Origin of the sequence: Pseudomonas sp. NPDC087626, from assembly GCF_044743405.1 — a bacterium.
GTDB lineage: Bacteria > Pseudomonadota > Gammaproteobacteria > Pseudomonadales > Pseudomonadaceae > Aquipseudomonas.
On sequence record NZ_JBIUWJ010000011.1, the window covers coordinates 115,344 to 173,014 of the forward strand.

At 59.7% G+C, this 57,671-nt stretch carries 50 protein-coding genes (1 of these 50 only partly in view); 22 read left to right on the forward strand and 28 right to left on the reverse strand.

Translation table 11 applies throughout. The features are described from left to right. Positions 1–185 precede the first annotated feature (185 nt). A complete protein-coding gene (locus ACIOVD_RS11815; RefSeq protein ID WP_095168655.1) occupies positions 186–752 on the forward strand; it encodes an AAA family ATPase in 567 nt (188 codons plus the stop codon). Here the strand turns inward: ACIOVD_RS11815 and ACIOVD_RS11820 are convergent. After that, positions 708–1,142, reverse strand: a complete 435-nt coding sequence (locus tag ACIOVD_RS11820; protein WP_401127832.1) for a GFA family protein — start codon at positions 1,140–1,142, stop codon at positions 708–710. The two genes, ACIOVD_RS11815 and ACIOVD_RS11820, sit on opposite strands and share 45 nt — an antisense overlap. A 101-nt stretch (positions 1,143–1,243) precedes the next feature. Then, the gene (locus tag ACIOVD_RS11825) at positions 1,244–2,701 is read right to left on the reverse strand and encodes an MFS transporter (RefSeq protein ID WP_401127834.1); all 1,458 of its coding nucleotides are present in this window, start codon (positions 2,699–2,701) and stop codon (positions 1,244–1,246) included. 108 nt (positions 2,702–2,809) lie between these two features. On the opposite strand from ACIOVD_RS11825, the gene soxR reads away from it, so the two are divergent. From soxR to ACIOVD_RS11855, 6 genes are all read left to right on the forward strand, one after another. Beyond that, entirely contained in the window at positions 2,810–3,274 is a 465-nt protein-coding gene (soxR, locus tag ACIOVD_RS11830; RefSeq protein ID WP_095168650.1) for a redox-sensitive transcriptional activator SoxR, read from the forward strand. Between the two features lie 142 nt (positions 3,275–3,416). Then, positions 3,417–5,591 carry a TonB-dependent siderophore receptor gene (locus ACIOVD_RS11835; protein ID WP_401127837.1) on the forward strand — a complete coding sequence of 725 codons (2,175 nt, stop codon included), beginning with the start codon at positions 3,417–3,419 and terminating at the stop codon, positions 5,589–5,591. 96 nt (positions 5,592–5,687) lie between these two features. Continuing rightward, on the forward strand, positions 5,688–6,122 hold the full coding sequence (locus tag ACIOVD_RS11840) for an HIT family protein (RefSeq protein ID WP_095168648.1): 435 nt from the start codon (positions 5,688–5,690) through the stop codon (positions 6,120–6,122). Between the two features lie 152 nt (positions 6,123–6,274). Continuing rightward, positions 6,275–7,552 (forward strand): flavohemoglobin expression-modulating QEGLA motif protein, encoded by a 1,278-nt coding sequence (locus ACIOVD_RS11845; protein ID WP_401127839.1) that lies wholly within the window; start codon positions 6,275–6,277, stop codon positions 7,550–7,552. 48 nt (positions 7,553–7,600) lie between these two features. Further along, a complete protein-coding gene (locus ACIOVD_RS11850; protein WP_401127841.1) occupies positions 7,601–7,891 on the forward strand; it encodes a hypothetical protein in 291 nt (96 codons plus the stop codon). A gap of 80 nt (positions 7,892–7,971) precedes the next feature. Beyond that, positions 7,972–8,448, forward strand: coding sequence for a hypothetical protein (locus ACIOVD_RS11855; RefSeq protein ID WP_401127842.1), 477 nt, complete (start codon positions 7,972–7,974; stop codon positions 8,446–8,448). Here ACIOVD_RS11855 and ACIOVD_RS11860 read toward each other — a convergent pair. From ACIOVD_RS11860 to ACIOVD_RS11880, 5 genes are all read right to left on the reverse strand, one after another. Then, positions 8,445–8,948 (reverse strand): signal peptidase II, encoded by a 504-nt coding sequence (locus ACIOVD_RS11860; protein ID WP_401127844.1) that lies wholly within the window; start codon positions 8,946–8,948, stop codon positions 8,445–8,447. The genes ACIOVD_RS11855 and ACIOVD_RS11860 overlap by 4 nt on opposite strands. 134 nt (positions 8,949–9,082) lie before the next feature. Beyond that, positions 9,083–10,030, reverse strand: a complete 948-nt coding sequence (gene dsdC / locus ACIOVD_RS11865) for a DNA-binding transcriptional regulator DsdC (RefSeq protein ID WP_401127846.1) — start codon at positions 10,028–10,030, stop codon at positions 9,083–9,085. A gap of 56 nt (positions 10,031–10,086) precedes the next feature. Beyond that, on the reverse strand, positions 10,087–11,439 hold the full coding sequence (locus ACIOVD_RS11870) for a D-serine ammonia-lyase (protein ID WP_320332359.1): 1,353 nt from the start codon (positions 11,437–11,439) through the stop codon (positions 10,087–10,089). 38 nt (positions 11,440–11,477) lie between these two features. Further along, the gene (locus tag ACIOVD_RS11875) at positions 11,478–12,821 is read right to left on the reverse strand and encodes a gluconate:H+ symporter (RefSeq protein WP_095168634.1); all 1,344 of its coding nucleotides are present in this window, start codon (positions 12,819–12,821) and stop codon (positions 11,478–11,480) included. Between the two features lie 304 nt (positions 12,822–13,125). Then, positions 13,126–14,100, reverse strand: a complete 975-nt coding sequence (locus tag ACIOVD_RS11880) for a LysR family transcriptional regulator (protein WP_095168630.1) — start codon at positions 14,098–14,100, stop codon at positions 13,126–13,128. A gap of 160 nt (positions 14,101–14,260) precedes the next feature. Here ACIOVD_RS11880 and ACIOVD_RS11885 point away from each other — a divergent pair, with 160 nt between their 5' ends. From ACIOVD_RS11885 to ACIOVD_RS11910, 6 genes are all read left to right on the forward strand, one after another. Further along, positions 14,261–15,571 carry an MFS transporter gene (locus ACIOVD_RS11885; protein ID WP_095168628.1) on the forward strand — a complete coding sequence of 437 codons (1,311 nt, stop codon included), beginning with the start codon at positions 14,261–14,263 and terminating at the stop codon, positions 15,569–15,571. After that, the gene (locus ACIOVD_RS11890) at positions 15,571–16,323 is read left to right on the forward strand and encodes a class II aldolase/adducin family protein (RefSeq protein ID WP_320332361.1); all 753 of its coding nucleotides are present in this window, start codon (positions 15,571–15,573) and stop codon (positions 16,321–16,323) included. Before ACIOVD_RS11885 ends, ACIOVD_RS11890 begins: the two co-directional genes overlap by 1 nt. A 2-nt stretch (positions 16,324–16,325) precedes the next feature. Continuing rightward, complete coding sequence (locus ACIOVD_RS11895) at positions 16,326–17,258, forward strand: 2-hydroxyacid dehydrogenase (protein ID WP_401127849.1); 933 nt, start codon at positions 16,326–16,328, stop codon at positions 17,256–17,258. An 88-nt stretch (positions 17,259–17,346) separates the two neighbouring features. Next, positions 17,347–18,369 carry a histone deacetylase family protein gene (locus tag ACIOVD_RS11900; protein ID WP_401127851.1) on the forward strand — a complete coding sequence of 341 codons (1,023 nt, stop codon included), beginning with the start codon at positions 17,347–17,349 and terminating at the stop codon, positions 18,367–18,369. A 201-nt stretch (positions 18,370–18,570) separates the two neighbouring features. Next, positions 18,571–19,917: an OprD family porin gene (locus ACIOVD_RS11905; RefSeq protein WP_401127852.1), complete on the forward strand. Its 1,347-nt coding sequence runs from the start codon at positions 18,571–18,573 to the stop codon at positions 19,915–19,917. A gap of 209 nt (positions 19,918–20,126) precedes the next feature. After that, positions 20,127–21,353, forward strand: a complete 1,227-nt coding sequence (locus ACIOVD_RS11910; protein WP_095168620.1) for an MFS transporter — start codon at positions 20,127–20,129, stop codon at positions 21,351–21,353. A gap of 34 nt (positions 21,354–21,387) precedes the next feature. Here the strand turns inward: ACIOVD_RS11910 and ACIOVD_RS11915 are convergent, their stop codons facing one another. Beyond that, entirely contained in the window at positions 21,388–23,001 is a 1,614-nt protein-coding gene (locus tag ACIOVD_RS11915; protein WP_401127855.1) for a mechanosensitive ion channel family protein, read from the reverse strand. A 300-nt stretch (positions 23,002–23,301) separates the two neighbouring features. After that, positions 23,302–24,549 carry an OmpP1/FadL family transporter gene (locus ACIOVD_RS11920; protein WP_401127857.1) on the reverse strand — a complete coding sequence of 416 codons (1,248 nt, stop codon included), beginning with the start codon at positions 24,547–24,549 and terminating at the stop codon, positions 23,302–23,304. Positions 24,550–24,954: 405 nt separating this feature from the next. Between ACIOVD_RS11920 and ACIOVD_RS11925 the strand changes: the two genes are divergently transcribed. Beyond that, entirely contained in the window at positions 24,955–26,610 is a 1,656-nt protein-coding gene (locus ACIOVD_RS11925) for an arylsulfatase (RefSeq protein WP_095168613.1), read from the forward strand. Between the two features lie 380 nt (positions 26,611–26,990). Here ACIOVD_RS11925 and ACIOVD_RS11930 read toward each other — a convergent pair whose 3' ends face one another. Then, positions 26,991–28,418: an efflux transporter outer membrane subunit gene (locus ACIOVD_RS11930; RefSeq protein ID WP_401127859.1), complete on the reverse strand. Its 1,428-nt coding sequence runs from the start codon at positions 28,416–28,418 to the stop codon at positions 26,991–26,993. Between the two features lie 89 nt (positions 28,419–28,507). Here ACIOVD_RS11930 and ACIOVD_RS11935 point away from each other — a divergent pair, with 89 nt between their 5' ends. The 3 genes from ACIOVD_RS11935 to ACIOVD_RS11945 all read left to right on the forward strand — a co-directional run bounded on the left by ACIOVD_RS11935 (position 28,508) and on the right by ACIOVD_RS11945 (position 33,370). Further along, entirely contained in the window at positions 28,508–29,122 is a 615-nt protein-coding gene (locus ACIOVD_RS11935; RefSeq protein WP_095168605.1) for a TetR/AcrR family transcriptional regulator, read from the forward strand. Between the two features lie 76 nt (positions 29,123–29,198). Continuing rightward, a complete protein-coding gene (locus ACIOVD_RS11940) occupies positions 29,199–30,305 on the forward strand; it encodes an efflux RND transporter periplasmic adaptor subunit (protein WP_401127861.1) in 1,107 nt (368 codons plus the stop codon). After that, on the forward strand, positions 30,302–33,370 hold the full coding sequence (locus tag ACIOVD_RS11945) for an efflux RND transporter permease subunit (RefSeq protein ID WP_401127863.1): 3,069 nt from the start codon (positions 30,302–30,304) through the stop codon (positions 33,368–33,370). The genes ACIOVD_RS11940 and ACIOVD_RS11945 overlap by 4 nt, the downstream gene beginning before the upstream one ends. A 306-nt stretch (positions 33,371–33,676) precedes the next feature. Here ACIOVD_RS11945 and ACIOVD_RS11950 read toward each other — a convergent pair whose 3' ends face one another. The 6 genes from ACIOVD_RS11950 to ACIOVD_RS11975 form a co-directional block, all read right to left on the reverse strand. Further along, positions 33,677–34,534 (reverse strand): hypothetical protein, encoded by an 858-nt coding sequence (locus ACIOVD_RS11950; protein ID WP_095168599.1) that lies wholly within the window; start codon positions 34,532–34,534, stop codon positions 33,677–33,679. A gap of 195 nt (positions 34,535–34,729) precedes the next feature. Continuing rightward, complete coding sequence (locus tag ACIOVD_RS11955; protein WP_159996353.1) at positions 34,730–35,113, reverse strand: nuclear transport factor 2 family protein; 384 nt, start codon at positions 35,111–35,113, stop codon at positions 34,730–34,732. A gap of 47 nt (positions 35,114–35,160) precedes the next feature. Further along, positions 35,161–36,396 (reverse strand): MFS transporter, encoded by a 1,236-nt coding sequence (locus ACIOVD_RS11960; protein ID WP_401127866.1) that lies wholly within the window; start codon positions 36,394–36,396, stop codon positions 35,161–35,163. 115 nt (positions 36,397–36,511) lie between these two features. Further along, positions 36,512–37,135 (reverse strand): malonic semialdehyde reductase, encoded by a 624-nt coding sequence (locus ACIOVD_RS11965; RefSeq protein WP_159996355.1) that lies wholly within the window; start codon positions 37,133–37,135, stop codon positions 36,512–36,514. 23 nt (positions 37,136–37,158) lie between these two features. After that, complete coding sequence (locus ACIOVD_RS11970; RefSeq protein ID WP_401127868.1) at positions 37,159–38,154, reverse strand: VOC family protein; 996 nt, start codon at positions 38,152–38,154, stop codon at positions 37,159–37,161. Positions 38,155–38,418: 264 nt separating this feature from the next. Further along, positions 38,419–39,285 carry a fumarylacetoacetate hydrolase family protein gene (locus ACIOVD_RS11975; protein WP_401127870.1) on the reverse strand — a complete coding sequence of 289 codons (867 nt, stop codon included), beginning with the start codon at positions 39,283–39,285 and terminating at the stop codon, positions 38,419–38,421. A gap of 234 nt (positions 39,286–39,519) precedes the next feature. On the opposite strand from ACIOVD_RS11975, the gene ACIOVD_RS11980 reads away from it, so the two are divergent. Continuing rightward, positions 39,520–40,134 (forward strand): TetR/AcrR family transcriptional regulator, encoded by a 615-nt coding sequence (locus ACIOVD_RS11980; protein ID WP_095168760.1) that lies wholly within the window; start codon positions 39,520–39,522, stop codon positions 40,132–40,134. An 18-nt stretch (positions 40,135–40,152) separates the two neighbouring features. Here ACIOVD_RS11980 and ACIOVD_RS11985 read toward each other — a convergent pair whose 3' ends face one another. From ACIOVD_RS11985 to ACIOVD_RS12020, 8 genes are all read right to left on the reverse strand, one after another. Further along, positions 40,153–41,079, reverse strand: a complete 927-nt coding sequence (locus ACIOVD_RS11985; protein WP_401127871.1) for a transporter — start codon at positions 41,077–41,079, stop codon at positions 40,153–40,155. A gap of 132 nt (positions 41,080–41,211) precedes the next feature. Continuing rightward, entirely contained in the window at positions 41,212–42,165 is a 954-nt protein-coding gene (locus ACIOVD_RS11990; RefSeq protein ID WP_401127873.1) for an HlyD family secretion protein, read from the reverse strand. After that, positions 42,162–42,365 (reverse strand): DUF1656 domain-containing protein, encoded by a 204-nt coding sequence (locus ACIOVD_RS11995; protein ID WP_095168586.1) that lies wholly within the window; start codon positions 42,363–42,365, stop codon positions 42,162–42,164. The genes ACIOVD_RS11990 and ACIOVD_RS11995 overlap by 4 nt, the downstream gene beginning before the upstream one ends. Then, entirely contained in the window at positions 42,355–44,502 is a 2,148-nt protein-coding gene (locus tag ACIOVD_RS12000; protein ID WP_159996367.1) for an FUSC family protein, read from the reverse strand. Before ACIOVD_RS12000 ends, ACIOVD_RS11995 begins: the two co-directional genes overlap by 11 nt. Positions 44,503–44,524: 22 nt before the next feature. Then, positions 44,525–45,472 (reverse strand): pirin family protein, encoded by a 948-nt coding sequence (locus ACIOVD_RS12005; RefSeq protein ID WP_159996369.1) that lies wholly within the window; start codon positions 45,470–45,472, stop codon positions 44,525–44,527. 121 nt (positions 45,473–45,593) lie between these two features. Beyond that, on the reverse strand, positions 45,594–46,220 hold the full coding sequence (ycaC, locus tag ACIOVD_RS12010; RefSeq protein WP_095168580.1) for an isochorismate family cysteine hydrolase YcaC: 627 nt from the start codon (positions 46,218–46,220) through the stop codon (positions 45,594–45,596). Positions 46,221–46,296: 76 nt separating this feature from the next. Beyond that, positions 46,297–46,977 (reverse strand): hydrolase, encoded by a 681-nt coding sequence (locus tag ACIOVD_RS12015; RefSeq protein ID WP_095168578.1) that lies wholly within the window; start codon positions 46,975–46,977, stop codon positions 46,297–46,299. After that, positions 46,952–47,371 (reverse strand): pirin-like C-terminal cupin domain-containing protein, encoded by a 420-nt coding sequence (locus ACIOVD_RS12020; protein ID WP_095168759.1) that lies wholly within the window; start codon positions 47,369–47,371, stop codon positions 46,952–46,954. The genes ACIOVD_RS12015 and ACIOVD_RS12020 overlap by 26 nt, the downstream gene beginning before the upstream one ends. Between ACIOVD_RS12020 and ACIOVD_RS12025 the strand changes: the two genes are divergently transcribed. Then, positions 47,268–48,191 carry a LysR substrate-binding domain-containing protein gene (locus ACIOVD_RS12025; RefSeq protein ID WP_256585464.1) on the forward strand — a complete coding sequence of 308 codons (924 nt, stop codon included), beginning with the start codon at positions 47,268–47,270 and terminating at the stop codon, positions 48,189–48,191. The two genes, ACIOVD_RS12020 and ACIOVD_RS12025, sit on opposite strands and share 104 nt — an antisense overlap. 81 nt (positions 48,192–48,272) lie before the next feature. Here ACIOVD_RS12025 and ACIOVD_RS12030 read toward each other — a convergent pair whose 3' ends face one another. The 4 genes from ACIOVD_RS12030 to ACIOVD_RS12045 form a co-directional block, all read right to left on the reverse strand. Beyond that, the gene (locus ACIOVD_RS12030) at positions 48,273–49,382 is read right to left on the reverse strand and encodes a fimbrial protein (RefSeq protein ID WP_401127877.1); all 1,110 of its coding nucleotides are present in this window, start codon (positions 49,380–49,382) and stop codon (positions 48,273–48,275) included. Continuing rightward, positions 49,382–51,976: a fimbria/pilus outer membrane usher protein gene (locus tag ACIOVD_RS12035; RefSeq protein ID WP_401127878.1), complete on the reverse strand. Its 2,595-nt coding sequence runs from the start codon at positions 51,974–51,976 to the stop codon at positions 49,382–49,384. Before ACIOVD_RS12035 ends, ACIOVD_RS12030 begins: the two co-directional genes overlap by 1 nt. Before the next feature lie 37 nt (positions 51,977–52,013). Further along, positions 52,014–52,754 (reverse strand): fimbria/pilus periplasmic chaperone, encoded by a 741-nt coding sequence (locus ACIOVD_RS12040; RefSeq protein WP_095168570.1) that lies wholly within the window; start codon positions 52,752–52,754, stop codon positions 52,014–52,016. Between the two features lie 61 nt (positions 52,755–52,815). Beyond that, positions 52,816–53,364, reverse strand: a complete 549-nt coding sequence (locus ACIOVD_RS12045; protein ID WP_095168568.1) for a fimbrial protein — start codon at positions 53,362–53,364, stop codon at positions 52,816–52,818. Between the two features lie 640 nt (positions 53,365–54,004). Here ACIOVD_RS12045 and ACIOVD_RS12050 point away from each other — a divergent pair. The 3 genes in view from ACIOVD_RS12050 to ACIOVD_RS12060 are tightly spaced (at most 2 nt apart) and all read left to right on the forward strand, a layout consistent with a single transcriptional unit that may run on beyond the window. Then, complete coding sequence (locus tag ACIOVD_RS12050; protein ID WP_401127881.1) at positions 54,005–56,062, forward strand: TonB-dependent siderophore receptor; 2,058 nt, start codon at positions 54,005–54,007, stop codon at positions 56,060–56,062. Positions 56,063–56,064: 2 nt separating this feature from the next. After that, complete coding sequence (locus ACIOVD_RS12055; protein ID WP_401127883.1) at positions 56,065–57,033, forward strand: ABC transporter ATP-binding protein; 969 nt, start codon at positions 56,065–56,067, stop codon at positions 57,031–57,033. Next, a protein-coding gene (locus tag ACIOVD_RS12060; protein WP_401127884.1) for an ABC transporter substrate-binding protein crosses the window boundary here: on the forward strand, positions 57,030–57,671 show its 5' portion. 591 nt of this gene lie beyond the right edge of the window; 642 of the gene's 1,233 nt are visible here — the first part of the coding sequence; its start codon is at positions 57,030–57,032; the stop codon falls past the right edge of the window. Before ACIOVD_RS12055 ends, ACIOVD_RS12060 begins: the two co-directional genes overlap by 4 nt.

A 57,671-nucleotide genomic window follows, 5' to 3' on the forward strand; every position in this document is an offset into this window, starting at 1 on the left:
TGCAAGCTCAAGCCCGTACCACTCAGGCTGCGTCAAGGTCCACAGGACGCTCGCTTGACTTGGTATTGCTGGGGTCGCTGCGCCACCCAACACAGCCTTCGGCAGCTGCTACAGGTTCCTGTTGTCGCTTAACTGATCGGCATTAGGCACAATCGCCGGCTTTTTTCGCGACAGGCAGTGCGACCATGCAACGGATTGTTATTCTCGGCAACGCCGGTAGCGGCAAATCTACCCTGGCCCGCGCCCTCGGCAGCCGCCTTGGCCTGCCCGTGGTGCATTTGGACAGGCTGTTCTGGGAGCCTGGCTGGGTCGAGCCAGACGCCGAGCAATTCCGCGCCCGGGTCAAGGCCGCGGTTGCGCCAAAGGCCTGGGTCTGTGAAGGCAACTATGCCCGGCGCACCTTCGACCTGCGCCTGCCCGGTGCCGACCTGATTATCTGGCTCGATACACCGCGGCTCACCTGCTTCACCCGAGTGATCCGGCGCAGCGTCATGAACCGCCCTCGCCCCGACCTTCCCGCAGGCTGCAGCGAGAAGATCGACCGGGCGTTCCTGACCTTCCTGAACTTCGTGTGGAACTTCGACCGTGGCTACCGTCCAGGCATCGAGATGGTGCGCCAGGCCATCGGGCCCCACATCCCTACCCTGCACTTGCGCGGTTCCCGGCAGATCCGCGCCTTTGTCGACAGCTTGCCGGCAACGCCGCAATCAATCAGCGTCGACCTGCAGGGCCTGCAGGATAAACCCGAGTGATTCCGGGGCCGCACGGTGATTGTTCGGCGAGCGGTGCTGGTCCCAGGGCATAGCGTCATCGGTGCAAAAATCGCCGATGCACGCCATGCTCAGCTCAGCCTCCAGTAGCCCCAGGGGAACCCAGAAGTACGGGGTCTGGCGCAGAGGATTCGGCACCGTGGAACCACATGACGAGCAAAAGTCGTTGCGGTAGCCGCTGGGTTTTTGCCAACTGCTGATCTGCTCCTGCCCTGCGACCCAGCGAAAATCAGCCGCCTTGACCAGCGTGGCGAGGTTATGGCCGACCCCGGTTTGCTTGCGGCACAGGGTGCAATGGCAGCGATAGAAATAGCGCGGTTCAACTTCCAGGGAAAAACGTACCGCCCCGCACAGGCATTGCCCGGATGTCATGGATTGCTCCTTTGTACAACGATAGTTCGGCATTTCTACAGGCTGGACTGGCCGAGGACCAGAAAAAACACCAGTGGGCAACGAGATGTCCTGCACCTGCGCTACGAGTTCGCGCCGATCCCCCGCACCACCCGCCGGGCCGTCAGGATGCCCAGCAGTGGTGCGAGGGCGAACACGCCAAACAACCAGCTTGCGGCATTCGCCGTACCAGCGACACCTCCGGGATCAGTCAGGCCGGCGAGGTTCGCCACCATTCCCGCCAGCGCCGCACCGAGCGCGGTCGCGAACAATTGCACGGTGGTGATAGACGCCGATGCCAGGTCTTGCTCTCCCGCCGGTGCCACCTGGAATATCCGGGTCAGCAGATGGGGCCAGGCCAGGCCGACGCCCAAGCCGATGATCACCAGCGCCAGGCAGATTGGCAGGAGTGCCTGCCAGTCGCCGCCACTTTCGCTGCGCAGCAGAACGGCCAGCGCCGCCATGCCGGTGAATCCGAGCAGTGGACCGGCGAGGATCACCCGGCCCACTGCTCTGCCGCTCGCGCCTGAACTGCCAATCGATCCCAGCGTCCAACCCGCCGCCATGAGCGCCGCGAGGTAACCGGCCATCAGCGGCGACTGCTGATGGAGGACCTGGAGGAACAGCGGCACAAAGATCTCGCCGCTGGTGACCGCGACCGCAAGCAACGACATCGTTGCGTAGAGCACACCGAGCGCCGAGGTCATGGAAAATGCACCGGCCGGAAGCAATCGCTGGCGGGCGCGACTTTCGCTCCAGATCAATAGGGCTGTCAGGATCGCGGCTGCGCCAAGACCGAGGATATTCCACGACAGCATCGACCCAACGCTGCCCGCCGACACGCAGAGTACCGCCGCTGTCAGCAGCACCAGTTGGACCAACGGCAATGGCACGCGCGACGGTTGGTCCGCGCTGCGTTTGGGCAGTATGCGTGCCGCCAGCAGGGCGAACAGAATGGCGACCGGGATCAACGACCAGAACGCCGCCCGCCACACGCCCAGTTGCGCAAAAATCCCCCCGACGGCGGGACCGACCAGTGTTGCCACCCCCCACATGCCGGAGACCAGGGCCATCGCCCGCGGCCATAAGGCTTCGGCGAAAACCAGCCGGATCATCGCGTAGGACAAGGCGAACAACAACCCGCCGCCCAGCCCCTGGACAAGCCGGCCCGTGAGCATCACGGCCATTGACGGGGCGAATGCGCAGATCAGCGCACCACAGGCAAACACCAGAGTCGCACCAATGTACGCGCCACGAGGTCCCATGCCAGTCAGCCAGCGCGCCGACAGCGCCGAGCCGAGGATCGAAGCCGCGACGAAGAGCGTGGTGTTCCACGCGTAGTAGTCCAGGCCGCCGATGTCCTTGACCACCGAGGGCAGGATGGTGGTAGCGATATAGACATTGATCGCATGGAGCACCACGCCACCGGCGAGTGCCAGCGAGCGCACGCCATTGGCCCCCGATAGCAGGTCGGCCCAGCCGGTGCCTGCCGGTGCCACAGATTGCAGATGATCGTCAGTGGGTCCTTCACACGTGTCCATGTCAGCTCCAGTCAGTGATCCCACTCGCAACCGCGAATGGGTGCTTGCAACGGCAAGCCGACCTCCTTATAAAACCTCATCCATAGATGAGGTCAAGAGAAAGCTGCCATGTCGATCGATGTTCGCGTGCCTCTATCGGTAGGGGAAGTGTCCCGGCGCTGCGGTGTGACGGTTGCCACCGTGCACTTCTACGAGGCCAAGGGCTTGATCCACGCCGAGCGCAGTGCCGGCAACCAGCGGCGTTATGCGCGCGAAGTGCTGCGCCGGGTAGCCATTATCAAGATCGCCCAGCGCGCAGGCATCCCCCTTGCGACCATCAAGGCGACGCTCGACCAACTACCGACCGGGCGCGCCTTGACCGCGCACGACTGGCAACACCTGTCGACGATCTGGCGCGACATGCTCAGCGAGCGGATTCACAGCCTCACCCAGCTGCGCGATCAACTCGACGGCTGTATCGGCTGCGGCTGCCTGTCGATCGACGACTGCCCGCTGCGCAATCCCGGTGATCGCCTGGGCCAACTGGGCAGCGGTGCGGTCCTGCTCGACCAAGACACGCCGGCCAACAACTGAGTACCGCGACCTGCCCCACGCTGTAGCTCTCCCATAGATTTTTTTCATGGCAGGCTTCTTCGCCGCTGCAATACCTGAGAGAATGTTTGTTAATGATTCTCAATAGCCCTATTTATATCATTAACAACCAGGAACCTACCTTATGCCGCGCGTTACCCCGCTGCGTTATTTGAATGCGCCCCGAAATCTGCTGGCCATGGCCATCTGCATGGCTACCCTGGCGCCAGCCTTTGCCGATGACAGCAGCGCTATGCCAGAAACCTCCAGGCCGACTACCCTGGAACTGGGCGCTACCGAAATTACCAGCACCCAACTGGGTAGCACGACCGAAGGCACGAGTTCCTACACCACCGGCGCCATGTCCACGGCAACCAAACTGCCGCTGACCATGCGTGAAACGCCCCAGGCCGTCACCGTGATTACCCGCCAGCGCATGGACGACCAGGCCATGACCAGCATCAACGATGTGGTCAATGCTACCCCTGGATTGTTCCTCGATTACTCCGGTGGCCCCGGCCGGCAGTCCTACTCGGCACGCGGTTTTGACATCGACAACCTGATGTATGACGGCATCCCGAGCGGCTATCAAGGCGCGGTGGTCGGCGCCCAGCCGAACCTGGCGATGTTCGATCGGGTCGAGGTGGTACGCGGGGCCACCGGCCTGGTGACCGGTGCCGGCAACCCTTCGGCAGCCATCAACATGGTCCGCAAGCGGCCACTGGCCGAGCAGCAAGTCACCCTCACCGGCGCCGCCGGCAGCTGGGACAACTACCGCGGTGAAGTCGACGCCTCCAGCCCACTCAACGACAACGGCACCTTGCGCGGCCGGGTCGTGACGTCCTACCGCGACACCAACAGCTTCGTCGATGATGTCGATGAACAGCACGGCCTGTTCTACGCGGTCACCGAAGCAGACCTTGGCGAAGACACCACCCTGACCCTCGGTTTCTCCAACCAGAAGGACAAGACCAACTACTTCTGGGGCTCTTCGATGATCGGCCTGGATGGTCATCATCTGGACCTGCCGCGCTCCTACAACCCCGGGACTGACTGGGAAAACAAGGACCAGGAGATCAACACCCTGTTCGCCGAAGTCCGCCAGCAGTTGGCCAATGACTGGAAGCTGCAGTTCAACGCCAACTACGCCGAACAGAACGCAATGTTCACCGGGTCTTACCAGTCGCGTTGGGTCAACAACACCCTGGCCCGTACCGTCTACCAATCCGGCCACGATGAAAACCAGGCCGGCGTGGATGCGTTTCTCAGTGGTCCGTTCGAAGCGCTCGGGCGCAGCCATGAATTGGTCGTGGGCGCCAGCAAGCGCATCTACGACATGACCACCCACAACTACTCCCCGTACGACACCAACTGGCCGATCAATGCCGGCAAACCGGACTTCGTGCACACCGACAACAGCCGCGAAGTGACCACCCAGGACGGTCTGTACATGACCACCCGCCTGAGCCTGGCCGACCCGTTGAAGCTGATCCTCGGCGGCCGCCTGGACTGGTACGACTACGACAACCGCGATGGCGACGGCGACTACAAGGTCACCCGCAACGTCACCCGCTACGCCGGCCTGATCTACGACCTGGACCAGCATCACTCGGTCTACGTCAGCTACAGCGACATCTTCACCCCCCAGAGTTCCAAGGGCACCTCCGGTACTCCGCTCAAGCCCATCGTCGGCAAGAACTACGAGGTTGGCATCAAGGGCGAATACTTCGACGGCGCGCTGAATGCGAGCCTGGCAGTGTTCCGCATCGACCAGGAAAACCGCGCTGTGCAGGTGTACGTACCGGACTGCCCGCAAGCTACCTGCTATGAGGCCTCCGGTGAGATTCGCAGCCAGGGTATCGACTTCGAACTGCAAGGTGCACTGACCGAGAACTGGCAGGTAGGCGGCGGCTACACCTATGCACGCCTGCACACCCTCAAGGATGCGGCCAACCCGCAGAACGAAAACCAGCGTTTCGACACGGACACCCCGGAGCACCTGTTCAAGCTGACCGCCAGCTACCGCTTCCAGGGCCCGCTGGAAAAACTGCGGGTCGGCGGCAACATCTCCTGGCAGAGCCGCATGTACAACGACGTCGCGCTGGCAGATGGCAGCACCTACCGCCTGGAGCAAGGTGCCTACGCCATTGCTGACCTGATGGCCGGCTACCGGGTCAACCAGAACCTGGACCTGCAACTCAACGCCAACAATATCTTCGACCGCGAGTACTACTCGTCCATCTCCAACTCCACCAGCTACGGTGGCGACACCTACGGCGCTCCGCGCAACATGATGTTGACCGCCAAATACAGCTTCTAGATAGCCCGGGCGCAGGGACGCGCACGATTGCTGATGCATGTTTGAATAGCGCACGGATTGACGGTACTTCTTCTCCCCCACTCCAAGGACAGGCACATGGCTCTGATCTCGCAACGAGTAGAAATGGCGCGCAACGGCGCCAACGACAAGGTTATCTGTCGCCTGGCATCTGGCTGGGTGGTGATGGGCGACGTGCAGTTCCTGCCGGGATACTGCTTGTTGCTGCCCGACCCTGTGGTGCCCAGCCTGAACGATCTGGATGCCCAGGCCAGGGCCACCTACCTGCTCGACATGGCCCGCATCGGCGACGCCGTTCTGCAGGCTACCGGGGCGCTACGGATGAATTACGAGATCCTCGGCAATTCCGAGCCAGAACTGCATTGCCACCTATTCCCGCGCTACGCCTCAGAACCGGAAAAACATCGCAAAATGCCCGCCTGGTTCTACGACTGGAAAACCGCCCCACCCTACGCCGAAGAAACCCACGGTGAGCTGCGCCGCAAAATTGCCGAACTGCTGACTACCCCGTAGCAGCTGCCGAGCCCGCGAGGCTGCGTTCGGCTGCGTAGCAGACGCTAAGGACCCACGCCCCCCCGGCGAGGACTGCGTCCTCGAACGCAGCCTCGCGGGCTCGGCAGCTGCTACGCTTTTATTGAACACCCGACACTGCCCAGGTGACTGCCATGAGCACGGCTGCGCTGTCAGAACTCGATGCTGCCCTGCCTGGTCTGGCCCGCAGGATCCGTGTGTTGGACGCGCTGTCCTGGCCGGTCGGGATTGAACAGGTGTTCCTGGCCAATTGGCGCGCCGGCAAGGCGGCGTTGCCCAGAGTCGAGTTACAAGCGCGTGAGCACAGCGCCGAGATTGCCGCCCTGCAAAGCTTTGCCGGACGCTGTGACGAGGGCCATCCGGCCGGCAATTACCTGGCCATGACCGCCCGCAGCTACGCCACGGCCGGGCGCATGCTGGGCGCCATCGGGACTCCCGATTTCACCCGTTACTCCTCGGCGCTGTACCGGCGTCCGGACTTCTATTACACGAACCTGCAATTGAGCATGCTCGACGCGGCCCAGTTCTTCCTCAAGACCACCGACGCGCTGCTGGGCGGCGCGCGGATTCCCCCAAGCCAGGCCGACATCCCGGCCGAGGCTTTCGCCGCCTGGATGCAACCGGAGCTGGACAGCTTTTTCGGCGCCGGCCAGATCAGCGTCGTGCTCGACCCGAGCCTGGCCGCCAAGGCGATTGCCGGCGCAAGCCGGATCCGCCTGCGTGCCAGCGCGCTGTTCTCGGACCTGGACAAACAGCAGTTGCTGCAACACGAGGCCTTCGTACATGTCGCCACGGCGCAGAACGGCGCCCGCCAGACCAATCTGAAAAGCCTCGGCCTCGGTGCCCCACGCACCACCCAGACCCAGGAAGGCATTGCCACCCTCGCCGAGCTATTCACCGCCAGCATGGACATCAACCGTTTGCGCCGCCTGGCCCTGCGAGTGCTGGCGGTCCAGCAAGCGCTGGATGGCGCCGATTTCATCCAGGTATTCGAAGGGTTTCTGGCGGCCGGCCAATCGCAGGAGGAATCGTTCCGCTCAACCCAACGGGTGTTCCGCGGGGCCGACCTGCGTGGCGGCGCGGCGTTCACCAAGGACGCGGCCTACCTGACCGGATTGCTCGGTGTGCATACCCTGCTGCGCATCGCCATCCGCGACAACCGCCCGGACCTGGTCGGACATTTATTTGCCGGGCGCCTGACCCTCGGTGATACCGTACGCCTGGCACCGCTGTTCGAATCCGGCTGGCTCCAGGGACCGACCTACCTGCCCGCCTGGGCCAATGATCTGCGGCGACTGGCGGCGAACCTGGCGTTTTCAGCCTTCATCTCGCGGATAAAGCTTGAGGTGCTGGATCTGCAGGTGCTGATGGCCTTCGCCGACGAACACGAAAGCGATGCCAGCGCCATGTGAACCATGCACGTATTGGGCGGCAACCAAAGTCCATTCAGGGGAAGCCAGATGAACGCGACAACCGTGGGGAAATGGGCGACCTGCCTGCTCGCCCTGCAACTGCTGCTGATGGCGGGATGCAGCAGCAAACCCAACCGGAGCACCTATGCGAGCAGCAGCCAGGGCTCCAACTGCTATGCCAAGGCGCTGCCCACTGCCGGGGAAGGCGGCCTGGCCTGGGGCTCGACCTTGGGTGTGGCGCGGCAAAAATCCATGGCCAGCTGCCAACGCTATGCCGGTCGGTCCGGTGGCACGCCGAGCACCTGCAAAGTGGTGCTGGCGCAGTGCAAAACCCGCTAACACCGACGGCCAGCAAACGGAGTGGATCGATTCTGCTGCTACGCTTTGAACTCCTCCGAATGGATTAATACGATGTATTGGTGCATCCCCCTCTCCCCATCTGCCTGGACGCGGCCATGAGCCGTCGGCTGATGGCTGGCCTCACCGTGGCGCTTATCGGCGTGACCAGTTACGTGCTGGTCCAGTGGCAGATGGTCAACCAGCACAAGCGCGAGGTGCAGTGCACCGAGGCCCGGCAGGCGCTCAAGGATGTGCAGATTCGGGCGCGCGCGTTGGCGGCCGGTTTGTCGCTGGACGCTTACAGCCAGGAGGAGGAAGCCAAAGTGGCGGCGCTGATCAAGGCGCTCGACGCCGCCAGCAACGAGGCCGAGGTGAATGCGGTGATTGCCGCGCATGCTGCCGCCATCGAGGCCGAGGCGGCGGCGATCGATGCCCAGGTGGACACCCGGGGCGACCAGGTCTTCCTCGAACAGCGCCGCATGGAACAGCGCATCACCGTGGACGTGAAACAGGAACTGCAGCGCGCGGCGAAGGCCGTCAGCGTGACCTGTGACTAGCCTCGGGCCTGGCGCGGCTTGCGCAACTCCGCCACCAGCAAGGCCGCGGCTCCGGCCATGATGGCGATATCGGCCAGGTTAAACACCCCGGTATGCAGCGATCCCAGGTTGAGCACCAGGTAATCCACCACGTGCCCCTCACGCAGCACCCGGTCGATCAGGTTCGACGCCCCACCCAGTGCGATGCAGTACACCGCCAGCGCCTTGCCTGGCGAACTGGCCCAGCGCGACAAGGCCCAGCCGATCGCCCAGCACACCACAGCGCCCACGCCGACTATGAAAATCAGTTGTTTGACCGCCGGTGCCAGGCCGGCCCCCAGGCTCAGGAACGCACCCGGATTGAGGCTCAGGGCGATATCCAGCCAGGCGAAACTGCCACCGATCTTGAAGCTCTGCGCCGCCAGAGACAGCAGCGCGAGCACCTTGATCCACTGGTCGAACGCGATAAATACCAGGCCGAGCAGTACGGCAAACCAGCGACTCGTTGTGACTCGTTCCATGAACAATCCTTGGGCTGACTCTCATGCCTGGACAGGAGGCACGCACCGCCGTTTTGGCAGCGGCGGCAAGATAGCTCAGCTGACGAGTGTCGTCCATCCACCGCCAACCGGAAGCGGTCGGTTCCGCTGACGGCTCAATCCGCCATGCCTGCGCCGGCCTTTTCCTTGAGCCAGTCGATCAGCACCTGCACCCGAGGGGGCATGGGATCGCGATGGGGGTGGACGAGAAAATAGTCGTAGCGCCCAGGCTGGGAAAATCCACCAAAGGGCAGGATCAGTTCGCCCTGGTCGATGCGGCTCTGCACCAGGCGCTGACGGCCGATGGCGATGCCCGCGTGATTGATGGCCGCCGTCACACACAAGTCGGAGCGATCGAAGGTCAGCCCGCGTTGCGGCAAGAACTCGAGCAGGCCCTGCTGCCGAGCCCAGAGTTGCCACTCGGCATCGTAGACCGCGTTGTCCCAGGCCAGGGCATCGTGCAACAGCGTGCAGTGACGCAGGTTGTGCGGCGCCTCAAGCAGGCCATGGCGCTCGGCATACAGCGGGCTGCAGACCGGCGCGATGGTCTCGCTCATCAAGGCATGACTGGCCAGCCCAGGGAATTCGCCATTGGCGTAGAGCAGCGCGAGGTCGACGTTTTGCGTGCGAAAATCGATGGCGTCGTTGCCGACGCGGATGTCCAGGGCAATGTTCGGGTAGCGTTGGTGAAAGTCCGCCAGGCGTGGCACCAGCCAGCATTGCGCAGCCGAAGGACGGGCATACAGCGCCACCGACCCGCACAGCTCGGCCTGGGGCGACTGTTGCAGGGCTTCGGACAACTGCTCCATCACCCCTTCGAGGATCGCAAACACGCGCTCGCCCTCCCCCGTCAGGCGCACCCGACGGGTCAGGCGCTCGAACAGGCGCAGGTCCAGGGCTTGTTCGAGGCGGGCGATGCGATGGCTGACGGCGCTGGGCGTGACGCACAATTCTTCGGCAGCCAAGGCAAAACTCAGGTGCCGGGCGGCGACCAGAAAGGTGTGCAGGTTGGCGAACTGTGAGCTGTTGAGCCGGGAGCTCAATCGAGGAGGCAGGTTCAGCATCGGGGCGTTTTTCCGCGGACGAGAAACCCGGGGCCGCGCGGCCCCGGGTGCAATGGCTAGTGTGCGGCCAACAGTGTACGTCCCTGCTCCAGGTACGCGTCCATTTCTTGCGCCGGCACCATGCTGCCGCCCGTGCCCCACACCAGGTGCGTGGCGTTGGCCAGGCGCTGTGCGTCGAGACCCAGGCGTTGACGATAGCCCTGTTGCTCTTGCAGCACCCGCAGGAACCCGGGCAATCCAGCCAGCGCCGAGGGCTCCAGCTTCAGGCCTTCCTCTGCATGCAGCAGGGCCAGCAGGCGGTACATCTGCTCGTCGCTGAGGGTGTAGTAGCCGTCGAGCAAGCGTTGCATCGAACGCCCGACAAACCCCGACGGTCGCCCCACCGCCAGGCCGTCGGCGGCGGTGCGGTTGTCGATGCCAAAGTCATAGACGCTGACCTCGTCGTGCAGCCCGGTATAGACCCCCAGCAACATGCATGGCGAGTGCGTCGGCTCGGCGAACACGCAGTGCACCGCGTCGCCGAAAATCTGCTTCAGGCCAAAGGCAACGCCACCAGGGCCGCCGCCGACACCGCACGGCAGATAGACAAACAGTGGGTGTTGCGCGTCGACCGTAATCCCCGCGGACACCAGTTGGTGCTGCAAGCGACGCGCCGCCACCGCGTAACCGAGGAACAGATTGATCGAGTTCTCGTCGTCGACGAAATGGCACTTGGGATCGCTCTCGGCCTGCTGCCGGCCCTGCTCGACGGCGACGCTGTAGTCCGATTGATACTCGACCACCGTGACCCCGCAGGCACGCAGGCGATCTTTCTTCCACTGCCGGGCATCGGCGGACATGTGCACGGTGGCCTTGAACCCCAGGCGCGCACTCATGATGCCGATGGACAGGCCGAGGTTGCCGGTGGAGCCAACGGCGATGCTGTACTGGCCAAAAAAGGCCCGGGCGGTATCGCTGTCCAGGCTGCTGTAGCAAGCGCCCGGCTGAATCAGGCCGCCGGCCAGCGCCAGGTCCTCGGCGTGCTTGAGCACCTCATAGATGCCGCCCCGGGCCTTGATCGACCCGGAAATCGGCAGCAGGTTGTCGGCCTTCAGCCACAGTGCGCCCTGCACCGGCAGTTGCGCCTCGGCACAGAGGGTAGCCTGCAGGCGCGGCAGCGCGATCAGCGGCGACTCGATGATGCCCGCGCTCGCCTGGGTCTCGGGGAACGCCGACTGAATGTAGCTGGCAAACCGCTCGAGCCGGGCGCTGGCGTCATCCACGTCGGCCAGGCCCAGGGGCACATCACTCAAGGCCTGCGCGGTCGGCGCCAGGGCCGGGTTGAACCAGGTGACGGGCTCGACCCGGGTCAACGGACCAATCAGGGGATGGCTCTGGCACCAGTCAGCCAGGGATTTGTTGTGAATCATGGTTCTACTCCAGACAGTGGACAGCATCGCGGGTGTGCTCAAACCCACTGCGATACCAATAACGTCATACCCAGGGCCACGACCGAGGCCAGCAAGGTTCCAACGGTAAATTTTTTCAGCGCCTCGCCCAGGGACACCCCCAGGTATTCCTTGACCACCCAGAACGCCGAGTCGGTCACCGTGGTCCAGCCAATGGCGCCGGCGCCGATCGCAATCACCACGATTTCGCGGTTCTGCCCGGGCATGGCGTCCAGCAGCGGCAGGACCATGCCCGCGGCACTGATCATCGCCACGGTGGCCGAGCCCACGGCCAGGTGCATCAGGCCGGCGACGAACCAGGCCAGCAGAATCGGATTGAGGTCCCATTGCGACAGCGTGCTGGCCAGGACCTTGCCTACGCCACTGTCGATCAGCACGCCATTGAAGGCCCCGCCGGCACCGATGATCAACAGGATATTGGCCAACGGCGTGAAGGACTGCTCAGTCAGGCGCTGCAGCTCGGCCATGCCCAGCCCGCGATACAGGCCCAGGGAACCGTAGGCGAACACCACCGCAATGGCCAGCGCGGTCAGCGGATTGCCGAGAAAGCTCATCAGTTGATAGAAGCCACTGCCCTGGGGCAGGCTCATGGTCACCAGGGTCTTGCCGACCATCAGCAACAACGGCAGCAGGATCACCAACAGCGTCAGCCCCAGGCCTGGCATCACGCGGGTGTCTGCCAGGCTGGTGGGCGCCGCGGCGAAGCTCTGGCCGCTGGCCGGCTCGTGGCGCTTGCACACCAGCTTGACCCACACCGGTCCCGCCACGATGGCGGTAGGCAGGCCGACGATCAGCCCATAGATAATCACCTTGCCGACGTCAGCGCCCAGCAGTTGGGTGATCGCCATGGCTGCCGGGTGCGGCGGCAACATGCAGTGCACGGTCATCAACGAAATCGCCAGGGGCAGGCCGACATACAGGATGTTCAAGCGGGTTTGCCGGGCGACCACATAGATCAGCGGAATCAGCAACACAAAGCCGACCTCGAAGAACACCGGAATGCCGACAATGAAGCCCACCAGCATCATCGCCCAGGAGGCACGTTGCTCGCCCAAGGTGCTGAGCAGCGTGCGGGCAATACGCTCGGCGCCACCGGACACTTCCAGCATCTTACCCAAGATGCTCCCCAGGCCAATTACCGCCGCAAGAAACCCCAGGGTGCCGCCCATGCCCTTTTCAAAGGAGTCGGCGATGGACGACAGCGGCATGCCCGCACCCGCCCCGACGACAAAACTGGCGAGCATCAACGCCAGGAAGGAATGGACGCGAAACTTGACCACCAGCACTACAATCAAGCCGATAGCCGCCATCAAAATCAGTAGTAAACCCGCCTCTTCGTGCATGACATCCCCTTGTTATTGTAGTGAGCGCATGAGACCGCGCGGATCGCGGTCCGCGGCGATTAAGCGCCAGGGGTCTGGGGGCTTACAAAGGATGGTTCTTCAATGGATGGATGACGTGGGGTCATCTATGGGAGGGCTGGCTTGCCGAGCCCCACAGGGTCTGGTGTATGCAGGGACCTGTGGGAGCTGGCTTGCCAGCGATGGTTGCAAGGACGGCGCGGTGCATCAGGTTGTGCGCGTTATCGTTGGCGACCATCGCGAGCCTGCTCGCGATGACCGTCTACGATGGCGCGCAGTACCGAACCTAAAACCGCTCAGCCAGATCCGTGGTCATGAGCATCTGCTGGAACCTCTCGAGAAATACCGACTCAGCCTGAGTCAGTTTCTGTTCACGGTTCCACAGCAAGTAGACATTCACGTCAATCACTCCCTCCCATGGCGGCAAGCGCCAGACTTCTCCAGCCAGCACATCAGCCGCGACGATGTGCTCCGGCAGGCAACCGATGCCATAACCTGCGCCCACCAGCCGGCGGATTTCATCGAGGCTCGGAGACGAAGCAACAATGCGCCCAGTGAACCCTTGCTGATCACGAAACACCGTAAGCGGCGACAGGTTGCCGCCAATCTGGTCGCTGGTAAAACTGACGAAGTTTTCACTCTGCAAATCCGCCAGGGTCAGGTTCGTGCGACCGAACAGCCGGTGCCGCTTGCCGCAGAAAAACGCATAGCGCTGCTGCAGCAACACCCGTTGCTCAAGCTTGGGCTGTGGGGTGCGGCACAGGCTCAGGCCGAACGAGGCGGTTTTTTGCAGCAGTGCGCTGGCCACATCCGAGCTGCGCAGCACATCGACCTCGAACTCCACCTGCGGGTATTCAAGGTGAAATTGCGCGAGGAACTCATCGTAGCAGCGTGATTGAATACGACTGATGGTCAGCATGCGGATCTTGCCCACCACCGTCTCGGCGGGTGAATCCAGGGCTGGGCCCAGGCGCGAGACCGTGCCGTACAGTTCGGCGGCGATCTGCATGACTTCTTCACCGGCCTTGGACAGGCTGATACGCGGCCCACGGCGCACCACCAGCGCGCTGTCGAGTTGCTCCTCCAGGCGCCGCAGGGCCTGGCTGATGGCCGGCTGGCTCAAGTGCAGGCGCGCGGCGGCCCGGCTGATGCTGCCTTCCTGGCCGATCACCAGGAAGGTGCGCAACAGATTCCAGTCCAGGCGGTCGTTGAGGAAGCGCTTGGCGTCGGGATCGCGTAACGAAGGGCCGGCAGGGATCATCATTATTCCTGGTGCTTATACTTGAGTATTTAGATTAGAAGCTTTTCCTAGCATAGGGGCTGGCGCAAGATCCAGCAACGCACCGCCAGAGTGCGAACGTCGTGCCTGCGCATGACACACATTTCCTCCTGCTTATAACAATGACGTCCAGGAGCTACAGATGACGAGCACTACCTCAAGTCCGCGACGTGCCGCGGCAGCGGCCTTTATCGGCACCACCATCGAATTCTACGACTTCTACATCTATGCCTTCGCGGCAGCGCTGGTTCTCGGCCAGCTGTTCTTCCCCAGTGAAAACCCGATGCTCAGCACCATGGCGGCGTTCGGCAGCTTCGCGGTCGGCTTTATTGCCCGCCCGTTCGCCGGCATGGTCTTCGGCCATCTGGGCGACCGCCTGGGGCGCAAGAAAATGTTGCTGGTGACCATCGTGCTGATGGGGGTGGCGACCACCTGCATCGGCTTGCTACCCACTTATGCCCAGGCGGGTATCTGGGCCCCGATCGGCCTGGTGGTCCTGCGTTTACTGCAAGGGATTTCGGTCGGTGGCGAATGGGGTGGTGCGGTGCTGATGGCCAGTGAACACGCGCCCAAGGGCCGCAAGGTGTTCTTCGCCTCGTTCGCCCAATGGGGCAGCCCGGCCGGCCTGCTGTTGGCGCTGATCGCATTCCGCTGCATCAGTGAAATGGAGCAGGACGCACTGATGAGCTGGGGCTGGCGTATTCCGTTCCTGATGAGCGGCGTGCTGATGATGGTCGGCCTGGCGATTCGTTTCGGCGTGCCTGAGTCGCCGGAGTTTGCCGCGGTCCAGGACAGCGGACAGACCGCCGAGAACCCGGTGCTGGAAGTTATCCGCAAGGACTGGAAGAGCATTCTGTTCGCGGCCCTGGCGGTGACCATCGGCTCGGGCGGTTTCTTCTTCACCAACACCTTCATGATCACCTACGTCACGCAGTACCAGGGCATCGCCAAGACCACGATCCTCGACTGTCTGTTCGTGGTCACCGTGCTGCAATTTCTCTCCCAACCCTGTTCTGCGCTGTTGGCCGAACGCCTGGGTGAGGGACGCTTCCTCAAGTGGGTGGCGTCGCTGTGCATCCTGGTGCCGTACCCGATGTTCCTGCTGGTACAGACCGGCAACCTGTTCTACATGACCGCGGGGATTGCCCTGGCGGTACTGCTGCTGGCAGCGCTGTACGCGGTGATCGCCGGCTACATGGCTGAAGCCTTCCAGGCACGGGTGCGTTACTCGGGCATCTCGATTGCCTATCAGTTGGGCAGCGGCGTGAGTGGTGGCCTGACACCGTTGATCGGCACCTTCCTGGCGGGTCACTTCGCCGGTCAATGGTGGCCGCTGGCAGTCTTCTTCAGCGGGCTGGCGCTGATGTCGTTGATCGGTGTACTGGGCCTGGCTTATTTGCGCGGCGTCAATGCCAAGCCGGTCGGGCTGCCCCTTTCCCAAGGAGTTGTTTAATGAGCAAGCCAAGCGCTATGTCGCAAATCGAGTGGCAGTCGCGCTGCGAGTTAGCCGCGCTGTATCGGCTGGTCGCCTACTACCGCATGACCGACCTGATCGACACTCACATCACCCTGCGTGTGCCCGGGCCGCAGCGGCATTTCCTGATCAATCGCTACGGCGTGGCGTTCGAGAAAATGCGCGCCAGTGACCTGGTCCTGATCGACCTCGAGGGCAACGTGGTCGATGGTCAGCACGGTGGGCACGTCAATGCGGCCGGGTTCGTCATCCATTCGGCGATTCATGAGGCTCGCCCGGATCTGCACTGCATCATCCACACCCACACCGCTGCCGGTATGGCGGTGGCTGCCCAGCGCGACGGGTTGTTGCCGCTGACCCAGCACGCGCTGAAGTTCTACGGCAACCTGGCGTATCACACCTACGAAGGCATCGCGTTGTCGATGCACGAGCGCGAGCGGCTGGTGGCTGACCTGGGCTCGCACAAAGCGATGATCCTGCGTAACCACGGCCTGCTTGCGGCCGGTGACAGCGTGGCGGCAGCGTTCCACGAAATCTACTTCCTGGAGCGCGCCTGCCAGGCGCAGATCCAGGCGATGTCCGCCGGGGTAGCGCTGAACATCCCCGACGAAGCCGTGTGCCGGCACACCGCCGCGCAGTTTGGCCGTGAGGGTATCGAGGGGATCATTGATCTGGCCTGGCAGGCCGCGCTCAGTCTGATCGACGAGCAGCGCGCCGATTGGTGCCGTTGACCATGGCCAGTCTCGTATTGTTGTGCCAGAACCCTGCGCTGACCGATTGGCTGGCCGCGCTGTTCGCCAGCCATGCTCCGCACTTGCAGGTGCTGCGTCCTGAAGATTCAGGCGCACAGCAGGCCCAGGTTGCGGTGTGCTGGTTCCCACCAGCGGGCAGCCTCGGCGCCTTGCCGAACTTGCGCCTGGTGTACTCGATTGGCTCGGGGGTCGACCACCTGGCCCAGGATCCTTCGCGTGATCCGGCGCTGCCGGTATGCCGGGTGGTCGACCCGGATCACACCCAGGGTATGAGCGAGTACGTGCACTGGGGGGTGTTGCATTTTCACCGCGGCTTCGACCAGGTGATAACCGGCAACGCTGCACAACGCTGGCAGCGTCCGCTGCAGCGCCGTGCGCAAGGGTTCCGGGTCGGGGTGATGGGCCTGGGAGCGATCGGGGCACCGGTGGCCATGCGGCTCGCCGAGGCCGGCTACGACGTGCGCGGTTGGGCGCGCACGCCGCGAGCAATCGATGGCGTGAGCACCTTCAGCGGAGCGTGCGCACTGCAGGGGTTTCTTTCGGAGTTGGATGTACTGGTCAACTTGCTGCCGCTGACCGCCGCCACTCAAGGTGTGTTGGGTCGCGAGGTGTTCCAGTACATGGCGCGAGGCAGTGCCTTGATCAATTGCGGGCGTGGCCAGCACCTCAATCATCCGGACTTGCAACAAGCCCTGGCGAGCGGGCAATTGCGTGGCGCCTTGCTGGATGTGTTCGAGCAGGAACCGTTGCCTGTGGACTCGCCGCTGTGGCACTCCCCTGGGGTCTGGGTAACGCCGCACATGGCGTCCGCCGCCTCGGACCAATGCATCGCCCAGCAGGTCGCCGACAACGTTTCGCGGCTCGCCGCGGGACTGGCATTGAACAATCTGGTCGATCCCGAACAGGGATATTGAGCGGACCGCTAATTAATCACTGCGCGTTGTGTGCCGCGTTATCGGCCAACGCACATGCAACCTGAATTGTCTTGGCATGAGGTCATCCATGAAAACATTTTTCCACCCGGCACAACGTCTGCACCATCCACGTTCCTACCTCTCGCGCGGGCAGATGCGCGAGCCGCAAGAGGTGCCCGCGCGTATCGACCCACTGCTGGCGGTGGTCAAGAAGCTCGGCTACCCGCTGCAGGAACCGCTCGACTACGGTCACGCGCCACTCGCCGCCGTGCACAGCCCGGCCTACCTGGAATACCTGAGCAGCGCGTACCAGCAATGGCACGAGGTGCCGGAAGACTGGGGCGATGAGGTGATGTCGAACATTTTTATCCGCGAAGGCAATCCGCTGCGCGGGATCCTGGGCAAGACCGCCCGCTACCTGGCCGACGGCAGTTGCCCGATTGGCCAACACACCTGGCAGGCCGCTTACTGGTCAGCGCAAAGTGCGGTGGCCGCCGCCCAGGCGATTATCCAGGGCGATGAGGCGGCCTACGCCCTGTGCCGTCCACCAGGACACCATGCCCGTGCCGAAGGCGCTGGCGGCTTCTGTTTTCTGAATAACGCAGCAATTGCCGCCCAGGCGTTGCGGGGCACGTTCGCCAAGGTCGCGGTGCTGGATACCGACATGCACCATGGCCAGGGCATCCAGGAGATTTTCTACGACCGCGACGACGTGCTCTACGTGTCGATCCATGGCGACCCCACCAACTTCTACCCGGTGGTGGCCGGCTTCGACGACGAAACCGGCACTGGCCGCGGTGAAGGTTTTAACCTGAACCTGCCGATGGCCCACGGCTCCAGCGAGGCGGATTTCTTCGCATGCATGGACCAGGCCGAGGCCGCCTTGCGCGCCTTCGCCCCAGACGTACTGGTGCTGTCGCTGGGTTTTGATATCTACGAAAACGACCCGCAGTCCAAGGTCGCGGTAACCCATGAAGGTTTCCGAGTACTGGGCCAGCGAATCAAGGCGCTGGGCCTGCCATGCGTGGTGGTGCAGGAAGGCGGTTACGACATCGCCACCCTCGACGAAAACGCTGCGCGGTTCTTCGACGGCTTGACCGCCTCGCGCTGAGCCTCAATCGCCCGGGCTGGTTAACCCACCAAGGGTTGCAGCCTGGGCTTACCGAGCAATACCTAAAACAACAAGGGTGCAACTTACGCCTCGGCGCAAGTTAGCGGTCGGGCTTGACCTTGCCCGCAGCAAACACACCTGGTCCAGAACAATAAAAATTCACGCTGCCACTCTTAAACGTTGGCAAAAAGGAAGTGCACCATGTGGTTCAAACTTTTCACCCTGGGGATGGCCGGCGCCAGCGTCTGCCTGAGCAGTACCGTAGTGGGCGCGGCAGAGTCGGCCAGCGGCTTTATTGAAGACAGCACGACGTCGGTAGGTTTGCGTAACTTTTACTGGAATGCCGACAACCGTAGCGGCAGCTACCGCAACCCCGAAGGCGAACGGCAAAGTTATCGTCAGGAGTGGGCGCAGGGGGTACTGGCCAAGTTCAACTCAGGTTATACCCAGGGGCTGATTGGTTTCGGCATGGATCTGCATTACATGGGGGCGCTCAAACTCGACGGCGGCAACGGACGCGTCGGGGATGGCATCGGCAATGGCGGCATCGTTGCACGGGACAATCAAGGAGAGCCTAAAGGTGGCTACTCCAAGGCCGGTGGCGCGGTGAAGATGCGGGTCGGCCATACCGAGTTGGCCTACGGCGATCTGTTTCCCGATTCGCCAGTGCTCAAATACGGCGACATTCGTCTGTTGCCGCAAACATTAAGGGGCTTCAACGCCACGGATCGCTCGCTCGACGGCCTGACCCTGAATGCCGGGCGTTTTGTCTCCAGCAGCGACCGCGCGCAACCCAATCATGGTGGGCATCTGGGCACGGCCTACAGCGGGCGCCAGGCCGACAGCGAGTTCGTCAGTTATTACGGCGGTATTTACACGGGGGTCAACAACCTCAAGATCAAGCTGTTTGGCTCCGAACTCGATGACATCTGGAATCAGCAGTTCGCCTCGCTTGACTACCGCCTGCCATTGACCGTCGGCGGCGTGGTGAATACCGGCGTCAACTATTACCGTACCCGCAATACCGGCGCGGCATTGCTGGGCGATATCCGCAACGATGCCTGGAGTGCGCGCGCGGGCTATGCACTGGGTGGGCACAAGTTTGAACTGGCCTATACGCAGATCGATGGCGACCAGCCATTCGACTATGTCTGGAACAGTTTTGATATCGAACTGGATGCGGCCTCCCAGGGCAGTGACTTCAACAGCCCCAACGAAAAGGCCTGGAGTGCCCGCTATGACCTGGATGCCGCCGTGCTCGGCGTGCCGGGCCTGACCTTCACCGCGCGCTACATTCGTGGCACTGACATCGACGGCAGGGATGCCGGCGGTGCCTACTCCCGATACCAGGCGGTGCGCGATGGTTCGCAGTGGGAGCGGGACCTGTGGGTCAAATACGTGGTGCAGTCAGGACCGGCGAAGAACCTGTCGCTGCGCTTGATGCTCGCCTCGATGCGGACCGGTGGCGATTACGGCGCGATTGCCAACGACCTGGATCAAACCCGGATCATCCTGGACTACCCCTTGGACCTGGGTTTCCTGCGCTAGCTTGAACGCGCTCCCAGCGAGCGCAATCAACAGAGGCCATCGCCGGCACCGCCGTGTATGGCCTCCCCCCGCCAAGAACCTCGCATTGATTGCGCTGATGATTACTATCGAGCGGCACGCCTGTTGAATATCCAGGACTGATTCCTATAATCGCCTCCCTTTTTCCCCCCGCCTGCCTGCAGGCGACCTGTCCCTCTGGAATCAACACCATGCCAAGCGCCAGCCAGGCCCCTCGCGACATCCCCGAACATAGCCAACAAAGTGTCAAACAGCAGTGGTTGGCGATTCTCTCCGTCGCCGTAGGTGCATTCGCCCTGGTCACCAGTGAGTTTCTTCCGGTGGGCGTACTCAACGATGTCGCCAGCGACCTTGGCATCAGTGCCGGCCACGCCGGCCTGATGGTTACCCTGCCCGGCATCATGGCAGCCCTGGCCGCCCCCTTGCTGTCTGTCGGGATTGGCGCCATGGACCGTCGTTATCTACTGATCGGCCTGACGTTGATCATGATCATCGCCAACTCGGTCGTGGCCTTCGCCAGCGACTTCAACCTGCTGCTGTTCGGGCGCGTACTGCTGGGCATCAGTATCGGCGGCTTCTGGGCGACTGCCATCGCGCTGAGCGGCAGGCTGGCACCCAAGGGCGTTGGCGTCGCCCAGGCGACCTCGATAATCATGGTCGGCGTGACCTTGGCCACCGTCCTTGGCGTACCAGTAGGCACCTGGCTCAGCGGCCTGATGGGCTGGCGCATGACGTTCCTGATCACCGCGTTGATGGGTATTCCGGTGCTCCTGGCGCAGGTCTTTCTCCTGCCCCGCCTGACCCCGGAAAAGGCCATCCGCATCAGTGACCTGCCAGCCCTGTTCGTCAATCCACAAGCGCGCGTTGGCTTGATTGCGGTATTGCTGATTGGCCTGGCGCACTTTGCCGCCTACACCTACGTCGCCCCCTTCTTTAAACACAGTGCCGGCTTCGATGGGCCGACTATTGGCTCGTTGCTGCTGCTCTTTGGCGTGGCCGGGGTCATGGGTAATATTTTTGCCGGCTTCGCCGCCAACCGCAGCGTACGCCATACCCTATTGCTGGTCGCGCTGATGATCGGCACCAGCACCGCCCTATTCCCCCACTTCGCCACCGGCATGACCGGCGCGGCGATGCTGATCGCGCTCTGGGGTTTCGCCTTTGGCGCCTTCCCGGCCTGCGCCAGTATCTGGATGTTTGTCGTAGCGCCCAAGGATGTCGAACGCGGGATGCCGCTGTTTGTCGCCTTGTTCCAGGTGATTATTGCGCTGGGTTCGTTTTTCGGCGGGCAGATCGTCGACCACCTGGGCAGCTCGGTGCTGCTGAGTCTTGCCACGGCGCTGGTAGGTTGCGGTTTTGTCACGGTGCTGGTGCTGGGGCGTAATATCACCAATAGCCTGGCGGCCCAGCCCTGCTAACCCGGGCCAATTTGTGGGCGCCCTTCAATAGCGCTCACAGTTCCTTCGATTGTTGCGCGGGTGCGGTAAACCACTTGTCCTTGGGTACACGCTTCTCTTCGCTGGGGTCACCGAGATAGTGCGGCGACATAATTTGCACTGAATACTCGTTGAATACGTCCTGAATATTGGCGTGCAACAGGCTGAGCAATACCGCCCGCGGTCGGGGTTGACTGGGAATTGCCTGGGCCACCAGTCGATACTCGGGATAGAAGTCCGACAACGCGGTCTGGAACACCTGCGCCGGAGGGTCTTCGAGAACGCCGGGGGTGCGCCTGGCGGCCTCCAGCAACATCGCCTCGACCTGCCGCCACGGCGTGTCGTAACCGATGGTCACGACCGTGTCGACCACATACCCAGGACCTTGCACGGTACGGGAGTAGTTCTTGGTAACGGTGGCGGTAATCATCGAATTGGGCAGCGTCAACACCTCCCCCAGACCTGTTCGGATGCTAGTCGTGAACATGCCCAGCTCTGTGACGGTGCCTTCATAGTCGCCAATGCGCACGAACTCCCCGGGACGCAAGGTTCGGGTGTACGTGAGGATCAATCCGGCCGCCGCCTGCCCGACCACACTGGTGGCACCGAGGGAAATCATCAAACCAATCAGTACCGACAAGCCTTTAAAGGCATCTGTACCGGCGCCGGGCAAATAGGGATAAGCCATGGCCAAGGCAAACAGCCAGATAGCCAGGGAGGTCAAGCGCTGGGTCGGGTGCAGGGTTTCTTGATTCAGCCAACTGAAGGTGCCGGGGACCGCCATGCGGCGCAAGATCCGGCGACTGAAAGCTGAGATACCACGGGCAATAAAAAAGATTGCGACTGCGACGCCGAAACCAGGAATTGCACCGACGATCCCTTCGAGTAGATATCCCGCGACGTCCAACAGATAGTTGTTGAGGCTTTCGCCCCAGGGCCGGGTATAGGGAAACCGCGACAAAATAAAGCCAAGCCATTCATACGTGAGCAACAGCACGACGAGCCAGCGCAGTAACCCGAGTAAACGACTGACCAGCGGATACAGGTAATTGGCATCTATTACCTGTACACGTCCGACTTTCAGCGCCTGTGTATGCCGATCCATCAAGTCCGGCAGTTTCCTCAGCAATCTGCGGCGCAGATACGCCATGCCCCAGAGCGCGGCAATCAGAATACCGGTGGCAAGGGCTGCAGCTGCCAGTGACCTGAAAATGAAATGCAGGCTGCGGGCTTCCTGGGTTTCGCTAACCACTTGGCGCAGTTTGTCGGCCGCGCTTTCCGCGGCCTGGCGCACTGACTCATATTGGCTGGCATCGACATCCTGGGGAGAAACAATAAAAGCGCGCCTGGAGCCCAGCAGCACCATATAACTGTTCTGAATGGAGTCGAGGGTGACATTCAGATCGTCTGACTCATCCATTGCCTCACTGATCGCCGCTTTCGCACGCTTGACCCGTATTTCCGGTATTTCACCGTATAACGCGGCGCGGAAAACCATGACGCTGCGGTTGTAGATTTTCAGTTCAGCGGAAGGTGCTTCTACCGTTGCGGGAGAGGCCTGCGCATACCCGGGAACTGAGCAAAACAACCCGACAACAGCAATCAACAGCGCGACAAACCTGCTCCGCATGCGTCAGTTCCTTACTTCACATAATTCAGGTCAGGGGTACGTATCGCAGCGTAGCTCACCGACGGGCTATTTGCTGATTGAGGGGTGCCCGAGCACGTTGGCGAACACCGCATTGGCGGCGGTGGGAGGCGTACTTTCTAGCCAGGTAGTTATTGCAGGGCGATTACAACTATAGACCTTTAGTTGGAATTCGCAGATCGGCGGCAAAGGAGTCACGACGACCCAAACTCCATTAGGTTTGGGTCGGTGGTGTAATGGTTAGCGCAATCGGTTCCGTCCACTTGCGAAAACGCTCACACCTCAGAATCGCCAGGTCATGTTGCCGCTGAGGGCTTGAATCCAGGCGTCGCCGTACTCCCCGGAGACTTGATGACCCGAGATCGACTTGGTCTGGTCCACAGGCATATCGCCTAGCCAGACCATGGCCCAACTGACGTTGATGTCGGTGTCTTGATTAAGCGCATAGGTTGCGCCTGTGGCGATGCGCCAGGATTCGCCCATGGGTACAATCACGCTGCGTTTGCTGTCGGAGACGGCGCTGCTGTCGTAGGCCATACCAACATTCCACAGCCATTGCTCGGTAGCCTGGTACTGCGCGCCCAGGGACAGGTGCCAAGTGTCCTTGAACCCGGCATCGACTGATTTCGACTGTGCGCCCAACGCCGTGGTGTCGACCTGTACACCGATCTCACCGAACTGCGACCAATCCTGCCAATTAGCCGAGGCCAGCAAAGCCCATTGCCGGTCCAATTGCTGGAACAGGCTGAGGGTCACGGTCTGCGGCACGCTGGTGTCGAGTTTGGTGGGAGTGTCGTTGATGCGCTCCAGCAGACGCCCGTCGCCTTTCACATCCAGCCGGTCTTCGAAGTCCAGATCGACTTTACTGGTGTAGGTCAGGCCAATACGCGTGCCGGATTGCGGGGCGTAGATTACCCCGACATTGGCGCCATAACCCCAGGCCCCGTCCTTGTATTTGTACTGGCCGTCAGCACGATCGGTGAAGCCGAAGGGAGCGCGGTCGATGGCGGTTTGCGCCTGCATCATGCCGTACATGGCCTTGACGCCAACACCCACCGACCATTGCTCATTAAATCGGTACGCAACGCTGGGTACCAGGGACAGACCCAGCAGACTGGAGTTCTGCGCGAAGTAGCGACCGTACCAGTCATTGTCGTAGTTGACCGCCAGGCCGAAGTCACCGTACTGGCCGAAGCCGACGCTCCAGTGGTCGTCGAGTTCATGGCTGATAAAGAAACTGCCACCGGGAATCGGGTCGAGAGCGTTACCGCTGCCGGTTCCTGCGACATTGCTACCGGCGTCGCGATCGAAGCTCAGGTCGCCATACAGCACTTGCAAGCCTGCGGTAATTTGTGTGCCTGACAGGCAACTCATGCCCGCGGGGTTACTGGCGATGGTCGATGGGCCCTGGGCGCGCGCAGCGGCACCGGCGTTGGCCAGGCCGGCATTATCGGTGCCAACTTCGTAGAGCAGAATGCCGCCGGCCCAGGCTTGCTGGCAGCACAGTGCCAGGAGTGTGCAGGCGGGCATGACACTACTTCTGGTTGGCATGATTAACCTCACAACTATCCATTGTGCGAATAACGTAGCGCACGCACCCGACTCCAGGGCGTAACAGTTGGTGCGACCGCGCACGCTCAAGTCGAATAGATACTAGTCAAGAAAACACAAACCATGCTCTTCGAGGCTGCTTGGTATTGAGGCGGTAAAGGTGAACGACCTCAACAGTGAATCCGATTTCGCGCAAGATGCCATTAACCTACTAGGCTCTTTGGGTGCTTTGAATTAAACGGGAGTTCTTTCGATGGGTCGGTTGGCCCCCTTGAACTGCCTTTTGGCACGGCGTAGGGGGATTTACTCACCGAGATCCTGATCGTTGCGTACTTGATGTGTGCGTAACAACTGAAAGGGTCAACCTTCGATAGGGTACCGCTTATGAAACGGCTCTCACATCGTACCAAGTTCTACCTTGCGTGCTCATTGCTCATCGCCCTCAACGTTGCCCATGCAGCCCAGACCGAAAAACCCAATATCCTGTTCATAGTCTCCGACGATACCGGCTACGGTGACCTCGGCCCTTATGGCGGCGGTGTAGGTCGCGGCATGCCGACACCGAGCATCGACGAACTGGCGGCGCAAGGCACCACTTTCTTTTCGTTCTATGCCCAACCCAGCTGCACTCCCGGCCGGGCAGCCATGCAGACCGGGCGCATTCCCAACCGCAGCGGCATGACCACTGTGGCATTTCAGGGCCAGGGTGGCGGTTTGCCGGCAGCCGAATGGACCCTTGCCTCCGTTCTCAAGACCGGTGGCTACGACACTTACTTCACCGGCAAGTGGCACCTGGGCGAAGCCGATTACGCCATGCCCAATGCCCAGGGCTACGACGTCATGAAGTACGTCGGCCTTTATCACCTCAACGCCTACACCTATGCCGATCCAGAATGGTTCCCGGACATGGACCCCGAGACCCGCGCCATGTTCGCCAATGTCACCAAGGGCGCGTTGTCCGGCAAGGCAGGTGAAAAACCGGTCGAGGAATTCAAGATCAACGGCGAGTATGTCGATACGCCGGTTATCGATGGAAAACCCGGTGTGGTCGGGATTCCCTACTTTGACGGATATGTCGAGAAAGCCGCCATGGAGTTTCTCGATACCGCCGCCAAGTCCGACAAGCCGTTTTTCATCAACGTCAACTTCATGAAAGTGCATCAGCCGAATTTGCCGGCACCGGAATTCGTACATAAGTCGATTTCCAAATCCAAGTACGCCGACTCGGTGGTGGAACTCGACACCCGCATTGGCCGCATCATGGACAAGCTCAAAGCGCTGGGCATGGATAAGAACACCCTGGTGGTTTACACCACCGACAACGGCGCTTGGCAGGACGTTTATCCGGATGCCGGCTATACGCCCTTCCGCGGCACCAAAGGCACGGTACGCGAAGGTGGCAACCGAGTACCGGCAATCATGGTATGGCCGGAAAAAATCAAACCTGCGATGAAAAACCACGACATCATCGGAGGCCTGGATCTGATGGCGACATTCGCGTCGGTGGCCGGCATTAAACTGCCGGAGAAAGACCGCGAAGGTCAGCCGATCATGTTCGACAGCTACGACATGACCCCGGTATTACTGGGGACCGGCCCCTCACCCCGCAAAGAGTGGTTCTATTTCACGGAAAACGAACTGTCGCCCGGTGCCGCCCGTGTCGGCAACTTCAAGGCCGTTTTCAACCTGCGCGGCGATGACGGCGCCCAGACCGGTGGCCTGGCGGTCGACTCCAATCAGGGCTGGAAAGGCGCCAGCAAGTACGTGGCAACCGTACCGCAGGTCTTCGACTTGCTGCAGGACCCGCAGGAGCGCTATGACATCTTCATGAACAACTTTACCGAACGCACTTGGTCGATGGTTCCTATCAGCATCGCCATCAGCAACTTGATGAAGACCTACGTGCAATACCCGCCTCGCAAGATGCAAAGCATGACTTACGACGGACCGATCGAGCTGTCGAAATATCAAAAGTTCCAGTCGGTTCGAGAGGAACTGCAAAAAGAAGGCATTCACTTGCCGATGCCCGCCGGAAACTAGTTAAGCAGGCAATGAGCGGCGGCTTTATCTACGGCCGCCGCTTAATGACAGCGTCAACCGTGTTCTTTCGCAGAAATATCGGGTCATGCCCAGTGTCCAGTCAGTGCCAGGCGGTTCGCGAAGGCAGGACACCCTGCACGGCGCTGCAAAAAATCTGGCAATATTCGGCCGCACTGAGGACACAGGCATTACTGTCCGAAGAGGAGATACCGGCGAGCGCCTGCTCCCCGACCCATGCCGCAGCCTCTGCATCGAGGCCGATTTCATTCAGTGAATGAGCAATCCCCAGCAATCGGCTAGGGCTAGACTGTTACTTTGTGGGAAATGAACCTCTGCCGTTTCTGCTTATTTCAGTTAAATAGATCTGTCCCCTCTTGGGATTACCATCCGCCACCGAGTGCTTTGAATGCAGCAACCGCCGAGCGCGCCGATTCCGTTTGTGCCTGGGCCCGGGCGTCGGATGTCTGCAGGAGCTTTTCATCGGCACGTAGCACCTCAATCAAGCTGATCGCGCCTTTTTGATATCCCATGAACGAGGATTGTCTCGCAAAGGCAAGAGCGGTTTCACCTCTGCCCAGCGTGGCAGCCTGGGCTTGGCGATTGGCCAAGGAGGAGAAGGCGTTCTCAACATCTGCAGTGGCTTGCAGGACTGACTGGCGGTAAGCGGCCAGGGCTTGCGCTTCGCTGCCCTTGGCCTGCTCGATCTGAGCGTTTACTCGGCCGAAATCGAAAAGCCTCCATCGCAGCCCTAGTACGGCTGCCGATTGGCTCGCTCCGCTGCTGAACAGATTAGCGCTTGAAACGGCTGTCGCACTGCCCAGCAACGCACTAAGGGAGAGCTTCGGGTAATACTCGCTCATCGCCATTCCAATGCGCGCGCTTGAGGCGGCGAGGCGACGCTCAGCCACGATGAGGTCAGGCCTGCGGCGCAGCAGATCCGCAGGTGTACCGGTCGACGTCAGCTGCGCAGGTTGCGGAATACCTTTGACTGTCGCCAAGGTTTGACGATGGGTGCCGGGGGGGACGCCCAGCATTATGTCCAGCGCATTCATGGCCGCATCAAGTCCCGTGCGCAAGACCGGTACGCTCGCCTGGGCCTGCGCAAGCTCGCCCTCGGTCTGACGCAGCTGGTATTGCGCAGCCAGCCCCTTGCCGTAAAGCAGCTGAACCTTGTCCAGCAGATCCTCCTGCGTTTTGACCTGTTGCTGGGCAATGGCCAATCGGGTTTGCAGGCCCCGGATGGTGATGTAGGTATCAGCCGTCAGAGCGGCGACTGCAAGCCTTGCTGCAACGACACTTGCTTCAGAGGCCTCGTACTCAGCCAATGCAGCCTGTCTGCCGCGGCGCAGACCGCCGAACACATCCAATTCCCAGCTTGCGCTGAGGTCAGCTTCGTAGGCGTTGCCGTAGCGATCATAGCCGGGCGTCGAGTCAAGGACTTGGCCGAGTGGCGTTTCAACTGATTGATAGGCACGTGCCGCTTGGGCGCTGGTGTTGCCCGTGGGTAGAAGTGCCGCCGTTGCAATGCCCAGAGCTGCCCGTGCCTGGGTGAGTTGCGCATTGGCCTGGGCCAGGTTGAGATTCTTGATTAGGGCCTGTGAGACAAAGTCGCTGAGCAAGGGATCAGCGAAACCTTCCCACCAAGCGACATTGCTTGCTGAGCGCACGGTAATATTCGGTTCTTTACCCGGTTGCGTCAGAAAACGATCATTGATTGGAGCATCTGGACGCTGATAATCCGGACCTACGGCGCAACTCGCCAGTAGGCCGGTACTTATGACCAGTGCGTACGTAGAGAGCGGGCGCATTGAACTTCCCCTGAGCAGATTTAAGTTGTGACGATATTACAATATGGTCACTCGTTGTCAATCAGGGCTCGTGGAGCTAAGCTGCAAATATGACTAATCAATCGAAGACGACCCCGGCACGCGGTCCATCGGACCACAGCGTGCGTGACCAGGTCGTGGAAGCGGCCACCCAGCACTTCGGACACTACGGATACGAGAAGACCACGGTCTCCGATCTGGCCAAGGCCATTGGCTTCTCCAAAGCCTATATCTACAAATTCTTTGACTCCAAACAGGCTATCGGTGAGGTGATTTGCGCCAACAGACTCGCAATGATCATGGCCATCGTGGAGGCGGCGATCGCGGATGCGCCAACGGCCTCCGAGAAGCTGCGGCGCTTGTTCCGCGCGCTCGTCGAGGCAGGCAGCGACCTGTTTTTTCACGACCGCAAGCTCTATGACATCGCAGCTGTCGCGGGTCGCGACCAGTGGCCCTCTGCCAAGGCACACGACGAGCGCCTGCGCCTGCTGGTCCAGGAGATTGTTCTCGAAGGGCGGCAGTTGGGCGAGTTCGAGCGCAAGACTCCCCTGGATGAGGCTGTCCAGGCGATTCATCTGGTCATGCGCCCCTACATCAGCCCAGTGCAGTTGCAGTACAACCTGGACATCGTCACGACGGCCCCGGTGCACCTGTCGGCCCTGATACTGCGTAGCCTGGCGCCTTGAGGTTGTGACTATTGACTATATTGGTCACTAAATAGAGAATCGGTTCCCTGTTCACTTGATATGAGTCAGGGATCCCATGCTTCGGTCCAGATCTGCAACCATTGCCGTTTGCTTATTGCCTTTCGTTTTGACTGCCTGCGGCGAATCGTCGAGCGCGCGTGATCCGCGAACTCAACCGCCCTTGGTAAGAGCCGCTACTGTCGCGAGCGCTGATGGCGCATCGCGCTCGTTTACCGGTGTGGTGGTCGCTCGTGTGCAAAGCGATTTGGGCTTTCGCGTGTCGGGGAAGGTGCTGGAGCGCTTGGTTGATACCGGGCAGGCAGTCAAACGGGGCCAGCCCCTGATGCGCCTGGATCCCATTGACCTTGGTCTCCAGGCTCAAGCCCAGGTGCAAGCCGTTGCGGCCGCGGCTGCCCGGGCCAAACAAACAGCCGATGACGAAGCGCGAAATCGCGATCTGGTCGCCGCCGGTGCAATCTCTGCCTCGGCGTACGACCGGATCAAATCCATGGCTGACACCGCAAAGGCAGACCTCAACGCGGCGCAAGCCCAGGCCAATGTCGCTCGCAACGCCACTGGGTACGCCCTTTTACTCGCCGATGCCGACGGTGTAGTGATTGACACGTTGGCCGAGCCTGGGCAGGTCGTCAGTGCCGGTCAACCCGTTGTCAGTTTAGCGAAGGCCGGGCCACGCGAGGCTATCGTCCATTTGCCCGAAACGTTGCGCCCCGCTGTTGGCGCCCAGGCTCAGGCCAAATTGTACGGCAATGGTACGACGACAATCCCTGCGAAGCTGAGGTTGCTGTCCGACGCAGCTGATCCGCTCACGCGTACGTTCGAAGCGCGTTATGTGCTCGATGACGCAAACGCCAACCCGCCGCTGGGATCTACCGTCACGCTGCGCATCGCTGACGACACGCCTGCCCAGCTTGCGCTTGCGGTTCCAATGGCCGCCATCTACGACGCCGGTAAGGGGCCGGGCGTATGGATCGTAACGGGCACGCCAGCAATCGTCTCATGGCGCGCGGTGCAACTGCTGGGGTTGAGCGACGAGTCGGCGGCGGTCAGTGGCGACCTCAAGCCCGGTCAACAGATCGTTGCCTTGGGAGCGCATCTGCTCCACGAGGGTGAGGAGGTGCTGGTCCAGCAACCGGATCACGTTATCAAAGGGGAACGACCATGAGCGGGGGCCGTTTCAACCTTTCTGCACTGGCCGTTCGCGAACGGTCCATTACGCTGTTCCTGATTTTTTTGATCGCCGTGGCGGGAACGCTTGCATTCTTCAAACTGGGCCGGGCAGAAGACCCGCCATTCACCGTCAAACAGATGACCGTGATTTCCGTATGGCCAGGTGCGACCGCGCAAGAGATGCAGGACCAGGTCGCTGAACCACTTGAGAAGCGCCTGCAGGAATTGAAATGGTATGACCGTAGCGAGACCTACACCCGGCCAGGCCTGGCTTTCACCATGGTCTCACTCTTGGATAAAACCCCACCTTCGCAAGTGCAGGAGGAGTTTTATCAAGCGCGTAAAAAACTCAATGATGCATCGAAAAGCTTACCTGCGGGCGTCATCGGCCCGCTGGTCAATGATGAATTCTCGGACGTGACCTTCGCCCTTTTTGCGCTAAAGGCTAAAGGTGAACCTCAACGCTTACTCGTGCGCGATGCTGAATCGCTGCGCCAGCGTTTGCTTCATGTCCCGGGTGTGAAAAAGATCAATATCATCGGTGAACAAGCCGAGCGGATCTTCGTATCGTTCTCCCATGAGCGGTTGGCCACCCTGGGTATCTCTGTGCAGGAGATTTTTTCAGCACTCAATAACCAGAACGTTTTGACCCCTGCCGGTTCGATTGAAACCAGCGGGGCCCAGGTGTTTCTCCGTCTGGATGGGGCCCTCGACACGCTGGGGAAAATCCGCAACACGCCCATTGTGGCGCGGGGCAAAATCCTGAAGCTATCAGACGTCGCGACAGTCGAGCGTGGGTACGAAGACCCCGCGACTTTTCTGGTGCGCAACCAGGGTGAACCGGCCCTGTTGTTGGGCGTCGTGATGCGCGACGGCTGGAACGGCCTGGACCTGGGTAAAGCGCTGGATGCCGAAACGGCCAAAATCAATCAAGGCATGCCGTTGGGAATGACGCTTGCGAAGGTCACTGACCAATCGGTGAACATCAGTTCGGCCGTTGATGAGTTCATGATCAAATTCTTCGTCGCGCTGCTGGTGGTGATGCTGGTCTGCTTCCTCAGCATGGGCTGGCGAGTGGGTGTGGTCGTCGCCGCGGCCGTGCCGCTGACACTGGCGATTGTCTTCGTGGTGATGGCGGCCACAGGCAAGAACTTTGACCGAATTACCCTGGGGTCATTAATCCTCGCGCTGGGTCTGTTAGTGGATGACGCGATCATTGCCATCGAAATGATGGTGGTGAAGATGGAAGAAGGTTACGACCGCTTCAAGGCATCCGCTTACGCCTGGAGCCACACCGCAGCGCCAATGCTTGCCGGTACATTAGTGACCGCTGTCGGCTTCATGCCCAACGGTTTTGCGCAGTCGACTGCTGGCGAGTACACCAGCAACATGTTCTGGATTGTCGGCATCGCGTTGATTGCCTCCTGGGTAGTTGCAGTGGTCTTCACGCCTTATCTGGGGGTGAAGCTGTTGCCTGCAATCAAGCCCGTTGCAGGGGGACATGCCGCTATTTATGACACCACCCACTACAACCGTTTTCGAGGACTGCTGGCTCAGGTGATTGCCCGCAAATGGTGGGTGGCAGGTGCGGTGATCGCTGCGTTTGTGGTGGCGATTCTCGGGATGGGATTGGTTAAGAAACAATTTTTCCCGACATCGGATCGTCCCGAAGTACTGATCGAAGTGCAAATGCCCTACGGCACCGCCATTGCGGTGACCAGCGCCACGACAGCTAAAATCGAGGCATGGCTGCAACAGCAGGATGCAGCAAAGATCGTCACGTCTTATATCGGCCAGGGTTCGCCGCGTTTTTATCTGGCAATGGCACCAGAGCTACCGGACCCATCGTTCGCCAAGATCGTTGTACTGACGCAAAGCCAGGAGGCACGCGAGTCTCTCAAGCTACGGATTCGTGAGGCTGTTGCTCAAGGGCTCGCACCTGAGGCTCGGGTTCGAGTTACGCAACTTGTGTTCGGTCCTTACTCACCGTTTCCGGTTGCGTATCGGGTGACGGGGCCGAATGCCGACACGTTGCGAGAGATCGCTGGGCGAATTGAAACCGTCATGCAGGCGAGTCCGCTGATGCGCACCGTCAACAGCGATTGGGGGCCACGAACGCCCACGCTGCATTTCTCTGTGGATCAGGATCGATTGCAGGCGTTCGGGCTGACGTCGAGCGCAGTTGCCCAGCAATTACAGTTCCTGCTCTCAGGTATCCCGATCACTTCTGTGCGCGAAGACATTCGTTCAGTGCAGGTGGTGGGGCGAGCAGCGGGTGATATTCGGTTGGATCCTGCGAAGATCGAGGGTTTCACACTGGTGGGCGCCGCCGGCCAGCGCATTCCCCTTTCACAGATAGGTGAGGTCAGGGTACGTATGGAGGACCCGATTCTGCGCCGTCGAGACCGGGCACCGACCATCACCGTACGCGGTGACATTGCCGAGGATCTGCAACCACCGGATGTTTCCAACAAGATAATGAAAGAACTGCTGCCGATCATCGCCAGCCTTCCAGATGGCTATCGCATCGAGCAGGCCGGATCTATTGAAGAGTCGGCTAAGGCCACTGTGGCATTGGCACCACTGTTTCCGATCATGATCGCAATCACCTTGCTGATCATCATCCTTCAGGTACGTTCGATGTCGGCGATGGTGATGGTGTTTTTCACCGCACCGCTGGGATTGATTGGAGTAGTGCCAACCCTGCTGCTGTTCAACCAGCCATTCGGGATCAACGCCCTTGTCGGGCTGATCGCACTTTCCGGGATCCTGATGCGCAACACGTTGATCCTGATCGGGCAAATCGATCACAACGTCAAGGACGGGCTTGAGCCGTTCAATGCGGTGGTCGAAGCGACTGTACAGCGCGCTCGCCCGGTATTGCTCACAGCAGTGGCGGCGATCCTGGCATTCATCCCGCTCACGCACTCAGTGTTCTGGGGCACGCTGGCTTACACCTTGATTGGCGGCACCCTCGTGGGGACCGTCATGACCCTGGTGTTCCTGCCAGCGATGTACTCAATCTGGTTCAAGATTCGCCCGGTGAAAGCGGCAAATTGACTGCAAAAAAAGGCGCCACTAGGGCTAATGCCGATCAGTTAAACGACGCTGTCAATTGTAGGAGCGAGCTTGCTCGCGAAAAACGTCAACGATAACGCGTGTATTCAGTATAAACGCGGCGCCGTTGAGTTCTTCGCGAGCAGGCCGCAAGCGGGCACCCGCTCCTACAAAAGGGCTTAACTGACCGGTATTAGCCACTAGGGCGCCTAAAACCGCCCCCCAAACCAAGGGAGCAACAAGGGGGCGGGTATTTGCCAGGGCTGCCGTGGCTTACGTTTTCAAGCCGTACAAATCAGGCGATCCAGTTTAGAAATGCCACTCAAGGTGCATTGTCGGTGCGTAGGTGTCAGTCCCGGGCTTGTTGATCGCGCCATACTTGTGCTTCCAATACTCGTAACCCGGGCCGATCAACAGTTTGTTTTTCGTGCCAAAAGTCATTTGCCCGACATCGACCAACAGCGACGCACGAACCAGACTTTCTTCAGCCGTATCCTCCTTGAAGTAGTCTTTGCCTTTTGCTGTCTTGTAGCTGGCAAACCCCTGGAATTTGAGCGGTACACTTCCCATCTGGAAAGGAAATCCCCAAACCATATGAAGCACATAGTACGGATCGAACTGTATATTTTCGGTCTGGCACGCATTTAATCCGCAATGATTCCACTCCATGGCGTAAAGCAGACTGATATCCAGGTAACCTGGCACGTCGAACTTGAGCGTCGGCCCAACGACCAACATGCGCTTACGGGTAGCGAACTCGGTGTTTTTGTAGTTGAGTTCTACCCCGCTGCTCAGCGCTACTTCTTTCACCGGGCCGAAGGCCAGCGATCGGTCAAAGACCTTGCTCAGGAACAGTTGATGGCGATAGACCAGGTAGGCTTCAGTGGCACCTGAATCGCTGTCTTTTTTAGGGTCGTTGCTGTCGGACTTGAGGACGTCGAGGTTGAAGAAGTTGGAGCCTGTCTCATTGCCGCTGGCATGGCCCAGTTGGTAAATCTCCTTCTGGACTTTGCCCTGGACACTCGGCTCAGTGAAGTCGGTGCCATAGCGAAAGCCGATAAAGGTATCGCTCCAGTCTTTGGCATGTGCGTGATTCGAGGCCAGGCTCATTGCGCCCGCAGCCAGAAGTGCCCTGAAATACGTTTTTTGTAATTGTTGTACGTACATATTCAAGATTCCAATAAGTCAGCAGTTCGGTAGGGACATGCAAGACGACGAAGATCTCCAACCGCTACAAGTTCCAGGCATAAGTACGCCGTGCCCGATTAACCGTAACGGTCGGGATAAAGTTGTCCGCTGTGCTGTTAGTTGCTGAAAAAAACGCCACGCGGGTGATTCAATATCGCGCGCAGACCATCGCCCTCAGACTTTCGAATACCGGGTGGACTGCCAGGCCATCATTTGCCAGCCGGTTTCGGCCTCTCTCCAGACACTGATGTAACGCGAGTTCAATAACATGGGTTCACCTCGGATAATCACGTCCATGTCGATCAGCCCCGTGACAACGGCGCACTCCCCTACCCTGCGGATCTGTTCTTGCCGGCTTTCGAAACCCCGATAATTCCAGATACCTGCACGCATGCCTTGAAGGTAACTGCTCTTGCTGTCGCTTTGGCCATCCGAGTGGCTATAGGTAAGATCGTCGGTATATAGGTTTTCGAGAAACGCCATATCGCCATCGATCATCGCCTGGCGACGGCGCGCCTCCAACTGTGCCAAGTGTTGTATTACGTCTTGCTCTGACATGTATTACCCCTGCGCATGGATATCGAATAGCTCGCGAACCCTGTGGATCAGGGACGAGTAGTTTCCAGTGACACGTTCTGTGCGGAACTCGCCTGGGCTATTTCCACCTGAGGCATGAACAGCATGGTCAAGGTTGCCAGTGCGAAGAAGCCGGCACACACCAGAAGTCCAAGCGCCAAGCTGTAGCTGGTTGCGATGCCACTCAACAGCAATGGGGCAAACGCCGCCAACCCCCGGCCGAAGTTGAAACAGAAACCGGCGCCGATAGTGCGCACTCGTGTGGGGTAAAGGGCACTGAAGTAGGATGCGAACAGGCTGGCGAAGGCATAGAAGAAGGCATAGATCGGCCCCAGCCAAAACAAGATGGCGTTATTCGTCGTGAGCGCATAGATCGACAGCATCACCGCACTCCCCAGCAGCGACAGCAGCGTGGCGTTACGTTTGCCGATGGAGTCTGCGATGAAACCGAAGGCATTTATGCCGATGAAAGCGCCGATGTTCAGGATCGCCATGAAGTTGGCCATCATCGCGATGTTCAGGCCACGTTCTTGCACCAGGTAGGTGGGTAACCAGGTGCTCGCGCCCCAGAATCCGATGACCGCGCAACTGGCTGCCAGGGTGCCCAGCAAGGTCAACCGGAGAAGTTCAGGGGCAAAGATTTCGCCGACCGATACATTCTTATGTAGCTGGGGGCTGGCAATGCTCTTGGCTCTCTGCTCTTGCCACTCACGAGATTCGGGAACAAAGAAAAAGATGTAGGCCACCGGGATAAGCGTCGAGATACCCGCCAGCATGAACAGTACTTTCCAGTCTGGCAGCAGCGTTGCCGCCGCCAATGCCGCGATCGCGGCACCAATCGGAAAGGAACTCAGCACAAAACCGATCGCCCGTGCGCGCTGATGTGCAGGCCAGGTCTCTGTCACATAGGCTGAGACAATTCCCCAGACTCCACCCAATCCCAACCCGGAAAGGAATCGCAGCAGCAAGAGCAATCCCCAGTTGTGGGTGGTTGCTACCAGCGTGGTCAGTACACCGAAAACCATCAGCGATATGAGCAGCGCTTTGCGTCGACCATAATTGTCGGAATACCAACCGGTGGTGATGCTACTGAATCCGATACCGAGCAGAGTCGCCGAAGCGAGCATACCGGCCTCGTTAAAGGTCAAGCCAAGGTCCTGGCGGATAACTGGCAAGGCGATGGTAAGCAGGATGATTTCCATGGCATCGAATAGATAAGCCAGGAAACCGCCGACAAGTACATGCCATTTCGAAATGGACTTCATAGAGGTGTTTTCCTTTTTGTTGTTGTTTTGCCTGACCGATTGATTGAGCGCGATGAGCCGCAGCGCTCAATCAGTCGGGCTGGAGGAATTGCATGTTTGATCGTTTTGCAAACAGCTACAGCAGTGAGCAAGCCTCTTCGAAGTCGAGACGGGGGCTGCGTGAAAACAACTTGCCCGGGTCGCCATAACCGAGGTTGCAGAGGAAGTTCGATTTGATCTGCATGCCGGCGAATCCATGCGATCGCCCGGCGCCTGCGGTGAAGAACTCCTGGTCCACCCATTGATGGTCAAATCCGGACATTGGACCGCAGTCGAGCCCCAGTGCACGGGCTGCCAGGATGAAGTAGCCGCCCTGCATTGAACTGTTGCGCAGGGCCGTGGACTCAATCAGTTCAGGCTGCCCGGCGAACCAATCGCGCACACCGGGGTTGTGGGGAAACAGCTTGGGCAGTTGCTCATGGAAGCAGGTGTCATAACCGATGATTGCGGTCACTGGCGCGCTCAACGTCTTTTCCATGTTGCCAGCGCTCAATGCCGGCAGTAAGCGCTGCTTGGCCTCGGCACTGCGCACAAACACGATGCGTGCCGGGCACCCATTGGCGCTGGTCGGCCCCCAGCGCATCAGGTCATACAGTTCTTTGAGGGTGTCATCACTCACCGGTTGGTCGAGCCAACCGTTCTGGCTTCTGGCCTGACGAAACAACAGGTCGAGCCCCTGCCCTGTGATTGCTTGGTTCATGGCATCTGTCCTCTAACGATTGATCAACCGCGGCGCTGGCGCAACGTTGCGGACCGGGGAGCGGTCTGTTTGGCTGCACATTTGCCGCCAAGGAAATACTCCACCGACATCGGAGGCCCCCACTGATAAAGGCTGTCGTCGCAGGCTTGGGTGAAGCCGGAGGGTGAGTCCTGATTGAAGAGGTCGCCGTCGGTGAAATGCTCGATGAGGTTGCCGGACGGGTCACTCCAGTAGTCGAAGATCTGGCTGCCCAACACATGCCGACCAACGCCCCAGAACGGCCGCCAACCTTGTTGGGTCATCCAGGCATGCCCCAGGCACTGCGCGTCGAAGTCCTGCACCTCGTAAGAGACGTGATGGACGAAATCCTTCTCCGCCTGAAACAGGGCAATGGTGTGGTGGTCGGTCCATGCACTCCCACGATTCAATCGCAGGAAGGCAGCGGTCGGGCAATCTCGATTGGGCTCTTCAACCACCAGATCGGAGGGCAACATGCCAAGCACCTGCGTGTACCAGTCCAGGTGCGCGACCATGTCCTGCACACCGATTGCCGCATGTCCGAGACGCAACACCTGCGCGGCACCTTTACCGGGGCGCTGCACGTCGCCGAAGCGCTGTTTGTCTTGGGCCGAGTTGATGGTCAACGCCGCGCGCAGGGTTAACGCACCCACCGGTTCAATGCCGTGGACCAGTTCGATGCGGCGGCCGGACGGGTCGTGCAGTACGACGGATTGCCCGCCCCCGGGGCCATCAATCGCCTGGATGGAGGAAGCGCCAGGCAGTCGTATTGCCTGTTGCAGGTCATCGAGCGTCTCGACAGCAAAAGCAATGGCTCCAAAGCTGCTGTGCTCGGCTTTCTCGGCGATGTACACATAAGGCAGTGAACAGGCCCCACGCAGGTAAAGCCGCTGTTCGGTACGGTGCATGACGACCAGACCGAAGTCGGTCAGGAAGTGCTCTATCACTGCTAGATCGGGGTGACGGTAGACGACGTGGTTGATGTCTTTTATCTGCAACACAATAGTGCCTCCTTGGCCGCTTGCAGAGTGGTGCCTCTAGAAGCGGGCCAGCGACAAAACTCAGGGTTACCCGGCCGGATTTACTCGGGTACACCCTTCAAGGGGAGGAACAGCAGGCCGATCGATTTCAGGGCAGCCGAGTCCGCGAACGGCCATGCAGCTCGGTAGAAATGTGACTGCCTTGGGTGGTGCGTCAGCCATCGACCACAGGTTAAACCGGGTCAATTGTTCCGCTATCTCGAAAGCAAAAACGCCCGCCTGGATTCAGGCCGGTGGTTGCTCGTCAGCGATTGGATTGCTCAGCGTGCCGAGCCCTTCAATCTCTACAGTGCACAGGTCACCCGGCTTCATGAACAGGGGTGGGCGGCGCGCCCAGCCGATCCCTGCAGGCGTGCCAGTGACGATGACATCACCGGGCTCCAAAGTGACCGCTTCGCTGAGGATCGAAATCAGGTCAACGACACTGAAAACCATGTCGGCAGTATTACCTTGCTGCACGATCGCACCATTGAGACGGGTCACCAGGCTCAGGCCGCTTGCACCTGGCGGCAGTTCGTCAGCACTGACGAAGGTCGGGCCAAAGGCACCGGTGGCGTCGAAGTTCTTGCCAATCGTCCATTGCGGCGATTTGAACTGGTAATCGCGGATCGAGGCTTCGTTGAAGATCGCATAACCGGCAACATGCTCCAGCGCACGATCCTTGGAGATATGCCGACCACCGATGCCAATAACGACCGCCAACTCACCCTCGAAATCCAGTTGCTCGGAGACGCGCGGACGAATAATGGATTCGCCATGACCGATCAGGCTCGAAGCGAATCGAGGGAAAAAGGTTGGATAGGACGGCTGCTCGTACGGGCTTTCCTTGGTGTGATCGGCATAATTCAAGCCGACACAGACAATCTTGCCCGGACGCTCGAGGGGCGGCAGGTAGCGTATTTGCGAAGGGTCAAGTAAACGTGCATCGCTCAAGCGATTGTGGGCGGCCTTCAGCGCACCTGCGCCTGCATTGAGCAGGGAGTGCAGTGAGCCGGGGTAGCCTGCTTCATTTTCGTTCAGGCCACGCAGGATGCCCGCTTGGTCGACGGCCAGCCCTTTAGCGCCGTCTTCTGAAAATTGTACAAAACGCATGATCTGTACCTCTGTTGTTATTATGTTCTTACGTAATGGTACGGTACGTTACCGTACCACTAGGGTGAAAGGTGCACCCAAACGAAATGCTCGTCAAGCGTGCAGAATGGCTTTTTATAAAATATTCTGGCCCGAGCCTGCGCCCGGTGTACGCCTGTCCGGCTGGAACGCATACACCGAGCGGCGTACGCTATGGCGAACTTCGTAATGTACTTTCAGGAATACCCGAGACACATGGAAACCCCCCGGCAAACAGCGAAGCGTCAAAGCATTCTCAAGGTAGCGACGGACATGTTCCTTACGGAGGGTTACTCCGGGGTCAGCGTTGACGGGCTCATTGCAAAAACCGGCGGATCAAAGCGCACGATCTATAGCTACTTTGGCGGCAAAGAGGGGCTGTTCGCCGCGATTATCCAGCAGCTCTGTGCAGAGAACGTCAGCCCCCTCACCCACATGGATCTCAAGCAACGGCCCTTGCAGGAGGCCCTGTCGAGCATTGCGGGGATCTTCCTGGATGTGGTGCTATCGCCCCGCACCATCGCTTTGCACCGGCTGATCGTCGCTGAAGCGTTGCGTGCTCCAGACGCGGCCCAGTCGTTCTTTGACGCAGCTCCGGCGACTGCTTACAACTGCCTGGCCGAGTACTTCACCTGGGCCCAGGAAACCGGGCTGATCGTGCCAGGCAACGCCGATATCCGCGCGAAGATTTTCCTCGACGCCCTGACAGGCGACCTGCAATTGCGCTGCTTGCTCGGTCTTGGCAAGTGCCCTTCGAAATTGGAACGTGAACAGCTGATCACGGAGACCATCTCAATCTTCATCAAGGGATTGTTGCCTGCGGCCCGCTAAACCGCGCGAAATCGAGAACTAGAATGCGTGCAGGTAACGCAACGTCAGTTGTGTTCCCTGCGAGCGATTTTCAGCCCCGCTTTCAAAATACAGGTTGGCAAACAATGTCTGCTTTCCTTGCTGATACATCACGCCAGGCCCGATCCCCAGCACTTGCTCGCGCGAATCTTGCTGGCGATGGCCGTCGATCCGGTCATCACTGATTTGCTTGAGCTGATAACCCGCCACGCCTAGCCGCCAGTTGTCGGACACGGCATAGGAAACCGCCAGATTACTGTGAATGGCCTCCCCGGGCTGGATGCTGTCGGCCTTTAACGCGGACGCCGGATCATGGTTGCGACTCGACCACGCATAGTGAAAGCGACCGCTGACTTCCAGGCGATCAGTCAGTTCCCAGGTGAACACATAATGGGGGTTAAACACCCAGACATTGCTGCCGGTATTGATATCCGAGTCAGCGCTGTAGGATCCCGTAGGCAACGAAAAAACAAAGTTCAACCGTTGCCAGTAAGGCCTGCCAAGAACCGAGCGCGGCGACCACTGCAACAGCAGAGGACTGATGACCATGTCGCCCTGTCGCGTACGACTGCCGTCGGGGCCTTGATCGATATCCAGGTCCAGATGAACCATCGGCAGCAGCACCTCGGCTCCGTAGTTGGCCCCCAGGAAGGTGTTGGAACTGAAGTAGGCAAAATGCGGAAGCACGGTACTACTACGAACTTTTTGCGTTCCCGGTAAAGCATGGCCGTGGGCATCACGCGCCGAGTTGCTGCGATAGATTTGCGCGGGCAATTCAAAGAGCATCCCCGGGCCTGCCACCCCATCCATGAAACTCGCATTGCCCAATGCCAAGGGCGGCAAGCTGACGCTATCGGCCTCGCTCGATAGGCAAACAAAAAACGAGCCGATGCCGATGGCCTTGATAAACCCTGCCTGTTGGCGCATGTCATGCCTTCTTATGTTGCTGGTAAAAAATCCTGAACGGATAATCCACAATCACGCGGTACCCATCGGCGTTTGACCCGCCCCCAGTGATGAGCACCTTTTGCGAACGCGTTGTCGATGTAGCCGCGACGCCTACCTTTCGAGCACCGTCACGGTGGCCGTGGTGCCCGCACGCAGGCTGCCCTTGCGAGCGTATTGCGGGTCTATCTGGATCCTGACGGGTACCCGCTGGGCCAGTTTCACCCAGGTGTAGCTGGGGTTGATGTTGGCTAGCAGGCGATTGCCCGGAGAGTTCTCCCGATCGGTAATGGCAAAGGCGATGCTCTGCACGATTCCGCCGAACGCCTCGCCACTCATCAGGTGGATTTGTACCCGGTCGCCCACCGCTATTCGCGGCAGCTTGGTTTCCTCGAAGTAGCCACTGAGATAAAACGAGTCACTGTCAACCAGCGCCAGCAGCGCGCTACCCGCACTGGCGTAATCGCCTTCGCGGGTCAGCAGGTTTGTCACGTAACCGCTGACAGGTGCCGTCACCCGAGTTCGTTGCAGGTCCAGTTCGGCCTGGGTCAATGCCGCAATGGCTAATTGCACATTGGCTTGCGCCAGGCCCAGGTTGGCCTGGTTGCTCAGCAGGTCCGCACGGGCAACCGCGACTTCAGTGCTGGCCTTCTCCCACTCCTCGCCGGAGATTGCAAAACCCTGTTTAAGGGTCCTTCTCCTGCGTTCCTCGCTCTGGCGCTGCTTGAGCAGTGCTTCACTGGAGATGATCGCTGCCTGGGATTGACCCTGCGTCGCCTTCGCCACTTCGACTGAGCGCTTGGCATGTTCGACCGCCAACGCGTAGCGCGCAGGATCGATTTGCAGCAGCAACTGGCCCTTCTCCACGTGCTGGTTATCCTGCACGTGCAGGCTGACAATGCGCCCCGAGACATCGGCGGACAGCGTCACCACATCGGCGCGAACCCGCGCATCACGAGTCCAGGGCGAACGGGTGTAGTGATCCCAGGCAAACCAACCGAGCACCACGGCCAGTCCGACAACGACCACGGTCACCAGTTGGGCGACGATTTTCTTGTTCATTCTCATGAGGCACCCATCAGCAAAATCACCACCGCGCACACGCAGGCATACAGCGCACCTTCAAAAAGCGCTTCATGCCAGACAAACCTGAGCAACCCGACCCGGCGCAACCCCCAGTCCAGCAACAGGAAAATCGGCAAGGCCAACAGCAAGGCCTGGGCAATGGGCGGCAAGTAGACCCCGCCTATTTCGAAATCAATGGGCAAGGGCCGGGACTCCTGTGTCCACAGGTTGAAGAAATTCGCGATAACGTTCGATGAACGCGGCCACGATCAGCAGGGCCACGCGGATGCGGAAGACTGACCACAGGTGCTCATGCCCCGCTGCCAATTCACCGGAATGCAGTTGGTCCAGTTCGTCGCCCAGTTGGCGCAACTCTGCGGTCAAGCGCTGCAGGTCAACCCCAGGGCGATCCGCAACGAGGCGCCCGGACTGCTGCAGCACTGATTGCAATCGGTCCTTGAGCTGCGGGCTCATCAGCGCATTGCCCTGCCCTTGCTGCTTGAGCTGATTGAGGGCCACTCCGAGAGCCATGCACGCCAGGCTGACTTCATAGAGTTGATTGCTGCGTGGGTCATTGGCCGCCGGCAGCAACCCCAGCATCATTGTCAGGCGATCGACCATGCGGCTTTCAAAGGCAAACTGCTGCTCATCGGCGGCCGAGGTCTTGAGCAGCAGATACACCTGTTCGCGAGTCTCACGAAACAGCCGATTGATACGCTGTGCCGGATTGAAGGGAAACACCCACGAATACACCAGCAAAGACAGCACACCGGCACAGACATAGGCGCCACTGAACTCGAACCACTGGATGGCGGTGTTCTGCCAGGCCCCGATGTTTTGTGGGCCGACCATCAGAAAGGTCGACAGGCCCAGGCCCATGCCGATTCCGGCAGTCGCCGGACTGGCTAATCCCACCGCGATCACATACAGCAGCGGTGCGAGAATCAGCGCGAGCATTTCGAAATCAGCGATCGCGGGCACAAGCATGAACTGGTAGATCGCCGAGACAATCAGCGCCAGGCCGAGGCCGCGTACATAGTTCTGGCTGGCCAGCAATGGCCGTGGAAAGGTCGCCATCAACGAACACAGAATACCCACCAGAATCATCCCGGCACGGGCCCCATCCCACCCGGTTTCGATCCAGATCAGCCCGGATACCAGCAACGCGGTAAAGGCGCGCACGGCATTCATCGCGGCCAGTCGAAAGTCCAGGTGCAGTGGATTGCTGCGGGGCTGCTGGTAGACGCAGCTGGCCTCGCGACCGTTCTGAATCGCGTCACTGAGCTCGAGGATTTCCTCCAGTTGTTGCAGCAGCCGAGCCTGCTCCCAGCGCAGTGCCCACGCCAGCGAACGCAAGGTGGCCGGCAGGTTTTCGCTCAGTCGCTCGGCTTTTTCCGCCAGATGATCGAAGCGCTGCTGGAGCACCTTGAACTGATGCCGGGCTTCGCTGGACAGCGAACGTCCCTGACTGGCCAACTCGTCGAGAAACAGTAATTCGTCTTCGCGTAAGCGCTGGATATGCTCCGGAAGCTCGCCTTCCCAGCGCTCGGCGATCAGTTTGCGTTGATGGCGCAGGACCGTCAGGCGCGAGGTCAGCAACACCAACTGATTACCCAGCAACTGCACCAGGCCGTTGGCGCTGCGCAAGCGCGGGGCATCGAAATACAAGTGCCGACGCAAGCCCTCCAGTGCGCTGATCTCCCCCAGCAGTTGCAGTTGACGCTTATGAAAGTCGGCCTCGCTTTCTTCGGTACGGATCACTGCCGCCGCGTGTTGCGCCATCAGCTTGAGCACTAGATCGACCTTGGCGAAGTAACCCCGGGCCACCGCCTCCGGGCGTGCGGTCAACAGACTGACCACGCAGACGCAGGCCACCGCCAACAAGGTCTCGGTAATCCGGGTAATGGCCAACATCAGCGTGTTGTCCTGCTCGGGCACTGCCAGGAGCGCCACCACTACCGCAGTGAAGCCACTGAGCACGAACGCGTGTGAACTGGTGTAGCGCAGCAAGGTGCCCCCGGCCGTGCATATTGCCAACCACAGAGCCAGGGTGATGATGAATGGCAGTGGCGCCTGAGGAAAGATCGCCATGATCAGCACCGCCACCGCCGCCCCTGCCGTGGTGCCAATGATCTGCGAAAAGCTTCGTTGCAGAGCCATGCCCCCCAGCGGCTGGCTGACGATGATCACCGCCATCACCGACCATTTCGGTTGATCCAGATCGAAAATGAACGCCAGGTACAGCGTCAACAGGCCGGCGGCGACTGTGCGCAAGGCAAACAGCAGCACCCCTAGCCCGGGGTTGAACACGACCTTGAAGTAGTTGATCAGTGGTTGCATGAACGTGCGCTATTCCCTGGCATTACCCACGCTGCCATGGCAATGGCGGGGCCACGAGGCGCTCACCGTCGAAACCTTCAACGTCCCCGAAGCGCTCCAGGTCGCGACTGTTCCAGGCTTCAAGGGCCTGGGCAATCTCCTGTTTGCTGTGGCCGACGAAGTTCCACCACAGCTGTATTTCTTCCTCAAAGGGTTCGCCGCCTAACAACAAGGCGCGAGCGCCCGCCGTCGATGACAGTTCAATCTCGTTGAGGCCACGTCCCAGGTAGGCCAACTCATCGCTGGCAAAGGCCTGCCCATTGATCGAGAACGTTCCTTCGAGTGGCAGGATGCCGTATTCGAATTCGGGCTCCACGGCCAATCGAACGCTGCTCGCGCCCTGGCTCCACACATCCAGCCCAACCAACGGGGAGTAGATACGGCTGGGCGCTGTATGACCGGCGAAATGTCCCGCCAACAAGGTGAAGCGCATCGCGCCTTCATCCCAGACCGGCAGTTGTGCGTAGTGATCGAACGCCGGGGCGCAGTCCTTGTGGGCATCCGGCAAGGCAATCCATAGCTGCGCAGCATGCAGATGATGCTCTTCGGGCAACGAAACCTCGGTGTGCGTGATACCTCGCCCGGCAGTCATCAGATTCACTTGCCCGGGGCTGATCACCTGTACGTTACCCAGGCTATCGCGGTGCAGGACTTCACCTTTGATCATCCAGGTGAAGGTCTGTAGGCCGATATGGGGATGGGGGCCGACGCGCAGGCCGGCATGGCTCTGGAACACTGCCGGACCCGCATGATCGAGAAAACACCAGGCACCGATCATCCGCCGCTGGCGCGAGGGCATCAGGCGATTGACGGTGATCCCCCCACCGACTTGCGCAGAGCGTGCGCTAATGCGCTGGATCGTCCGGCCACCGGCTTGCATCGGGCAATCCGATGAGTTCGACAGTTGGCATTCGGGTTCTTGATTGCTCATTTTTATCTCTCCTGTGGCCAGGCTTTGAACTCAACTCCCGACAGGAACAGGCCCCGATAGAGCAGGGCCTGTTCCGACACTTACAAAAAGCCAGCGGCGCTGATACCGCCTTGCTCCGCACTTACTTGTCGGAAGTCAGCTTGGTGTAGCTGGTGATCAAGTTGCGATAGTCCGGAATGTGGTTGGAGAACAACGTTCCCAGCCCTTCGATATCGTTGCGCCAGTCGCGGTGCAGCTCACAGGCCAAGCCGAACCAGGTCATCAGTTGTGCGCCGGCAGAGGACATGCGGTTCAAGGCTGAATCGCGGGTCAGGGCATTGAAGGTGCCGGAAGCGTCGGTCACCACAAACACTTCAAAACCGGCCTCAATCGCCGACAGTGCTGGAAATGCTACGCAGACTTCGGTCACCACCCCGGCGATGATCAGTTGCTTTTTACCAGTGGCTTTGATGGCCTTGACGAAATCCTCGTTGTCCCAAGCATTAATCTGGCCTGGACGCGCAATGTAGGGGGCGTCGGGGAACAACGCTTTCAACTCCGGCACCAACGGGCCGTTCGGCCCCGTTTCAAAGCTGGTGGTGAGAATGGTCGGCAGTTTGAAGTACTTGGCCAGATCGGCCAGCGCCAACACATTGTTCTTGAACTTGTCCGGGTCGATGTCGCGGACCAGCGACAACAGACCGGTCTGATGGTCGACCAACAACACAGCCGCTTGATCTTTATCCAGACGTTTATAGGCAGTGGACATTTTCATTCTCCTGGTGAACAACGCAAGCCCCGAGGGCTTCATCTGATGAGGGGAACTCCCCCCGTGACGTACCCGATTACTTGCGCTGGGAATCCAGCACTTCATTGTTTTTTGCTACGTCTTGAGCCCTCATGTAGCTTTCGATCAGTAACTGATAGGCCGGGAAAATCTTGGTGTACACCTCAGCCCATTGTTGTGCATCGTCGCGGTTCCAGGATTTTTGTATCTCAGATGCAACAGCACCGGTATCCATCGGCACCACACCGGCCTGGACCACTCGGGCGAGCGTAATTTCCTGGGCCATTTTGCTGTAGGTGCCGGACGCATCCACCACAGCGAAGACCTGATAACCGTCATACACGGCGCTGATTGCCGGGAACGCCATGCACACGCTAGTGATGGTGCCGGCGATGATGAGTTGCTTCTTGCCCGTGGCTTTCACTGCAGCCACAAATTCGGGGTTGTCCCAAGCATTGATCTCACCCTTGCGCGCCACATATTGGGCGTGAGGAGCATTTTCATGAATCTCAGGGATCAATGGACCATTCGGGCCTTGCGGCACAGAGGCCGTGGTAATGACCGGGATCTTGGCCAGGGACGCCATTTTAGCCAACGCCGCAGCACGCAGGCGTAGCTCGGGCATCGGCATATCACCCACGGTCTGGAACAGACCACTCTGGTGGTCGATCAACAGCATGACGGCATTGGAAGGATCAATGACGGGTCTTTGGTTATTGAAGTTCGCCGGGGTACTCATAACGTGCTCCTTTGAGAAAAGACGGCCTCGCGGCCGACAGGTTTCGCAATGCCAAGCAATGACACTGCAAAATGATCAAGGGGGTCTGTTCAACATAGCCGTTGTTGAAGTCGGCGATGGCCTGGACTATTTCTACTTCGCTAATCATGACAAAGGGACCATGGCCAACCAGGGGCTCATCGATTCGCCCTGTGCAGAGCAGGACGGTTGCCAAAAGACCTGAGGGAACGAACCTTAGTCGTGGAGGTTGGATGCCGGTAGTGGCTGGATTAGACTTCACAGTCTCAAAAATGGAACGATCGAGGCCTCTAGTGATTGATCTCAATGAACTCTTTCTGTACGCAAAAGTGGTGGAACATGCCGGCTTCGCTCCCGCAGGTCGCGCCCTCAACATGCCAAAATCCACCTTGAGTCGACGGGTCAGTCAGTTGGAGATGCGGCTGGGCGTACGCCTTATTCAACGCTCGACCAGGCAATTCCAGGTTACCGATATCGGTCAGGCCTATTACCGCCATTGCGTGGCCATGATGGCGGAAGCTGAGTCGGCGGAAGATGTCATCGAACAGAGCCGGTCAGAGCCCCGAGGGGTGATTCGCCTGAGTTGCACCACGCCACTGCTGAATTTCTGGGTAGCCCCACTACTGGGCAAGTTCATGGCGCAATGCCCTTCGGTGGAACTCTATGTAAAGAGTTTCAACCGCCGGGTTGATGTCATCAGCGAGGGATATGACATCGCCTTGAGCTTATGTTTTCCACCGCTGGAAAGTAGTGACTTGGTCATGAAAGTCCTGGCCAGGAGTCCACAGGTACTGGTTGCCAGCCCGGTTTTCATGCAGCGCTATCCACGGTTGGAACTACCGACGGACCTGGTGGATCTTCCAAGTATCCACTGGGGAGCACCGCTGCCGAATTACAACTGGCACTTGAACGGCCCCAACGGGGCCACCGCACTCATCAGCCATATTCCGCGCTTGGTCAGCGACGATATGGCAGTACTGAAAAGTGCAGTGCTTCAGGGGGTCGGCATTGCCAGCATGCCGTTGACCGTGGTCCGGGAAGAAATCGCCGACGGTCGTTTGTTGACGCTCATTCCACAATGGAAGCCCGATGAAGGGGTGATCACCGCCGTATTCCCCTCGCGCCGAGGCCTACTGCCTTCCGTACGCTCGCTAATTGACTATCTCGCCAATTCATTTGAGCACAATGATCAATAAGCTAAAGGGGCTTGTTGGGGTTGGTATGTCGGGATGGTTCAGTCGCGGTGCAACCACTGCACCGGCGCCTCCCCCCACTGCTTATTGATAATCCAGCGTGAACGTGGCGGTCGCATTGGCCGGCCCCGGTGTCACACTGCCCCCGAACTGGAAGTACCGCGCCTTCAACGGGATGCTATAGAACCCTCCTTCAATCCCGGAAGGGGTTATGCCGCTGGGACGCAAGACCGACAGCGGGAACGGCGTACCCGAGCCGGTGCCGATTTGCAGACCGACTCCCGTCGCCGCCGGACTGTCGCCCGGGGCACTGGGATTGAGACTGAGGATGCCCTGGGCCGGATTGTATGCACCCAGCGTCGGGTCGATACGCACCTGCAGGACGTTCGCCTGGCGCTTGTTAAGGTTGGTGACGACACCGTCAGTGCCCCAACCGGGACCGCTGGCTTTGTAGAAGCCATGGAATGCCGGACAGTTGTACAAATTGATCGAAAAATCTTTCCACCCCGTTACGCTGCCGGGGACAGAGAACTCACCGACTTTGTGGGAGCCCATTTCCACTACCACGTTTGGGGTCGTGCAGGTGCGCGAGACAATGTTGATGCTACCGCTGAAGTTGACTCGCTGCACAAACAAGGCGTTGGAAGAGTTCCAGTTCATGCTCATGGTGGGCAATTGGGAGCCCTGTATGGTGCCTGCCGAGACAGGCCCAATCTTGATGAACGAGAGGATGAAGGCCCCGGAAGCCGCCGGGCTCCATGTGCAGTTGTTACCCAATGGGCAATTCAACACTTGAGCGGTGTACGGCATCGGGTAGGTGCCTACGCCTGAGGTCAAGACCACCACGCCAATGCCCGCGACCCCCGTCTGGTAGACATTGCCGCCCCACGGCGCCCCCATCCAGGCAGAGAGCGGCAGGGGTTTGCTGACCAACTCATACTGGGCGTTCACCGCCCCCGTATTAGTCCCACAGGTGACGCTATAGGCGGCTTTGGCGTTGCTAAAAGTCTGACGATAGATTTCCGCACCCAATGGCACATCACGCCCTACGGTAATGTTGCCTGCCTGCAATGGCATCGTTGCCACCGCCGGCCCATAGCCGTTGATGAAGTTACAGTCAGCCATCGCCACGCTAGTCACCAGCGCAAGCCCGATCAGCGCCGCACCCAACCTGAATATTCGCATCATCGTCATCACTGAATCCTCTCGGCACTGCTTACAGCAGCCACGCTATTGGCTGATTGGGCCTGCGAACACACCACATCCACCTGCAACAGTTGTTGCTTGTCGCTCTTACCCACCGGCAACGATAAGGCGCATTGCTGCTCGGCCTTGTTGCCCCAACTGATCAACAACCGGCGTGCGCCTTCCTTGACCCGGGCGTAGAGCTGCCCGCCCTGCCCGACCATGCCCACCGACACGCCTCGGTCATCGACCACACTGGCTCCGAACGGCAGCGGCTGGCCATCGGCGAGCGAGACGTTGAGTAACAACGCCTGGCCATTATTGGTGCCGTACTTCAGCGCAACGACGGCACCCGCGCGCGGGGCAACCTGTTGGCTGGTCTCGGTCAACTCGATGTCCATCGAAGTGCCGATGGGATCAATGGCAACTTCGTTCAATTCATAAGGACGCAGGTACGGCACCACCGCGTTGCCGGAGCCATCCAATTTCAACCCGGGAAAACCCACCACTTTCGCGCCTTCGGCGCCTTCAGCAGTCACCACCGCCATCGTTTCTCCACGATAGGGGGTCAGGGTCACGCCATTGGAATGGGCGACTACGCTGCCACTGGCGTTGAGCGACAGACTGTCGTAATCCTCGCCACGACTCACAGACCCGCCAACCAAAGCCTTGGGACTGGTGTACTGACCCGTGACCGAAGTGCTGTTGGAACGACTGCCGCCATCGTGCCCGGCGGTTACGCCATAGCTGTATTGGCGGTCTTCACCGGCAGTACCGCTCAACGTCGCCTGCTCGCTGTATTGGTTATTGGTGTCACGTATGACCCGTGCGGACAGTTGGGGACGATTGACCGGGGAGCCAAACTCTATCGGCATGCTGAGGGTGAAGAGCAAACTGCTGTCCATATCACCTTGGCCAATGCGACTGCGGTTGGCACTCAGACCATAGGTCACCGAACGCACCTGCTTGTTGTAGCTGAGCTGGTACTGCAGGTCACTGCCCGACTGATTCCAATAGTTTTGCAAGTAACCGCTGAACGCCACTTGCCCCCATTCGCCCAGGCTCTGGTCGGCAGTCAAGGTCAGACGACTACGGGCACGGGCGTACTCACTGGTGTCCAGCCCGCTGCGCTCGGCGTCGAGAATCTGCATGGCGTCGCTGAAGCTCAGGTAGTTTTCCGTGGAAAAGCGCATGGCGGCGACGGAGAAGTTACTGCCAGTGCTGACAATGTTTTTACTGTAGGTAATCCGCGCACTCTGACCGCTGGCGGTAGCGCTTTTCAGGTTGGTCTGGGCTTGCGTGATATCCACGCCCACCGCACCGACGGGCGTACTGAATGCCATCCCAGCCAGGGCAGAGAAGTAATCGTCACTGGCCTGGGTGCCGGCGTAACCGGTGAACAGGTTACTCAAGCCACGCTGATAAGTGCCTTGCAGCAGCTTGGATTGTTGATCGACGAAGTTGTCCCGGGTTTCACCCAACGTCACGCTGAAACGAGACGTACCGGGACGCAGCAACTCAGCCGTGGATGAGTACGGCACGACAAAACTCTGCTCGCTACCATCGGCTTCGTGAACGGTAACGCTCAAGTCGCCGCCGTAACCGGTGGAGTACAGGTCGTCGATCACAAAGGCGCCCGGCGCTACGGTCGTCTCGTACAACAGATTCCCCGCCTGACTCACCGACACCCGCGCACTGGTACGCGCGATGCCACGGATCACCGGGGCATAACCGCGCTGTGACTGGGGCAACATGCGGTCATCGGTGCCCAGTTGCACGCCTTTATAGGCCAATGTGTCGAAGATCTCGCCAGAGGTATTGGCCTCGCCCACGGTCAGTTGGCTTTTGAGCGACGTCACGTCCCGCTGAGCGTAAGTGTTCAGCACCTGGTATTGCTGCCCGGTTTCTTTCTGCCAGGACGCCGAACCGTTATGCCGCAAACGCCAGTCACCCACGTTCAACCCGGCGTTCAATCCCAGGTAGGCCGTATCGTCGTTACCGCTGTCGGTCCTGTTGTGGTTACTGTTGAACGAGTAGCTGAGGATCCCGGCGCTCACGCCGCGGTCCCACAACTCAGGGCTGACAGTGCCACGGGCGTCACGCCGCAGGGCGATCTGCGGAATGCTGATGTCCAGTTGCTGAGTGGAAGGTAAAAACGTCGCACTGGAAGCCTCGATCAGCTTCGCGATGTCCAGGCATGGCGGGTTGCTCTCGACAGTCAGGGTCGCTTCAGGCGTCAACTTGTGCATGTCGACCCCGATCAGTTCCAGCATGCCGCGGCTGAAACAGACGGTTGGATGACTGCCATCGGCAGCGGCATCAATACGGATGTCCTGGCGATTGACCAACCTGCCATTTACCGCAACGTCAGCGCGGTATTGACCCGGCAACACCGGGTTACCCTGCTGATACTGACTCAGGTCGAGGGTGCGCGAATCTTCAGGCAAAAAAGCGTCGTTGAATTGAATATCTTCAGCAAACGTTGGCTGGGCCACAGACAGTAACGGGGCAATTACAGCGACTTGGCAAATCCCCAATGCCACATTCAGGGCAAAGCGAGGGCGTACCGCAGAGTGAACCCTGCGGTGTAAGTAAGTCGACATGAGAAGTTACTCGGCCGTTAAAGCGTTCGCGAAATAGTCAGGGAGTCAGCGGATACTTGGTCGGCACCAATGCACCGTAATCGTTAATGGCGTTGAACTCGACCTGGGCACCGTTACCTGGCATCGACTTGAGCGTGGGCAGGGCAAATAGCCTGGTCTCGCCCGGCATTACCATGCCGTTTTCACTTTCGTAACGTTGGTTACCCACCACCAGGGCCAACTCAACCTGAGACACATGAAATGCACTCGGGTTGGATGCCTGCAAGGCATAACCTTGACCTTCCTTGACTACCTTCCACTTCACTTGCGAAGGCGCATCGGAGGGTGTGCCCGGCAAGTCGACGGGACGGTAGAAAATCTTGATCCGCGAACGGAAAGCCATCTGCAAGACGTTGAGATCCACCGGCCCTTCTGCCTTGGGCGGGATCTCCAGAACGTTGAGCCAGAACACCGACTCCTTGTCTGCCGGCAACTGTGCACCGGTAAACATCAGGCGCAGGCTCTGGCCCTTGCTGGGGTCGATACGGGCCACCGGCGGCGAGAGCACAAAGGGTGCTTTCGAACTGGTGGGGCTCGATTTCACATCACCTGTATCGACCCAGGATTGCACCAGGGCCGGACGCGTGCCGTTGTTGTCCAATTTGACGGTGATTTCTTTCTGATTCGCTGGATAAACCAGTCGAGTCCCGGTGATCACCACTCCGGCCATTGCCTGGGAACACACCAACGCGGCAAGCGTCAGCACCACGGTGCGTCGAACTGTTTTGATACAAAACATGATTCACCTCGCCAGTAGTGCACGCCGGCCCGGCGGGCCGAGCGTGCAAGGGGAGACAGACTTACTGGTAGTTGATCGAGTAGGTCACGGAGCCCACTACAGTACCTGCAGTAGTTGCGCCAGTGGCGTAGTAGCGTACGGCGTAAGGCATGTCAGCTTCGCCATTGACCAGGGCAGCAAAGGTGTTGCTGAAAAGCTGGTTGCTGTTACCCGCCGAGATAATGTTGTTAGAAGCTGCGTCAACCAGTTGCAACTGAACGTTGGTGGCCGAGCCGACGCCCGCAATGTTATTCAGGTGGCCACTAAATGGATCAACACCGCTGCCCGATTCAAAGAAGGCCGCCACGGCATTCGCGGCGCCGACACAGTTACTCAGGCGAATGTTAAAGGCCGTGCTGCCGGCGGTTTCCCCTGCGACGGTCAATGTGCCGGTGGAAACCGTTGGCAGGGTGACGGTGGCAACAGTCGGCGTGACCACGCCATTCACGGAGACCGTACAGGTCTGGTCGGTCAACTGGCCATTGAAGTTGATGGTACCGTCGCTGGCATTGGCAAATTGAGCGCCAGTAGCGGAAACCAGTGCTGCGAGGGCGAGGGCTTTACGTTTCATAGTTGACGCTCCAAAAGTTTTAGTTTTATCGACTGCTACCGGTCTGAACGGACACACTGCGTGCCCTGACAACACATGTTGCAACGAACCGATAAGCCATTAAAACGTATCACCCGGAACTTTCCTTTGAGACGATTCTTAAAATACTGCGCAGTCGTTATTTATTAAATAACATCAAGCCAGCGCCACTTAATACCTCTAAGAAAATAAGATATTCCATGAGACGATTCTTAAATCAACCGTAGAGGCGTTAAACCGAACGAGCGTTTCCTCTAACAGCGTATTAATTGAGCTCTACTTACCCAGCCCAACATGGAGACCGACTACAGTTTGTCCACTTTCCAAGGCATACACATTTTCACGAACGGTGTCTGAGCGGACCACCAGACCCCCCGCCAAATACAGCTCAAGCATTCGCGACTGATCGACGTCGGTGGCCCGGTCCGTGGCAGCCGATCCGCGCAGTGGGCCGACAGCGCTGTCGCCACCCGGGGTATTCCTTGATTGCTGAAAAAACCATCTATTGTTATGTTATAACAATGTATCAGCGCGTAAATTTTCAGCCTACCCACGCACCTCCGGTCTCTCAATGACAAAAAAATCCTCCTCTAAACACCTCTTTCTGGCTGGGATCGCGTGCATGTTTTCCCCGCCAGGGAGCGCAGATGATTCGACTCTCGAGCTGGGCGCGACGGAAGTTTTCGGTACCCGTGAACAAGGGTACCGCTCGACCATAGCGCCGACGGCAAACAAGAGCCCTACCCCAGCCAAGGAAACGCCTTTCTCCATTCAAACGGTTACCCGCGAGCTGATTGAAGATCGGGGAGTCACGACCTTGGGTGAGGCGATTAGGACCGTGCCGGGAGTTACCAACCAAGTGGGTTTTGGCGCTCTGAATGATCGATTCCGACTGCGTGGTTTTGCCACAGAAAGCAATCTGAAGAACGGCATTCGCCGTAGCAGCTTCGCCAGCGTCGACGAACTGGTCAACATCGAACAGATAGAAGTATTGAAGGGGCCGGCGTCTGCCCTGTACGGACGTTTTGAGCCTGGTGGCGTGGTCAATCTGGTGACCAAGAAACCCCAACACGAGCAGCGCACTCAGGTCGATGTGAGTGCCGGCCGCTACGACTTCTACCGCACCACACTCGACAGCACCGGCCCCCTGGGCGAAACACTTGACTATCGCTTGACCGCTGCCTGGCAGGACAACGGCAGCTTCCGTGACTTCGTCAACAATGAGAGCAAATTCTTCTCGCCCGTGTTGACGTGGCAGCTGGCCCCGCAGACCTCACTGACCTTCGAGTTTGAATACGCGCGCAAGGTCGCCGACATGGACCGCGGATTCGGTAACAACCCTCGTTATCTGGATGCGCCAATCAAGCGCAACTTCGCAGAACCTGACACCCGCAACAGCGCCATCAGCAAGCTAGCCTCGGTAACCCTGGACCACGCTTTGACGGATGACTGGGATCTGCATGCGGCCATTCAAGCCTCGGATTCGCGTTTGCAAACCTCGTGGTACGCCTACGGCTTTGTCAATGGCGGAATCGGCGGCAGCGAGGACAATCCCACCGTCAGCCGGCGGCCGCAGCTCAATCATGATCGCCAGATAGACGCGACAGCACTGGCAGAAATCAGCCGCAGCTTTCGCACTGGCCCAATCAATCACCGACTGCTGTTCGGTGCCGAGTACAGCCGGGACTGGTGGGATTACGATTCCGCGGCCGGTACCAGCAGCACGATCGATTTCAATAATCCGGTGTATGGCACGCCTCCCTCACCCCTGAGCCCGACAGGCGAAGGGCGCTTCATCAACGACTCCTGGGCGCTGTACACCCAGGACGAACTGAGCTTTGGCAGCAGGGAGCAATGGCGCCTGTTGCTGGGCGGGCGCTTCGATCAAATCGACGCCTCGGCCATCGACGACTACTACGGACTGAGTGAGCCATCAACCGCAACCTTCAACGCCTTTTCCCCCCGCGTGGGTATCACCTGGACGCCGGTCGAAGCCTTATCACTCTATGCCAGCTGGTCGCGTTCAATGCGCAACGAATTGAACAACGGGATCCTTGAAGGCGGTCAACTCGCCAAACCGGTGAAAGGCGAGCAGTTCGAAGTGGGTACCAAGCTCAGCCTGCTCAATGGGCGCTTCACCCCGACCTTGGCGGTTTTCGATATTCGCCGTCGTGATGGCCTGGTCGCCGACCCGAACGACCCTACGTTCACCTACAGCATTCAAGTGGGCGAGCAACGCAGCAAAGGCTGGGAGCTTGACTTGCCGTTCGTGGTCACCGAGCGCTGGCGCCTGCTTGCCAGCTATACCCAGCTTGATACCACCATCAGCAAAGACAGCGACGGTGGCCTGCAAGGCAATCGCCTGGCCAACGCACCGCAACGCAACGCCAGTCTATGGAGCACCTACGATTTGCCTGGTGTTTCGGGGTTGAGCATCGGCATGGGTGCCAATTACGTGGGTGAACGGCAGGCGAACAACAGCAATACCTTCACCCTGCCCTCCTATACCCGCTGGGATAGCAACGTCACGTATCGCTTCGGCCAGGCACTGCGCTACCGCGTACAGCTGAATGTGCAGAACCTGTTTGACAAGCGCTACTACGATTCGGGCGGCAGTTTCGTGCCGATGTATCCGGGGGCTCCGCGTACTGCAATGGTTACCCTTGGCGCGGCGTTTTAAGCATGCTGCGCAGCTACGCACTAGAAGTCGGATACCGCCGACAAGCCGTACTCGGTCCCCTCGACCTGCATTTACCCAAAGGGCGCCTGGTGTGTCTGCTGGGCGCGAATGGCGCCGGCAAGTCGACGCTGATCCGCACATTGAGCGCCATGCAGCGAGCAGTCTCAGGTTGCATCGAGTTGGATGGGCAGCCGCTTGATTCCCTCGCCCCGGCAGAACGCGCCAAACGCATGGCCGTGGTGTTGACCGATCGGGTCGATCCGGGCGCACTTAGCGGCTTTGAACTGGCCGCGCTCGGACGCTACCCGCATGTCGGCTGGGCTGGAAGACTCAACGAACACGATCGGCACATCGTCACCCAGGCACTCGAACACGCAGGCGCTGCGGGTCTGGCAGCCAAGGCGGTGGCAAACATGTCCGACGGCGAGCGCCAGAAAGTCCTGTTGGCACGCGCCTTGGCACAACAGCCCAAGGTGCTGATCCTGGATGAGATCACCGCCTTCCTGGACCTGCCGCGGCGTATTGAAACCTTGCGGCTGCTGCAGCAGCTGGCACGAGAGCGGGATCTGGCCATTCTTTTGTCGTGCCATGACCTTGAACTTGCCCTGCGCTGCGCCGATCTGCTGTGGCTGATCGATCAGTCGCGCCAATTGCAGTGTGGCGCCCCGGAGGATCTGGTGCTTGATGGACGGCTTGGGCAAACCTTCTCCAGCAATGGCTTGCACTTTGACCTGGAGCGTGGCGAGTGGGGCCTTGCAGCCATGCCGGGGCGTCCCGTGCGCTTGCAAGCATCTGGGATCACACGCGTGTGGACGCAACGCGCCTTGCACCGGATCGGCTATCAGGAGGCCGAGCACGCCGCGCTGCATATCAGCGCAGAGCCGATGGATTTTCGTCTGCGTGACGGTGAGCGAACTCAGCGCTTCAGCAGTCTCGGACAACTGGTTGTGGCGCTGGAGGCATTGCCATGAGTTGGCATCTGTGGGCGGTGCTTTTACTGTTGATTTGTGTGCCAGGATGCGATGCGCGCCAAGCTTCGCTGGCTCGCGTTCAGCCTGCGCATAACGTCGGTATGCAGCCCGAACACAACCAACTGGAGGCATGCGTTGCTGACTATCATGCCGGTGTCGACTACTTTCCGCAGCGCGCCAGTTTTAGCTGGTCAGATCAGTTGTCCGTTGAATACGGACTGAATTTCAAACGTTTGCGATTTCGCTCCAGCGTCAATGCGGGAGAGCCCCTGGAGATTGTTTTAGTCCAGTGTGGTACGCCGACACCTGCGCATTCGCCTGCAACACTGGTGGTCCAGGTACCGATTCAGCGCCTGGCAACCGGCAACTCGGCAATGTTGGGGGCGGCGGATGAGCTAGGTATCGTTGACCGGCTGGTGGGCATCGAGAATGTCCGCGCGCCTACCGTGGAATCAGTGCGCAAACGAGTTGCAAGCGGCCACATCCACGAGCTGTGGGGCAATGCACACTCAAATATCGAACCGATCATGGCGGCCCAGCCGGATGTCTATCTGAGCTTCTTCTCCGCCTACCCGCAATTCAATATTCATCCGCAGTTGCAGCAAGTCGGCGTGCTGGCCCTGCCTCAGGCCGATCAT

Excerpts from the sequence above, each read along its gene's own strand:
- ACIOVD_RS11815 (WP_095168655.1), top strand. The coding sequence starts at position 186 with ATGCAACGGATTGTTATTCTCGGCAACGCCGGTAGCGGCAAATCTACC.
- ACIOVD_RS11820 (WP_401127832.1), bottom strand. The coding sequence starts at position 1,142 with ATGACATCCGGGCAATGCCTGTGCGGGGCGGTACGTTTTTCCCTGGAA.
- ACIOVD_RS11825 (WP_401127834.1), bottom strand. The coding sequence starts at position 2,701 with ATGGACACGTGTGAAGGACCCACTGACGATCATCTGCAATCTGTGGCA.
- soxR (WP_095168650.1), top strand. The coding sequence starts at position 2,810 with ATGTCGATCGATGTTCGCGTGCCTCTATCGGTAGGGGAAGTGTCCCGG.
- ACIOVD_RS11835 (WP_401127837.1), top strand. The coding sequence starts at position 3,417 with ATGCCGCGCGTTACCCCGCTGCGTTATTTGAATGCGCCCCGAAATCTG.
- ACIOVD_RS11840 (WP_095168648.1), top strand. The coding sequence starts at position 5,688 with ATGGCTCTGATCTCGCAACGAGTAGAAATGGCGCGCAACGGCGCCAAC.
- ACIOVD_RS11845 (WP_401127839.1), top strand. The coding sequence starts at position 6,275 with ATGAGCACGGCTGCGCTGTCAGAACTCGATGCTGCCCTGCCTGGTCTG.
- ACIOVD_RS11850 (WP_401127841.1), top strand. The coding sequence starts at position 7,601 with ATGAACGCGACAACCGTGGGGAAATGGGCGACCTGCCTGCTCGCCCTG.
- ACIOVD_RS11860 (WP_401127844.1), bottom strand. The coding sequence starts at position 8,948 with ATGGAACGAGTCACAACGAGTCGCTGGTTTGCCGTACTGCTCGGCCTG.
- dsdC (WP_401127846.1), bottom strand. The coding sequence starts at position 10,030 with ATGCTGAACCTGCCTCCTCGATTGAGCTCCCGGCTCAACAGCTCACAG.
- ACIOVD_RS11870 (WP_320332359.1), bottom strand. The coding sequence starts at position 11,439 with ATGATTCACAACAAATCCCTGGCTGACTGGTGCCAGAGCCATCCCCTG.
- ACIOVD_RS11875 (WP_095168634.1), bottom strand. The coding sequence starts at position 12,821 with ATGCACGAAGAGGCGGGTTTACTACTGATTTTGATGGCGGCTATCGGC.
- ACIOVD_RS11880 (WP_095168630.1), bottom strand. The coding sequence starts at position 14,100 with ATGATCCCTGCCGGCCCTTCGTTACGCGATCCCGACGCCAAGCGCTTC.
- ACIOVD_RS11885 (WP_095168628.1), top strand. The coding sequence starts at position 14,261 with ATGACGAGCACTACCTCAAGTCCGCGACGTGCCGCGGCAGCGGCCTTT.
- ACIOVD_RS11890 (WP_320332361.1), top strand. The coding sequence starts at position 15,571 with ATGAGCAAGCCAAGCGCTATGTCGCAAATCGAGTGGCAGTCGCGCTGC.
- ACIOVD_RS11895 (WP_401127849.1), top strand. The coding sequence starts at position 16,326 with ATGGCCAGTCTCGTATTGTTGTGCCAGAACCCTGCGCTGACCGATTGG.
- ACIOVD_RS11900 (WP_401127851.1), top strand. The coding sequence starts at position 17,347 with ATGAAAACATTTTTCCACCCGGCACAACGTCTGCACCATCCACGTTCC.
- ACIOVD_RS11905 (WP_401127852.1), top strand. The coding sequence starts at position 18,571 with ATGTGGTTCAAACTTTTCACCCTGGGGATGGCCGGCGCCAGCGTCTGC.
- ACIOVD_RS11910 (WP_095168620.1), top strand. The coding sequence starts at position 20,127 with ATGCCAAGCGCCAGCCAGGCCCCTCGCGACATCCCCGAACATAGCCAA.
- ACIOVD_RS11915 (WP_401127855.1), bottom strand. The coding sequence starts at position 23,001 with ATGCGGAGCAGGTTTGTCGCGCTGTTGATTGCTGTTGTCGGGTTGTTT.
- ACIOVD_RS11920 (WP_401127857.1), bottom strand. The coding sequence starts at position 24,549 with ATGCCCGCCTGCACACTCCTGGCACTGTGCTGCCAGCAAGCCTGGGCC.
- ACIOVD_RS11925 (WP_095168613.1), top strand. The coding sequence starts at position 24,955 with ATGAAACGGCTCTCACATCGTACCAAGTTCTACCTTGCGTGCTCATTG.
- ACIOVD_RS11930 (WP_401127859.1), bottom strand. The coding sequence starts at position 28,418 with ATGCGCCCGCTCTCTACGTACGCACTGGTCATAAGTACCGGCCTACTG.
- ACIOVD_RS11935 (WP_095168605.1), top strand. The coding sequence starts at position 28,508 with ATGACTAATCAATCGAAGACGACCCCGGCACGCGGTCCATCGGACCAC.
- ACIOVD_RS11940 (WP_401127861.1), top strand. The coding sequence starts at position 29,199 with ATGCTTCGGTCCAGATCTGCAACCATTGCCGTTTGCTTATTGCCTTTC.
- ACIOVD_RS11945 (WP_401127863.1), top strand. The coding sequence starts at position 30,302 with ATGAGCGGGGGCCGTTTCAACCTTTCTGCACTGGCCGTTCGCGAACGG.
- ACIOVD_RS11950 (WP_095168599.1), bottom strand. The coding sequence starts at position 34,534 with ATGTACGTACAACAATTACAAAAAACGTATTTCAGGGCACTTCTGGCT.
- ACIOVD_RS11955 (WP_159996353.1), bottom strand. The coding sequence starts at position 35,113 with ATGTCAGAGCAAGACGTAATACAACACTTGGCACAGTTGGAGGCGCGC.
- ACIOVD_RS11960 (WP_401127866.1), bottom strand. The coding sequence starts at position 36,396 with ATGAAGTCCATTTCGAAATGGCATGTACTTGTCGGCGGTTTCCTGGCT.
- ACIOVD_RS11965 (WP_159996355.1), bottom strand. The coding sequence starts at position 37,135 with ATGAACCAAGCAATCACAGGGCAGGGGCTCGACCTGTTGTTTCGTCAG.
- ACIOVD_RS11975 (WP_401127870.1), bottom strand. The coding sequence starts at position 39,285 with ATGCGTTTTGTACAATTTTCAGAAGACGGCGCTAAAGGGCTGGCCGTC.
- ACIOVD_RS11980 (WP_095168760.1), top strand. The coding sequence starts at position 39,520 with ATGGAAACCCCCCGGCAAACAGCGAAGCGTCAAAGCATTCTCAAGGTA.
- ACIOVD_RS11985 (WP_401127871.1), bottom strand. The coding sequence starts at position 41,079 with ATGCGCCAACAGGCAGGGTTTATCAAGGCCATCGGCATCGGCTCGTTT.
- ACIOVD_RS11990 (WP_401127873.1), bottom strand. The coding sequence starts at position 42,165 with ATGAGAATGAACAAGAAAATCGTCGCCCAACTGGTGACCGTGGTCGTT.
- ACIOVD_RS12000 (WP_159996367.1), bottom strand. The coding sequence starts at position 44,502 with ATGCAACCACTGATCAACTACTTCAAGGTCGTGTTCAACCCCGGGCTA.
- ACIOVD_RS12005 (WP_159996369.1), bottom strand. The coding sequence starts at position 45,472 with ATGAGCAATCAAGAACCCGAATGCCAACTGTCGAACTCATCGGATTGC.
- ycaC (WP_095168580.1), bottom strand. The coding sequence starts at position 46,220 with ATGTCCACTGCCTATAAACGTCTGGATAAAGATCAAGCGGCTGTGTTG.
- ACIOVD_RS12015 (WP_095168578.1), bottom strand. The coding sequence starts at position 46,977 with ATGAGTACCCCGGCGAACTTCAATAACCAAAGACCCGTCATTGATCCT.
- ACIOVD_RS12025 (WP_256585464.1), top strand. The coding sequence starts at position 47,268 with ATGGAACGATCGAGGCCTCTAGTGATTGATCTCAATGAACTCTTTCTG.
- ACIOVD_RS12020 (WP_095168759.1), bottom strand. The coding sequence starts at position 47,371 with ATGTTGAGGGCGCGACCTGCGGGAGCGAAGCCGGCATGTTCCACCACT.
- ACIOVD_RS12030 (WP_401127877.1), bottom strand. The coding sequence starts at position 49,382 with ATGACGATGATGCGAATATTCAGGTTGGGTGCGGCGCTGATCGGGCTT.
- ACIOVD_RS12035 (WP_401127878.1), bottom strand. The coding sequence starts at position 51,976 with ATGTCGACTTACTTACACCGCAGGGTTCACTCTGCGGTACGCCCTCGC.
- ACIOVD_RS12040 (WP_095168570.1), bottom strand. The coding sequence starts at position 52,754 with ATGTTTTGTATCAAAACAGTTCGACGCACCGTGGTGCTGACGCTTGCC.
- ACIOVD_RS12045 (WP_095168568.1), bottom strand. The coding sequence starts at position 53,364 with ATGAAACGTAAAGCCCTCGCCCTCGCAGCACTGGTTTCCGCTACTGGC.
- ACIOVD_RS12050 (WP_401127881.1), top strand. The coding sequence starts at position 54,005 with ATGTTTTCCCCGCCAGGGAGCGCAGATGATTCGACTCTCGAGCTGGGC.
- ACIOVD_RS12055 (WP_401127883.1), top strand. The coding sequence starts at position 56,065 with ATGCTGCGCAGCTACGCACTAGAAGTCGGATACCGCCGACAAGCCGTA.